Here is a 57,671-nt window from a genome sequence, read left to right on the forward strand (position 1 = left end):
TCACAATAATTCATCAATCTTAATTAGATCACATTTTTACTTTAATTGGTATAAAAGCCAATAGCTAAACCTCGATCAATATTGTTTTAGTGAGAAAAAGGTACAGTAAAGCGTCAATGAAAGGAGAGTGGAATGGATATCTGGTTACTGATTGCTTTGCTGCTAATGAGCCTATTTCTAGTGGCAATCGTGATCGCATCAAACAGAAAAACCAGTCATCTGAAAAGCAACCTCCTTATTTCATGTGTGGCGATATTAGTCAGCATTCTGGTTTGGTCTCAGATGAAACAAGAAGCCCCTCAACTTACTTCAAGTGACGACAGCAGCTATACAGCAACAGATTTCCAAAATGAACTTCAGCAGAGCTTGGAGCAAGACCCTAATCAATCAGATCTTTGGTTTAAGCTTGGTGGTGTTTATATGCAGAAAGGGGAGTTTGATGCTGCATTTACCTGTTACGACTACGCGATTCGCTTAGACCCTCAAGCGCCTTCAGGCTTGTATGCCGCTAAAGCTACCGCACTTTATTATCTCAGTTCACAAGCGATGAGTGATGACGTCAACAAACTGCTAGAGCAATCTATGGATCTTGATCCGAACGATCGAACGGCCTTGATGTTAATCGCGACCGATCACTTCATCAGTATGCGCTATCAACAAGCGATCGATGCTTGGACTCAAATTCTCGACTCTAATCAGAAGGGGATTGATCGTGTTTCTATTATCCACTCGATCAACCAAGCCAAACAGATGATCCGTTAAGCTTGGCCCAATCGCTAGTCGTTAATCGTTAGCCTTTGGCTATTTACTTTCCTGCATTTCAATCAGGCCACCTGCGTTGTGGATTTGAGTAAACCCTTGAGCTTGTAAGAATTGATAGGCTTGTCCTGAGCGATTACCACTGCGGCAATACAACACGATTGGCTGGTCTTTATCTATGTTGGCAAAGTGTGTTGCGACCTCAGACAGTGGGTAGTTAATGGCGTTGTCGAGATGCCCTTGTTTGAACTCCTCAGGTGTTCTGACATCAACTACCAATGCGCCTTTCTCAATTAACTCCCAACCTATATCGGCGCGCTCAGACGCTTGAACGCCAGAACTTAACAGTGCAACGCACAATGCTGAAAGTGAAAATAAGGTTTTCATTGTTTATTCCTTGAATTGGAGAGTAGATCGGAGGTAGGTATTGATGTGTATTCCCCAAAAACCTAAAAAACCAACCACACCATAATAGTGTGACTGGTTTTTACGTAATGGTCTAATTGAAGAAACTAGTATTCGTAGTTGGCTTCACGCTTTTCAGCTTGCTCTTCCCACTTAGGTACCACCGTGTCTAAGAAGTGTTGCTTCTCAGCATTCATCTTATCCATGTCCATTCCTAGCGCTTTCTGAGCGGCTTCTTTGGTTGAGATATCTGGAATCTCGATTGGATCGGTAATGCCTTTCTTCGCAAGTAGACGAACAATCTTAGTTCGCGCGTCTGCTGCGCGGTCAACCGCCGTTCCAAGAACCTCTAGGGCTACTTCAGGTGCGTGCATGTGAACACCGTGAGATGCGATCGCGTAATCCCAGCGCCATTGAGCGTGACGGATATCTTGTAGGATGGGCTCCATCTCTTGTTCTGTTGCGCCTGCTTCCCATGCTGCGCCAGCTTCAAAGTGAGCGGCTACGATTTGTTTCTCAGCAGTCAGCTTCATGTTCAGCACTTGCGCTTTACGGCTTGAAACGATGTTAAGCATGGTCTCTTTAGATTGAGTGTGACAGTTTGCACAGGTATCTTCGAAGCGGTCGAATGGGTTACCCACTTTATGGTCGGTATAAACGGTGCCATCTTCTTTGGTCACTTTCGGCATATGACAGTCAGCACAAACGACTTTGTTCTTACCGTGGATGCCTTCACGCCAAGTTTCGTAACCTGGGTGCTGAGCCTTTAGCATTGGTGCTTTAGAGACTTTATGTGTCCAATCTTTAAAACCAATCTGATCGTAGTACTCTTCCATCTGTTCAACACGCGTCCCTTTATCCCAAGGGAATTTCACACCTTTTGTTGGACCCGTGAAGTAGTATTCCACGTGGCACTGTGCACAAACTGAAGCTTGTTGGTCTAAACGGCTTTGCTCATCAAACTTTTTACCAATCGCTTCGAAAGCGCGTTCAACATAAGGGCGCGTCACTTTCAGTGCTGGCTCGCCATTTTTGAACTCATCGCTTTGGGTGTCATGGCAGTCAGCACAACCTATAGGGTTAACGATCTCGTTACCAAGACGTGCCCACTTACCTTCGAAGTAGCCATCTTCACCGCGTTCTTCAATAACACGTGCAACGTCTGGGCTCTTACAGCTCCAACACGCCATTGGCATTGGACCTGAGCTTTCGTCGGTCGGACCGCCAGTACGCAAGGTTTGTCTTACATCGTCAATCGCATAGAAGTGGCCGCGCGCTTTGTTGTAGTCTTTTGCGAACCCGTAGCCAGCCCACATGATAACCATGTTGGGATCTTCTTTTAGTGCGTCTTCAATGGTTTCGCTTTCTGAAGTTTGTCTCCATGAATGATATTGATCTGGGTGGTTTTGCTCGAACTGATCGTTACGAGGATCGCCAATTTCTTTTTGTTCAGACGCAGCAAAACTGGTCGCGCTTGCTAATGACGCGCTAACCATTAATAGTGCTGTGACCGAATTACGTATCCAATGCTTTTTCACAGTGATATCTCCAATATACTGATTTTTATACCAAGCGTTGTGAGTTTGCTATTCAAATTAAGAACTGGAGAATTCCTGTTTATATTAATTCATAAACAAACACATTTTGTTACGTGTTGGATATAGATTGTCCCAGATCAATTAATGGCAGTGACCTTAGTCACGTTGAAGTTTATATAACCCTAAAGTGGTATTGGTGGTTAGTTTAATTAGAATTTAACTGAGAATTATTATCATATATAACAATCAATTACCTAAATTGACCATGATATAAATAGGGTGATTGCGTTCACAGATTAACCTATCGAAATTTCGTATTACCCAATTAGAGGTATATTCTAACTATAGAAAGCGTTGTGGCTTATCCAAAATAAGAATTGATATCATTTAAACGGTAATAATATCGTTTAAGGGTACTTTTGTTTAACCGGAATATTATTTAGTTGAGAGTTAAATAATGCCGGTATAAGGAAAGGATAAAATGGGCAATATTAAATTGGCCATAGTCATAATGCTTAAATCCCTTCTAGCATTCTGCCTCTATGGTTATTCCATTCATGCTGTTGCTGAGCCTGCTGTTACGCCAGTAGGGGAATCAACAAGACATGAAGTCGAATTAATCCGTGACAAAGACTACAAGTGTGTTCAGTGCCATAAAGATTCAAAAGAAACGGTATTGGGTTCACATGGTGAAAGTGCACACGCTTTGCTTGGCCGTGAAGTAAATTGTACCGACTGTCATAGTTCTATTAGCCCCGACCACCGCGAAGGCGCGCCTAAAGTGGTGAAGTATCGTGAGGCTCAATCACAACCAGGTACCGACAAGGTTTACCTAGATCCTAGCTTAATTTTAGATGCCAATAGCCAGTGTATCGATTGTCATAAGCCTGATGATCTGCGCGAAGCGAGTTGGACTCATGACGTACACGCACAAAACTTAACGTGTTCAAACTGCCATGATGTTCATGCGACAGAAGCAAAGGTGTTGGGCTTAGATAAGAAGCAAACCATCAAGCTGTGTGTGGATTGCCATTCAGACTTCAACCAGAAGAAAGAAGGGGAGTAATCTATGAGCTGCTCAAGAAGAAACTTTTTAGCTGGCGCGGGTGCCGTTATTTTTACTACAGGTGTTGCGGGAACCGCAGCGGTGACAAGTCGTAAAACGTTGGCCAATGTTCAAGAGGATGGGGCTAAACGTTATGGAATGATTCATGACGAAACCGCTTGTATTGGCTGTACTGCTTGTACTGAGGCGTGTCGTGAAGTAAACAAAGTGCCTGAAGGCGTATCGCGCTTAGAGATTATTAAGAGCGAACCTCAAGGTGAATATCCAAATGTTGATTACCGTTTCACTCGTAACTCTTGTCAACATTGTGATAATGCACCTTGTGTGATGGTTTGCCCAACAGGCGCCGCCTATAAAGATGAGAAGACAGGAATTGTTGATGTACATAAAGAGAAGTGTGTCGGCTGTGGTTATTGCCTGCTAGCTTGTCCATATCAAGTGCGCTTCTTCCATCCTAAGAATAAGTCGGCCGACAAATGTAACTTCTGCCGCGATACCAATCTTGCGCAAGGTAAATTACCTGCTTGTGTTGAATCTTGCCCTACCAATGCGCTGATATTTGGCGACTTAAATGACCCTAAGAGCGAGATAAACCAGGTACTTAAATCTGAAGTGGTTTACAGAGATAAGGCTTATCTAGGTACTCAGCCAAAACTCTATAAAGTGCCACACCAAAAAGGGGAGATTTGATTATGAGTGCATGGGATACAGCGTTTCAATCAGGTACCGTGGTTTGGGACTGGATCATTGCTATCTATCTGTTTTTGGCGGGTATGTCAGCGGGTGCAGTGATGATCTCGATTTACCTTAAGAGAAAGGTGATTGAGGACGATCCAGCGAATAATGGTGTATTAAAGGCAACGGCTTTTCTAGCACCATTCGGGATCATCTCAGGTTTATTGATCTTGGTTTTCCACCTGACGAAACCACTATCATTTTGGAAGATCATGATCTTTTATAATCCGACGTCAGTGATGTCGATGGGTGTGATCTTATTCCAAGTGTATATGGTGATCCTATTTGTTTGGATCGGCATTATATTCCGAAATCAGATTGCCGTATTCTTGAGTGATCAAGCATGGTTAAAAGGGCGACTCGATTTTGTCAGTAACTGGATTGGCAAATTAGAATCTTTTGAGAATGTTTTTGAAATATTCTTAGCTGTGCTTGCGCTATTACTTGCGGCTTACACTGGCTTCTTACTCTCTGCGCTAAATACCTTCCCAATGCTGAATAACCCAGTGTTGCCGATATTGTTCTTATTCTCGAGTTTATCCTCGGGAGCGGCGGCATGTATTTTATTTGGTGTGTTGGTCTTTAAGGAGTCTCCGCATAGTGCGAGTATTTCTTGGATCCACGGCTTCGAACGTCCTGTTGTTATGTTTGAACTGTTTGTCCTTGTTACTTTCTTCACTGGGCTTATCTTCGCTGGTGGTCAAAGTGAGCAGGCAGTATGGAACGCGATTGGCGGTGGTTTCTGGGCAAGTTGGTTCTGGTATGGCGTAATTGGTGTGGGTATGGTTTTACCCTTGTTGCTGAATGCCGTGACACCAGCATCGGTTCGCCATAGTACTGTGTATATTTTCTCGGTGACTTCACTAAGCCTAATGGGCGTATTAATGCTGCGAACGTTTGTCCTTTATGCAGGACAATTAACGTTAGCTTAATTTCGCTCAAGGTTATAAGTGAGTGGATGTTGGATACTAAACATCTGCTCACTAAATTTCTTTTCGCTGAGTAGCAATAGCTAGTTGAGTTACATCAGCTAGTTGAGCAATCAATGCCAATAATGGTTTAACTTGGTTCTGCTTAGGTAGAGCCTGATTGAGGTGATATGGTCGGTTCTTTGGGGCTGTTTAGTTTAATTTTAGTCGCTGTTCTCAGCAGCATTATCGCTGTGTATTCGATGTATCAAATGCTAACTAAACAAGCACAAAATGTGGCTTTAATTCGCAGTTTCTCCCTCTCTAGCGCTTTGTTTTCCATTGGCGCTATCGTTTTACTTGGCTATGCCTTTGTAGGTGACGACTTTTCCATCCTCTATGTTGCAGAACACTCCAATACTCAATTACCCACCTTCTTCAAAATGGCCGCTGTGTGGGCTGGACATGAAGGCTCATTGCTATTTTGGGTCTTAACCATTAGCTGTTGGTCGGGTGTGATTGCCCTACAAAAGCAATATTCTTCTGAGTATCAGAGCCGCGTATTGTGGGTGATGAATGTGTTACTCGCGATATTTGCATGGTTTACCTTATTTGCTTCGAACCCATTTGAACTGAATTCGACCTTGCCACTTGAAGGGCGTGACCTTAACCCAATGCTGCAAGACGTTGGTTTGATATTCCATCCGCCTCTGTTGTATTTGGGTTATGTTGGTTTCTCTGTGGTCTTGGCATTTGCTGTGGCCGCTTTGCTGGTGGATCCGATTGAGTTCGATTGGGTCGCTCATTGTCGCAGTTGTTGTTTGGTCGCTTGGATCTTTTTAACCGCAGGGATCATTCTTGGTTCTTGGTGGGCATACTACGAGTTAGGGTGGGGTGGTTGGTGGTTCTGGGACCCGGTAGAAAATGCCAGCCTATTACCTTGGCTAACATCAACCGCTCTATTGCACAGTTTGGGTGTTGCTAAAGGCAAGCAACAGTTGCTGAAGTGGTCACTTAGCCTTGCTTTCATTACGTTTTGTTTAAGTATCCTCGGTACTTTTATTGTTCGATCTGGCGTCCTCACTTCCGTTCATGCTTTTGCTGTTGACCCAACCAAAGGTATCGCGCTGTTGCTGATACTGGTTTTGGTGTTAGTGAGTTCGTTTTCTCTTCTTATTGTTCGTGGTGAATCTTTCGAGTCGAATCCAATCACTAGCTTTGCGAGTAAAAGTTTTTTGAGTTTAGTGGCGGTACTTATATTTGTACTGGGTACGGCGGTGGTGGTGTTTGGTACCTTCTACCCAATGGTTTTTGAATTACTTGGCCTTGGAAATATCTCTGTGGGCGCACCTTACTTTAATCTTCTTATTACGCCATTGGCTCTGCTTGCGATGGGAGTGATAGGGTTAGCGCCATTGCTCAGTATCAAACCTCAAGCGTCGAAAGGTGTGATTGGAATTATTGCCTTATTGTCTCTCTGTCTTGGCTTTGTAACTTATGTTTTGCAAGTTGAAGCGATCCAAGTGATGGTGCTAATGACATGGTCACTTGCGTTTTGGGTAGCCCTGACTCATGTTTACGGCTTAGCGGTAACGCGCAACTCTAAGTTTCAACGCAAAGTATGGGTGATGACGTTGGCGCATGTGGGTGTCGCAGTATTAGCGATAGGTGCCGCGATGAACAGTTACCATTCATTTGAGCGAAGTTACAAATTGAGCCCAGGTGAAGAGGTTGAGTTTATGGGCTGGACGCTCTCTCATCGTGATACCGAGCTCTATGTCGCCTCCAACTTTACTGCAGAAAAAGCGATACTCGAATTAGATGCTAGCGAGAAAAGCTTTTCCATCGCGCCAGAAAGAAGACACTACCAAGTTCGTGTTATGAACATGAGTGAGCCTGCAATGAAGTGGTTCTGGCATGGCGATGTTTATATCACCATGGGCGAGAAAGTCGATTCCACCGCTTACGCATTTCGTGTTCAGTATAAGGCGTATGCGCGCTGGATCTGGTTTGGTGGGCTGTTCTCCATTATCGGCGCTTTGCTCTCATTGACTCATCGTAAAAAGAAAACCGTTAAGGCGTCACAGTATGCATAACAGCGTTCGTAACAAGCTAATTACTCTAATTGCCTTAGCATTGATTGTGGTGCTGGGATTTGTCTTTGCGCTTGATAATAAGCAGCAATCGACCATGGTGTCTGAACAACAAAGGGCATTTCCAGAATTTACATCGAGTGCGTTAGTGAATAGTGAAGGCGTCAGTGGTCAGCAGAAAGTTACGCTTACTGATGTCACGCAGCACCCTTATCAACTGGTTAATGTATGGGCATCTTGGTGCGGGATATGTAAAACCGAACATTCATTTTTGCTTCAACTTCACGATAAAGGCATTCCCATCGTTGGGCTCAATTATCGAGATAACTCTGGGGCTGCGATTAACGTGTTATCGAACGATGGCAACCCGTACTTAACCGTGATCAGTGACCCTCAAGGCAAGTTAGCGTTAGAGTTGGGCGTAATCGGCACACCTGAAACGTATTTGGTTGATGCCAATGGCCAGATCATTAAAAAGCTATTGGGCGTGATTAATGAAATGGTATGGAAAGATGAGCTTGCGATGTATTTTGATGGTGTGAATGGATGATGAAGTCTCTAATACAAACCTTGTTTATGCTGTCAGCTCTTTTAGTGATTAGCCTTTCAACCATGGCTGAAGATCTGTTTACTGCCAGTAATACAGAGACGAGTATTCAAGTTGAACTGTTTGAGTTTGAAAACCCAGAACAACAGCAACGTGCTATTAGCTTGGCGAAAACGTTACGCTGCCCACAATGTCAAAACCAAAATCTGATTGAATCCAACTCACCAATAGCAAAAGACTTACGCCTTGTTGTGTTCAATATGGTGAAAGCAGGGAAGAGTAATAATGAGATTACTCGATATATGACGGAAAGATTTGGTGAATTTGTACTTTATAAGCCGGCGATGAAGGTTTCAAATCTATTACTTTGGTTGCTACCGAGCCTATTATTTCTCTTATTTATATATTTATCAGTAAAAAGTGTTAGGAAGAGCTCATAAAAATTGTGTATTACTGTTTACCAACTGACCTGTATTTTGTAACATTAACCGATTATAAAGGCTAAGCACTGCTATATAAGGATGTATCTGTGGATAACGTAATCTCAAATTTAAAGAAAGAGTTCCATACTCATGTCCAGTCAGATAAATGGGCAGAGAGATACAGTGCTAAGTCGAGCATTTCTACGCTTACGCAAGAAGAGCTAACCGAATTAGAGAATGCTTGGGTGCAACTTGTCATCTGGAAGCAAACTCAAGTAAGTTGAGCGTTCTGTAAAAAAGTGTAGTTTTAGCCGCAACTGTTTAATTTATAACCCCATGTTGGTCATCCCAATGTGGGGTTTTTTCTTACTTGAAAAATAATTGTTATATTATAACAATTTGTACAAGGTCGACCTTGAAAAAAATTGTTAACAGCCTCATAGTGTCTATCATTAGATAGTTAGCTACAAAATATTGCCTAGACATATAATGTAGCGTCGTTAAATACATCGAATTTTCAAGTGAGTATAGCTATGGCGGAAGTGCGTGCCAGAATAGATTTCAAAGTAGGGGTAACAAGCAGTATAGATGCTGAACTTCTGTCTTTTCATGGATTGAAAACAGATAAAGAGCATGTTGCTGTGATATTTAAATCAGCAGACAAGACACAAGACATACCTCTTGTTCGTATGCACTCTGAGTGCCTGACTGGTGATGTTTTCCATTCCTCTCGCTGTGACTGTGGTGAGCAGCTAGACGAAACCATTAGAATTATGGGTGAGACGGGTGGAGTGATTCTTTACTTACGCCAAGAAGGTCGTGGTATTGGCTTGTACAACAAAATCGATGCGTACCGTCTGCAAAGCGAAGGCATGAACACCTATGAAGCCAACAACCACCTAGGTTTTGGCGATGACCTACGCGATTTTACTGAAGCTGCTGAAATGCTACGCGCCTTAGGTACTACAAAAATCCGCTTAGTCACCAACAACCCTAAGAAGATCAATGAGCTAAAATCTTTTGGTATTGAGATTGAAGAAGTGGTGAATACCTCTGCTCATATCAAATCGGGTAATGAAAGCTACCTGAAGGCAAAAGTCTCACACGGTAAGCATAATCTGGATATCTGATTAGCCTCTTTGTTACGCTTAACATAAAAATGTTTAAAGACCTCACATATGTGAGGTTTTTTTGTATTTATCTTGCAATAAAATTGTAAGTTTGTATTATTTCAATCCGTAGTGCAAATGATAATGGTTTGCACTATTACTACGAATAATAATTTAAAGCTCAACAAGGATGCTTCATGACCATTAAATCTTTAGTGACAAAAGCCGTAACTTCGTCACTCATTTTTGCCTCTGCTTCTTCTTTCGCAGCAGTAACTCAAGATCAAGTTGTAGAACATTACGCAGATATTGCGCATGCAGTGTTTGCAGATTCAGTAATTACAGCAAAAGCGTTGAACTCTTCTATTGATACCTTCTTAGCTTCTCCTTCTGCTGGCAACTTCGAACAAGTAAAACAAGCTTGGCTTGAGTCTCGCGTACCATACCAACAGTCAGAAGTTTTCCGCTTCGGCAACGCTGTTGTTGATGATTGGGAAGGCCAACTGAACGCATGGCCACTAGATGAAGGCCTGATTGATTATGTTTCGACTGATTACCAATATGAACTTGGTAACGAAGGCGCTAGCGCAAACATCGTGGCTAACAAGACTTTCCAAATTGGTCAGACTACCGTTGATGCAACCAACATCACCCCTGAGCTAATCGCAGACTTGAACGAGATCGGTGGTTCTGAAGCGAACGTAGCGTCTGGCTACCACGCAATTGAATTCCTACTTTGGGGCCAAGATTTAAACGGTACAAACAGCGGTGCAGGTGAGCGTGCTTACACTGATTTCGTTGTTGGCGCTGAGTGTACTAACGGCAACTGTGACCGTCGTGGCGCATACCTAAAAGCATCTGCTGAGCTACTTATCCAAGACCTAGAATGGATGGAAAAGCAGTGGGCTGAAGGCGAGAAAGGCAACTACCGTCAAGAGCTTCTTTCAGAATCTAGCGAGAATGGTCTTCGTAAAATGCTGTTTGGCATGGGTTCACTGTCTCTAGGTGAGCTAGCGGGTGAGCGTATGAAGGTTGCACTAGAAGCAAACTCTACTGAAGACGAGCACGATTGTTTCTCTGATAACACGCACAACTCTCACTACTACAACGAGCAAGGCATCTACAACGTTTACACGGGTCTATACAAGCGTGAAGACGGTACTCTGCTTTCCGGCCCAAGCCTGTTCGACCTAGTAGAGCAAAAAGATGAGCAAGCTGCGAAAGAGATTCAAAAGCAGTTTGACCTAGCACGTGCACAAGTAGGCGAATTAGTAACGTCTGCAGAGAAAAACAACCAGCACTTCGATCAGCTAATCGCTGCTGACAACGCTGCGGGTAATGCACTAGTAAACAAAACAATTGTTGCGCTAGTGTCTCAAACAGCGGCTATTGAGCGTGCTGCGGGTGTGATTGGCATTGATAGCCTAAACCCAGACACAGCGGATCACGAGTTCTAAGAACCCGAGCCGACACAAATGTAAGGGCTCTGATTGAGCCCTTAATTGTTTGATCCTCAAGAAAGCCACACCCACATAAAAACTAAAATCAAAAACACAGCAAGGCAATGTATGAAGTCGTATCTCTCAGCCTCACTATTAACCGCACTGTTTTTAGTATCTCCATTACACGCTCATGAAACCTACTCTGGCGGCAAAACGACCGTGAAGAAAGAAGGAGCGAACGCTTTTTCCCTTCCCGCAGCCAATCTACCAATGAGTAAGCGCTTGGATTTCAGCGTAGGTAATAGCTTCTTTAGAAACCCTTGGGTTCCTGCACCGTCATCAACCGATGCTCGTGATGGGTTAGGACCACTATTTAATACTAACGGCTGTCAAAACTGCCACATCAAAGATGGTCGTGGTCACGCGCCAGAAGAAGGAGATGAGAACGCAGTATCCATGTTGGTTCGTTTAAGCATTCCGGCTGAAACGCCTGAGCAGCGACAAGCCTTCATTCGAGATGGTGGAATTCCAGAGCCGACGTACGGCGGTCAGCTACAAGATTTTGCGCTTCAAGGTGTAAAACCAGAGGGCAAAGTGAACATTAGCTACACGGATGTTCCTGTTGAATTCAAAGACGGCACCGTCGTTACTCTGCGTAAACCCACTTTAAATATTACTGAACTTGCTTTCGGCGAGATGCATCCTAAGACCGAGTTTTCAGCTCGAGTGGCGCCGCCAATGATTGGTCTTGGTCTGCTTGAAAGTATCCCACAAGAAACGATTCTAGGATTTGCAGAGCAGCAATTTGCTGACAAGCAAGGTGTGTCGGGTAAAGCTAACTATGTTCTTGATGTTCAAACCAATGAAATGGCGCTAGGTCGTTTTGGTTGGAAAGCCGGGCAGCCAAACTTAATGCAGCAAAACGCGGCGGCATTTAATGGTGACTTAGGCCTGACAAGCCGCTTATTTCCGAATGAAAACTGCACATCAGCGCAATCAACCTGTGATGATTTTCCAAATGGTGGCGAGCCAGAAGTCAGTGACAATATCTTAGATTTTGTTGAGTTCTATTCGCAGCATCTCGCAGTACCTATTCGTCGTAATGTCGATAGCCCAGCTGTCGTACAAGGTAAAAAACTGTTCAAAGACGTTGGTTGTCAAAGCTGTCACCAGGCCGAATTCCGCACGGCAGAGCGAGAAGGTCTGTCTGCATTATCTAATCAGTTAATTAGCCCATATACCGACATGTTGCTACACGACATGGGTGAAGGCTTAGCGGACAATCGCCCTGAGTATCTTGCCAATGGTCAAGAGTGGCGTACCACACCACTTTGGGGATTAGGTTATACCAAAGAAGTGAACGGTCATACGTTCTTACTTCATGACGGTCGCGCAAGAAACGTTATGGAAGCGGTACTTTGGCATGGTGGTGAAGCAGAAATGGCAAAACAAAAAGTATTAGCTTTGAGTAGCAGTGAACGCGAAGCACTACTAGCGTTTTTGGACTCATTATAGGCTGTCTTGAATTCAGTTAAGCCAACGGCTTAGTTACTTAAGAAAACCGCTAACAAAAGACTGACTACCGCTGAACTTGTAGGAATACGAGGCCAGCGGTCGTTTCATATTTATTGAACTCATATAATTAAAAGAAAAACTAGGAAGTAAGGTAACAGCATGGCACATAAATTTTTGTTAATGCCCTTGTCGGTATTAATCATGGCAGGCTGCCAGTCATCGGGTGAGCAAACGGCTTCATCTGAGGTTAACGGTGTCTCTTATCAAGCAGACACGACTGCTCATATCAGCCGTAGCGTGTATCAACAAGAGTTTGATTCAGCCGTGCTATTCGCTAAGCAAGCCGGTGAGCTGGAAGTCTTGATGCAGGGTTACTGTGAAACCAACAATATTGAGCTGGATGCGTTGGAAAATCAGTGGCAGCTCACCATGAACAGCTGGATGGCACTGCAAGGACAAGAAAGAGGCCCAACAGCGGCATTGGAACAGAGCTGGAATGTTCAGTTTTGGCCAGACAAAAAGAACACCACAGGTCTAAAAATGCGTCAACTGACTCAGCAAGATAAAGCTTGGTCACAAGATGAAATCGCACAGCAGAGTGTGACTGTTCAAGGGCTTGGCGCCTTGGAGTGGTCTCTGTACGACGAGCAATCTCCATTGCTTCAAGACAAAGCTTCAGGTTGTCTATCTTCACAAGCTATCGCACAAAACCTGGCGATGAAATCGGCCTCTATTGCTGAAGCTTGGCAGGTTAACCCGTGGTTAGCACTGGACGAGATGCGTTGGGAATCGGAGTACATCGCTTTGTTGACCAATCAACTTGATTACAGCATGAAAAAACTGAGTCGTCCGATGGCTAAAATTGGTCATCCACGCCCTTACTTCTCGGAATCATGGCGCGCTCAAACCTCAATGACTCAGCTGAAATCGAACGTAGCGGCGCTAGAGAAATTGTACTTAGCAGATGGTAATGGTCTTGATGGTTTATTGAGAGAAAAGGGCTTAAATGACCTTGCCGATCGTGTAGCTGCCCAGTTCACGCTAACCTTAGATACTTGGCCTACAGACTCTAGCTTGTTTACTCTATTACAGAGCAAAGAGGGCTACCGAGAGGTGCTGACTCAATACAACAAACTAGAACGTTTGAAGTACCTGATTCATGAAGAAGTAGCGATAGAGCTTGGCGTGGTAATAGGATTTAATGCTACCGATGGTGACTGATAATACGAGAAGATCGTTACTCAAGGCTGCACTGGGTTGTGCAGCTGTTCCATTGCTTCCGTTTGGGTGTGCGACTCGAAAGGATGGGGTGAGTGCGTCGAACGATCCCCAACTGATTGGCTGTGCGCTTAATGGTCGTGGTCAATATTCTGCAGTTGTGGCTGACGAATTTGGCATGCCACTGAGCCAACTTCCCATCCCCAATCGTGGCCATGGCGTCGCGATTTGCCCAACCTCATCGCATGCGGTGGTTTTTGCTCGTCGTCCTGGTGACTATTTTATGGTGTTTGACTATAAAAACGGTCAGCAGATCAAAATGGTCGTCAAAGGTAACAACCGCCACTTCTATGGTCATGGGGTTTACTCATTAGATGGCAAGTTACTGTATGCCACCGAAGGGAAAACGGACACCAGCCAAGGCGTGATTGGCGTTTACGATGTCGCGCAAGGCTATCGTAAGGTCGAAGAGTTCACTGGTTTCGGTATCGGCCCACATGAAGTGATCATCATGCCGGATGGTAATCTCGCGATCGGCGTTGGTGGCGTTCATACTGATGGTAGAACACCGAAAAACCTCGATTCGATGCTGCCGAGCTTGAGTTATGTTTCTCCTGAAGGTGTGTTACTTGATCAGGTTGAATTGTTGGATAAGAAGCTGAGCATTCGACATTTAGCCCATGATGGTGCTGAAACGGTACTTTGTGGCCAGCAATATCGTGGTGAACCAGATGAGTATCCTTCGCTATTGGCGATGCATACTAAAGGCGGCCAGTTTGAATCACTGAACGCAGAGCCTGAGCAATGGGCAAGGTTCAATCACTATATCGCCAGTATTGCGGCGTCAGACGATTGGATTATTGCGACTTCGCCAAGAGGCAATTGCTACGGTATTTGGTCGAAAGAGACCAAAGAATTAGTAGAACTGTCTGCATTATCTGACGCTTCTGGTGCTGTGCTGTTTGATGGTGAGTTTCGATTAAGCTCTGGGGCGGGCAGTGTGGTTAGCCAGCGCAAGCCTTATGAGAAATCAACTCAGCAATCATCGGTCCAGTGGGATAATCACTGGAGTGCAATTTGATTCATAAATCTCTTAAAAAATAACATGCTTACTCCCGTTTCTTTGCCATACTTATGGAATTGCTGGTGACGGAGTTAAGCATGTTAGCAAAATACTTCTGTGGATTATTGGTGTTAGTTTCCGTGCATGCATGGAGCTATGCGAGTTCTGACGAGAGCCGTTTCATTCCGGCGGAATCAGAACTCTCTTTCATGCTTATATATCCAGAGCTCACACAGAGTATCTATCAAGACACTTCTCTGCCTATCCTTTGGGATTCTCCTGAGCTGGTTAAAGCGTTTGAGTTCCAATTGTCGCTTCTTGAACAAGCGCAAATGGCACCACTCTTCGAGCGACAACTCAAGCAAATCCGTCACTATCAATCCCATGCTCAATGGCAAGAGTTGGACATATTACTTACCGATACTTTTATCTACTACCTGAGCTACGTTGAAAATGCGCCGCTTGCCGGTAAAGATTGGTACTTCTCGGGCAAGTTGCATTCCAAATTACCTGCGCCTTCTCCGCATATTCTGATGAGCTTAAAAAGCAGCGTTGCCAATGATTACTTATTGGAGATGGTGTTGTCTTACGCGCCGCCTGTTGGGGATTTTGACCAATTCAAAGCAACCTATTCGGTGTTAGAAACCGCCTCTGAACTCAATATTGAACGATATAGACAGAAAGGTTTGAAGCGCTTGGGTGACGAGCTTTCAGACAAGACGGTTCTTGTTGAGCGCATTGCTTTGGTTGGTGTTGATACCTCGATGATCGCGGTCGATTTTCCCAAGTTCGATCGAGATCTGCAAAAGGCGATTAAATCTTTCCAACGCATGCACGGTCTTACGGATGATGGGATCATCGGGCCAGACACGATCAAATGGATCAATATGGGCTTTGATGATCGACTTACTTCCCTAGCATTGAACGCCGAGCGTGCCCGCTTATGGCCAAGAAATAGAGACTCACTGATTGTGGTGAATGTACCTAGTTTTGATATGAAGTATTGGGAAGATGGGGAAGAGGTTTTTGAATCTAAAGTTGTGGTTGGGAGAAAATCGAGAAAAACACCACTCTTAGAGATAAAGCTTGATTCGGTTATCTTAAATCCGACTTGGAACGTGCCATGGAAAATCATGGTTAAAGATATCTTGCCTAAAGTAAAAGCCGACGAGAGTTATCTTGAAACACACAATTTTCAAGTGATCGATGGTTGGCGTTCGATGGAAACTGTCGATACTAACGAGATAGATTGGCAAACGATTAACTTTAACTCTTTTCCTTATCGAATGCGCCAGCAAGCAGGCTCTAGTAACGCATTGGGTTTGTATAAGTTCAATACGCCCAACAAGCGAGCCATCTATCTCCATGACACCCCAAGTAAAAGCTTGTTTTACGATGACTTCCGCGCCTATAGCTCTGGTTGTATTCGTGTTGAGCATGCCGAGGAACTCGCGGAGTTGTTATTTGCGACTAAGGTAAAGAAAGTGCCGAATCAGGATGATGAACTTGCGCCCAATACTAAGGTTCGTCTCAAGAAGCGAATTCCAGTGCATATCATTTATCAAACCGTGTTGTTTGAAGAAGGAGGCATACAATACCGCGGTGATATCTACCAATATGATAAAGAGGGCGGTTGATTGAAATATGGTCAAGAAAGGTGATCTTGACTGAAAAATGACAACCAAGCTTCTATTGATAAAATTATAATGAGTATCAATAACTAACCGTGCAAAGGTTACAAATACTAACGTTTTGCACGGTTTTTGTACGTTGACGCAGCAAATTCCATTATGTATCGTGCATTTTTCGTTCGATCTAATTGGTTTTTTTGCTGTATGTCTCAAAGTTTATTTTCACGCCGTCAGTTTCTGACTTACGCTGGTGGTACTGCTGTAGTCGCCTCTCTTACTCCTTCTATCGCTTTCGCTTCATACCCGGATCAACCAAGAACGATTAGAATGAACAATCTTCACACTGGTGAACGATTAGAGACTTGTTATTTCGATGGCACTAACTATGTTGGTGACGAGATGGCACGCCTTAGCAAACTGTGCCGTGACTTCCGCCGCAATGAGATTCATCCAATGGATAAGAACCTGTTTGATCAGATCACTCAGATTCAAAATGTACTGGGTATTCAAAAAGAAGTTCAAATCATCTCTGGCTACCGCTCTCCAGCAACCAACGAAGCGTTGCGCTCTAAGTCGAGTGGTGTCGCTAAAAAGAGCTATCACATGCTTGGTAAAGCGATCGATTTTCGTATCGATGGTGTTGATTTAAAGGAACTGAGAGACGTAGCTAAAAGTCTGCAAGCAGGTGGTGTTGGTTATTACGCTCGTAGTAACTTCATCCACATTGATACTGGTCCAGTTCGCAGCTGGTAGAACTAAGCTGAGTTATTGAGTGATACGGTAGGCACTTGTCAAAGTAGACATCCAATGTCATAGTTTGCCCAAATTTCAGTTTGTTCTAATAATTCGGTTTATTGCTGCTCAGTTTGTTGCTGTTTAGTTTGTTATTGTTGGGTTTGTTGCCAATAACATAGCGATATTCGAGTTGTTCACCAGATTCGCTCTTTAAGGTTTGTATATGTCTCTTAAGTATCAAGTTGTACCTGTTACCTCTTTTTCTCAGAACTGCTCGATTGTGTGGTGTGATGAAACCATGGAAGGCATCGTTGTCGATCCGGGCGGTGATGTTCAACAACTCGCGGCTATCATTGAAGAACTCGGTGTTAAGGTTGTGAACTTGGTACTGACGCACGGTCACTTAGATCATGTTGGCGGTACGGTACCACTTGCTGAGATCTTGAAGGTTGAAATTGTGGGCCCGCATAAGGCAGACAACTTCTGGCTACAAGGTCTAGAGAATCAAAGTCAGATGTTTGGTTTCCCACTGTGTAAAGCTTTTGAACCAAACACTTGGTTAGAAGAGGGCGACAAAGTCACTTTTGGTAATCAAGTGATTGATGTGATTCACACGCCGGGCCACACGCCAGGTCACGTTGTACTGTTCAGTGAGCAAGCTCGTTTAGCGTTTGTGGGTGATGTGTTGTTTAACGGCGCAATTGGCCGTACTGACTTCCCACAAGGTGACTTCAATACGCTTATCGCTTCAATCAAGACTAAGCTTTGGCCACTAGGCAGTGACGTAACATTCGTTCCGGGCCATGGTCCTGAATCGACATTCGGTCGCGAGCGTGCATCAAACCCGTTCGTCGCAGATGAAATGCCTCTGTACTAATTAAATCTTTGATTTTCAAACCGATTATTTGTGTCGATTGATTGAAAATGAAGCTTAGCTTTTGTCCTGAAAGCTAAGCTTTTTTATTGTGTGTGAACTTACTGGTAAACCTTAATCAGAAAGACGTTCAGCGGCAGCCAAGTAGCGTCGAGCCAGCCCCACAAACTCTTCTCCACTCATATTCAAATCATGGGTTGATATGAAAATGTCATAACCGTGGAAGCCCCTTTGATATTTCATTCTGTTGGCAAGCATCGCCTGCAATCCAGAATAGTTTTTAATCACCGCGTTTGGACTGTTTGTCTCATTCGGTGAATCAAGGTTGTCCTGTGATTGGTTATCGTTGAAATTTACGTTGTCGGTATTCTGCGACTCTTTGTATTGGCTTAGTTCGACACAGCCACTTTCAGTACAACGCGCATGGTAATGCGATGAGTCGAGAACCATATCCTCAAAGTTGGACTCTTTGCCTGCTTGTTTGGCTCCTAAGTACAAAAGTGCTCGTTGGCTGAGCAATAATTCACAAGTTATTTTAGGGCAAATCGAATCGAGGTAGGGCGAGTAATCTTTTACTTTAATTCCGACCCAGGGCAGAGGTTGATGCCAACCATCTTGTTCATAAGTGCAAAGACCAATTTTTTGGATGTTACTCCATTTTAAAACCCAACCCCCTTTGTAAAAGTGCTGCTGAAAATGAGTCGGGGTAAGTGTGAACATCACTCGGCTGCGCAGCATCAAATAGTAGCCAGTTCCCAGAAGCGTAATACTGCAAAAAGCACCCACGATCAGTAACTTTGGATTGTCACTGTAGAGCGAAACGATCAAGCAAATGAAGCCTAAAATAATGGCGAGGATACGGTACGAGCGAGTGAATGAAGGCAAAGAGAAATTACTAAGGTGACGAGTGTCCATAGGTAACACCAAGTTTTCATATTTTTGTCTGGATGGATAACCAGTGTATATGACCCTGAATTGATAAGTCGATGTTTAAATAATAGACGCTAGTAGACAATATCGGTATTTTTCGTCGACTTTCGACGCTTCACTCTACAAATAGCTCCTGTTTTTTGGTATAAATCGCGCTTCAAATTTTCACCACTGCGAAAAGAGCAGTGAACTGGAGAAATATTCAATGAGACTTGCTCATAAGCGTAAGGTGCAGGCTAAACTGCAGAAACGCACTAAAGCGGCTGTAGTTAAAGCAGTGGCAACGCCGAAAAAAGCGAAGCCTGTCGCAGAGAAAGTTGTAGCAGAAAAAACTGTAGCAGCAAAACCAGCGGTAGAGAAAGCAGTAGCAGCAACTAAAGAAGTTGCAGTAGCACTGACTCCTAAGCAACAACAAGTTCTAGACATCGTTGTTAGCAATGCTGAAGGCATTAACCCTAAAGGTATCGGCCTAGAAGCTGGTCAAGAAGACGCGAAAGCAGCTTCATGGGCAACAGGCGCATTGAAAAAACTTCTTGAAGAAAACCTAGTAGCGAAAGAGCAGCTAGCAGGTAACAAGGTTATCTACAAAGCTATCTAATCCTGTGGGATTACATTCGCTTCGTTAAGTTTTTAAGCCTCGATTTTCGAGGCTTTTTTGTATCTGGCACATTATGCCAAGTCCGAGCCCAAATCCAAGCCTAAACCTAGGCTCTATAATCTCAATTCCAATTCGATATACGGCTTAACTGATTAGTGTTGTCTCGTGTCAGAGCTTCGAATCAGCAAGCACTAAATTAGGGCGTTAGCTAGGTAGATCAAGAGAGCAAAGCCTTGATTTTTTTCCCTAAAATACAGCAATGAATAGAGCTTCATCACGAAATGGCAATCAATTGTTAAGAGTATTTAATTATTAATACTTAGGTATTTATCAATACGCATTGCCTTGGTGAATATCCAAACTCCTTTGAAATCGACACTATTCAATCATCTCCTACGTAGTTCTACTTAATCCTTTGGTCTAATACGTAACTTTGTTAACGCCATGCGTGCGTGCTCTCCCTGATATCTTGTTGCCTCATCACGGTGCACTCTTATGTTGAATCATAAAAAATGCTCATAGAAAGAGTGTTAACCCAACAAAGGACGTGAACATGAGTCTCATTTCTAACTCCCTCACACGAGTTTTTAAAAACGTTGCAGTAACTGCTGCGGCTTGTTTAGCTTTGGTCGCTACTGGTGCTACAGCCGCTGATAAGGTTTACCGTTTAAAACTTGCGGAAACTTGGGGACCAAACTTCCCAGTTTTCGGTGATGCAACCAAAAACATGGCGGCGATGGCTGAGAAGATGTCGAATGGTCGACTGCAAATCAGAATCGATTCAGCAAACAAACACAAAGCACCTCTTGGCGTTTTTGACATGGTTAAGTCTGGTCAATACGACATGGGTCACTCAGGCTCTTACTACTGGAAAGGTAAAGTTCCAAACACTCTTTACTTCACTTCTATGCCTTTCGGTATGACGCCAGCAGAACAATACGCGTGGTTCTATCACGGTGGTGGTATGGAGTTAATGGAGCAGGTTTACTCTCCACATAACTTGATGTCTTTCCCTGGTGGTAACACGGATATCCAGATGGGGGGTTGGTTTCAAAAAGAGATCAACAGCGTTGAAGATCTACAAGGTCTGAAAATGCGAATCCCGGGCTTTGCAGGCGAGATTCTTGCTGAGCTAGGTGCTAAACCGACGAACATTGCCCCAGGTGAACTTTACACGTCTCTAGAGCGTCGCACGATTGATGCACTAGAGTGGGTAGGTCCATCGCTGGATTTACGAATGGGCTTCCACAAAATCGCGCCTTACTACTACACAGGTTGGCACGAGCCGGGTTCAGAGCTTCAATTCCTAGTGAACAAGCGTACATGGAACAAGCTGCCTGAAGACCTACAAGAAATCTTACGTGTTGCAATGCGTACTGCGGCTTACGACATGTACACACAAGCAACGCACGAAAGTGGTAAGAACTGGGTTTCAATGAAGACAGAATACCCAGATGTACAAGTGAAAGATTTCCCACCAGAGGTTATGTCTGCTCTGAAAGAAGCGAACGATCGCCTACTGGCTGCACATGCTGAGAAAGATGAGCTAGCAAAAGAGATTCAAGCTTCACAAGCAAGCTACCTAGAGCAAGTACGTTCATGGACGGATATTTCACATAGAGCTTATCTAAATAGCCAAGCGAAATAATCGACAGTTGTTGAACTGAATCTAAATGAACCCGAAGCTTTTCTTATTGAGTATTTAAGAGTGAATAAGCCGAGGGTTCATTTAAAACATAATAACTAAGCAGGATAAATCCTGTATTACGCTCAAGAACCTTTTCTACGTCCTACAGCTCGTTACCTCAGCTGCGCGATGTCTTTTCAAATTCCATGGAGTCGGGAATGCGAAGTCTAATTTATATTGAACGCCTGTTTAATCGTATCGGTGACGCACTGGGATGGCTTTCCAGTATGTTGTTTATTTTACTTATCGCCAACGTTGTGTATGACGTTGTCATGAGATATGCCTTCAACGATGTCTCTATCGCTTTCCAAGAGATGGAGTGGCACCTCTTCTCAGCCGTTTTCCTATTAGGTGTTCCTTATGCCATCAAGGCTGGTGGTCATGTGCGAGTGGATGTGTTCTACGAGCAACTGAGCTTCAAGGCACAAGCGATTATTGACCTGCTCGGCACACTGATCTTTCTGATGCCTTTTTGTTTGCTGGTTGCTTGGTTTGGTATTGATGTGGCCAAAGAGAGCTATAACCTCGGTGAAACCTCAGGTGACCCGGGTGGCTTGCCATATCGCTGGATCATCAAAGCTATGATCCCGCTGTCATTCTTCTTAATGGCACTCAGTGGCGTAGGTTTAATCCTGCATTCGCTGAACAAGATTTTTAATCCGCACCTTATCCATGCAAACAATACTCATACAAAGAATAAGTAGAGGCTGAACATGATTGGAATAGTAATGTTTTTCGTAGCCTTGTTTGCACTTTTACTTGGCTTCCCAGTGGCGTTCACCTTTGGTGGTATCGCGTTAATCTTTGGTGTTTGGGCTGAGGGCATTGAAATGTTTGCCTTCATGCCATATCGAATTCAATCCATTATGGAAAACACGGTTCTGATGGCCGTTCCATTGTTTGTTTTTATGGGGCTCGTTCTACAAAAGACCAAGCTTGCTGAGCAGTTGCTTGAGTCTATGGGGCGACTGTTTGGCGGCGTTCGTGGTGGTATCGCGATTTCAACCGTATTAGTAGGTTCACTACTTGCGGCTTCTACTGGCGTGGTTGGTGCTTCTGTTGTTGCTATGGGACTTATCTCCCTACCTGTAATGCTCAAGTACAATTACGACAAAGGCTTAGCCTGCGGCACTATTTGTGCGTCTGGTACGCTAGGGCAGATCATTCCACCCTCCATCGTATTGATTCTATTGGGTGATGTTCTAGGTGTTCCTGTAGGCGACTTGTTCCAAGCGGCGATTTGGCCGGGCGTGATGCTGGTCGGCGCGTACATCGTTTATATCTTGATATACGCAAAGCTACACCCTGAAGCGGCTCAACCTATTGAACGTGATGACTCCATCAGCCGTAAGCAGGAAGTGTTTAATGCACTGAAAGCGATTCTTCCGCCTCTAGCGTTAATCATTGTTGTACTGGGCTCTATCTTCGCAGGTGTTGCTACGCCAACAGAGTCAGCCGCATTAGGTGGCGCGGGTGCGATGATACTTGCACTGCTTTACGGTCAATTTAGTTGGTCGATGGTGTACGAGGCGTCGAAAGAGACGGTGAAAGTAACGGCGATGGTATTTGCTATCTTGTTGGGTGCAACGGCATTCTCAATGGCGTTTACCTACACTGGTGGCGACTATCTGGTTGAAGAGTGGATGCTACAACTGCCAGGTGAAAAATGGGGCTTCCTGATCATTACCATGCTGGTGATTCTGATTCTGGGTTTCTTCATCGACTTCGTAGAGATCTGTTTCATCATCGTGCCGATCATTGCGCCAGTTGCTGAACTGATGGGCATCAACATGACATGGTTCGCTATCCTTATTGCGATGAACCTACAAACTTCCTTCTTAACGCCGCCATTTGGTTTTAGTTTGTTCTATTTAAAAGGCGTAGCACCGAAAGGCGTGACGACTAAGGACATCTACCGAGGTGTGATGCCGTTCATTCTGATTCAAATCCTCGTACTTGGATCACTTCTCGCTTTCCCATCTTTCTATGGAATGTGAGTGAAGCCAAGAATGTGAATGATATGTTTCAACGGCTATCTATAAATTGCTAAAGTAAAACGGCTTATTGATGTTCAGTAAGCCGTTTTTTGTGAGGGAAAGGAATGCCTCTAAAAGCCAAGCTGATTTTGCTGACGTTGCTCCCGTTGCTGCTGGTAACGGCGAGTATTAGTTGGATCTCGCTGCACCAGACTAAGACGTTAGGCGCTAAAGAAGTCGAGATCTTTAGAGACAGCCTAATCAAGTCGCGTGAAAACGCCCTCAAAGACACGGTTGATCTCGCGTTCGACGCCATAGAACACGTCTATAACGATCCAAATATCCAAGAAGCCCAAGCCAAAAAAAAAGTTCGAACCATATTGTCTAAACTTAGATATGGCTCTGATGGGTACTTCTTCGCATACGATCGCCTCGGGACCAACTTGGTTCATCCAATTCAGCCAGAATTGATAGGCCAAAACCTACTCCAACTGCAAGATGAAGATGGCGATTTTCTGATAGAGGCTCTGTTAAGAGAAGCGCAAACCGGAGGCGGGTTTCACCAGTATTTGTGGCAAAAACCGTCGACGGGTGAGGTGGTGTCTAAGCTGAGCTACGCCGCTTGGTTAGAGCGTTGGGACTGGATGATTGGCACGGGTTTGTATATTGAAGACGTGCACCAAGAAGTGGCTTCGATGCAGGCTGCGATCAACAAGAATATTGAAACCACGTTCTTCTCGATTGTGGTGATTCTTAGCGTGACGGTGGCGGTTATTATCGTGCTGACGTTGGCCATTAACATGCATGAACATCGAATCGCGGATAATAATTTAAAAGAGCTCGCCCATAAAACGGTGATGTTCCAAGAAGACGAGAAGAAGCATTTAGCGCGAGAGCTACATGACGGTATTAATCAATTATTAGTATCAAGTCGTTGCCACTTAGAACTACTTGGTAATAAGTTACAAAATGAAAACCTCAAAGCGCATTTGAATAAGTCGCAGCATTCATTGATGCGAGCGATCGAAGAGGTGAGGCACATCTCGCATCAACTTCGCCCAAGTTCTTTGGATGATATCGGCTTAGAAGCGGCTCTGTCTTCGTTGTTATTGGATTTTCAGGCGCACTCGGGCATTGAGGTTGAAACCTTGTTTAGTACTCAGCCCGGAAAATTGAAATCAGAGGCCGCGACGACCTTATATCGAGTGGTGCAAGAGTCCCTAAATAACATAGAGAAACACGCACAAGCGACCAAAGTAACGGTTATCGCACAGCAAATTGGCAACGTGTTACAGCTTCTAATCCAAGACAACGGTGTCGGTTTCAACACCTATAAAGCGATGGAAAAACGAGGGATCGGTCTACGTAACATGAGAGAGCGAGTGGAATTCATCGGTGGTGATTTTGAATTGATGAGTGAGATTGGCCTTGGAACGGAAATTACAGTGTTACTGACACTAGAGGGATTAATGAATGAGTGAAGTTATTCGAGTTGTGATCGCTGACGATCACCAAGTGGTACTGGATGGCTTTATGGCGAGATTGGAACTTGAGCCAGATATTAGCGTGATAGGTACGGCCAGTAATGGATTAGAAGCGGTTGAGGTCGTTAAGTCTCTGCGCCCTGATGTGGTGTTGATGGACATCAGTATGCCTATCATGAACGGCATTGATGCGACCCATCTGATTAAAGAAGAAGACCCAGAAGCGAAGGTGTTGATGCTGACCATGCATAACAACCGTGAATACATCATGAAGGTGATGCAATCGGGCGCAGTCGGCTATATGTTGAAAGAGATTTCGGCTGAAAAAATGGTGCAAGCGATCAAAACGGTCAATCAAGGCTCGACCTATTTTTGTGAAAAAGTCACGCAGAATTTGTTTACTCAGCCGATTACTCCCACGCAATCTGTGAAGAATCCATTGAGCAGGCGTGAAGAAGCGGTATTGAAATTAGTCGCAAAAGGGGAGAGCAGTAAAGAGATCGCGAAGGGTTTGAATATCAGTTACCGAACGGTTGAAACCCACAGACAAAACATCAAGCATAAACTGGATATTCACTCTACGGCAGAGCTTGCTAAGTACGCTGTCAATTCGGGGCTTGTGGAGTAATCGTACGCTAAATGACACTAAATGTGTAATTTAATTACTAAATGTGTAATTCAGCCCTGCTTTTTGGAGGTTTTTTTAGTATTTTTGCGACAGATTGATATTCTTCTTTTCGAAATTTAGGTGCAGAATGCAATGTTGCAAACTGTGCGCTACCAATTAGAGAGGAAGCATGGAGCCTGTAAAAGATAGGTATAGTATTGAAAATACCGATTATACAGTAGGACAAGATAACGTTCAGAAATGGGGTTTTGATGTTCATAACCCAGTATTTGGAATCAGTGCAGGAGCGATCATTGTCTTCTTGGTTGCACTTCTAGTCGCAGATCCAGAAACCGCAAAAGCGGCACTGGATGGAATCAAATGGAAAGTCATCGGTAACTTCGATGGTTTCTTCATGTGGGCAGCTAACATCTTCGTTATCTTCTGTTTTGCCCTCATTGTCTCCCCGTATGGCAAGATACGTATTGGTGGCAATGATGCCAAAGCAGAGCACTCTAACCTGTCTTGGATGTCGATGTTATTCGCCGCAGGAATGGGTATTGGCCTGATGTTCTGGGGTGTAGCTGAACCCGTCGCTTACTTCACAGGTTGGTATGAAACACCGCTCGGTGTTGAAGCTTATTCTCCTGAAGCGGCTAAGTTGGCATTAGGTGCAACCATCTACAACTGGGGTCTTCACGGTTGGTCGATTTACGCTGTTGTTGCTCTAGCCCTCGCTTTCTTCACCTTCAATAAAGGCTTACCGCTTTCAATTCGCTCAATCTTTTACCCACTATTGGGTGATAGAACTTGGGGTTGGTTTGGTCATATTGTTGATATCGTGGCGGTATTGGCAACGCTATTTGGCCTTGCAACATCATTGGGCCTAGGCGCACAACAAGCGACCAGTGGTATTAACCATGTGTTTGGTACCGACGGTGGTATTGGCATGCAGCTAGTTGTTATCGCAGTGGTTACTTTCTTAGCAACAATGTCAGTCATTCGCGGCATTAACGGTGGTGTAAAGGTTCTGAGTAACATCAATATGTTGGTTGCTTTGGGTTTACTTATCTTTGTGACGATTGCTGGTGGTATGGCGGGTATTAAAGCAATCCCAACCGCACTAATGGGCTACATTGAAAACTTTATTCCTCTAAGTAATCCTCATGGTCGTGATGATGAAACTTGGATGCAAGGCTGGACGGTATTCTACTGGGCTTGGTGGATGTCTTGGTCACCATTCGTTGGTATGTTCATCGCTCGTATCTCTAAAGGTCGTACTATTCGTGAATTCATCGTCGCTGTATTGTTCATCCCAACGACAGTAATCATCATCTGGATGGCTATTTTCGGTGGTATCGCGATTGATCAAGTGGCGAACAAGGTGGGTGAGATAGGCGTGAATGGTTTGCAAGATATTACGCTTTCTCTATTCCACACTTATGATGCGCTACCAATGAGTTCTATGCTTTCTGTAGTATCGATTGGTTTGATTATGGTGTTCTTCATCACCTCGTCAGATTCAGGCTCATTAGTTATCGACAGCATTACTTCTGGCGGTAAAGTTGATGCCCCTGTTCCTCAACGTGTATTTTGGGCGTTGATGGGCGGTGCGATTGCAGCCGTTCTATTGTGGGTTGGCGGTACGGAATCCATTCAAGCACTGCAAGCTGGAACGGTATCAATGGCGCTACCATTTGCGTTCATATTATTGCTTATGTGCCTAAGCTTATTGTTAGGTTTACGAACTGAAAATCAATTGGTTAAACACCGAAATGCTTTGAGTTGAAAGTAATATTGAATTAAAGGCCGACATGTTCGGATTTTTTTTCAACATTAATTTGAGTATTTACGTGAATATTGGATGAAAACCAAACGAACCGCTTCAGGTTTACTGAAAACAATAAGTTAACCTGCTAAACTTCAGACATCCAAGTATTTGAATTAATGTGACAACAGCTTGTGCTACTTGGATTGTAGGTTCGAGTTTGTGATTAGGTCACAGGTAAGTAAGGGATATTAGTAGTATTCCGTAGAGAGGGATAATGACTAAAGGTATAGATAAATACAGTATCGACAGTACCGATTACACTGTTGGTCAGGATAACGTCCAAAAATGGGGTTTCGACGTACATAACCCAGTATTTGGCATTAGTGCAGGTTTGATTGCTCTGTTTTTGATTGGTGTTCTGGTTACTGATACTGCATCAGCGAAGGCCGCACTGGATGGCGTTAAAGGGCAAATCATCAATTCATTCGATTGGCTGTTCATCTGGTCAGGCAATATTTTTGTAATCTTCTGCTTAGGCTTGATCGTTTCTCCGTTTGGTAAAATCCGCCTTGGTGGTGTTGATGCAACGGCAGATTACTCGTTCATGTCTTGGTTATCCATGTTGTTCGCAGCAGGTATGGGTATCGGATTGATGTTCTGGAGTGTGGCAGAGCCAGCGGCTTACTACACTGGTTGGTTTGAGACGCCACTTGGCGTAGAGCCGAACACACCAGAGGCGGCAAAACTGGCGCTGGGCGCAACCATGTATCACTGGGGGCTGCACCCTTGGGCTATTTATGGCGTGGTTGCTCTTTCGTTAGCATTCTTCTCTTACAACAAGGGATTGCCGCTTTCGATTCGTTCTATCTTTTACCCAATTTTAGGTGATAGAGCTTGGGGCTGGGCAGGTCACATTGTTGATATTCTTGCTGTACTTGCAACGCTATTTGGTCTGGCGACATCGTTAGGTCTTGGTGCACAACAAGCGGCAAGTGGTATTCAGCATGTATTCGGCATTGAAGCGGGCTTAGGTCTGCAAGTTATTGTGATTACAGCGGTGACTTTATTGGCGGTAGTATCAGTACTTCGTGGTATTGATGGTGGCGTTAAAGTTATCAGTAACATCAACATGTTGGTGGCTTTCCTACTGCTTATCTTAGTGGCTCTAATCGGCTACGCGGTGACTTTAGGTTCTATCCCAACGACATTGATGGCATACATTGAAAACATCATTCCGTTGAGTAACCCTCACGGTCGTGAAGATGAAACGTGGATGCACGGTTGGACTGTATTCTACTGGGCTTGGTGGATCTCATGGTCTCCATTCGTAGGTATGTTTATCGCACGTGTTTCTAAAGGTCGTACCGTTCGTGAGTTCATCACAGCAGTACTGATTGTACCGACTACAGTGACTATCATTTGGATGTCAGTATTCGGTGGCATGGCGATTGACCAAATCGTGAATAACGTTGGTATTCTTGGTCAAGACGGCCTAACAGATGTATCACTAGCAATGTTCCAAATGTTTGATGCACTGCCGTTCGGGACTCTGCTTTCAATCATTGCGGTTGTATTGGTTCTAGTATTCTTCATTACATCGTCTGACTCAGGCTCTCTAGTAATCGACAGCATCACCGCGGGTGGTAAAGTTGATACGCCTGTGCCTCAACGTGTGTTCTGGGCGTTCCTTGAAGGTGCGATTGCTGTGGCTCTATTGTGGGTTGGTGGTACTGAAGCAGTACAAGCTCTACAAGCGGGTGCAATCTCGACGGCATTACCATTTACCATCATTCTATTACTGATGTGTGTGAGCTTGCTAATGGGTATGCGTACAGAAAAACGCTAGGCTTTTTAAGCTGAAATCTACTGCAATTTATACGCAGTAGAACGGTAAACAATATGAAGGCAGAAGAGGAAACTCTTCTGCCTTTTTTGTTTCCTCTTTACCGTGTTTTCTTGTCTCTTTTAAGCATGTGAAGTGCGATAAAAATGTTAATAACCGTAGAGACAACATCGCCTTAAATTTGGCGATAAGCCAAGGATTTGACATTACTTAAGCTTATGGTTTGCTTAAAATTATATTCCAATATTAAATTGTGAAATCGCTCGAATTTAATACTAATATTGGGTAGTATGCGCGAGATTTCCCACCACTCGTGAAACTTTGACATGAAACTAACACTAAAGCAGAAGTTGATAGGCGCTAGCCTATCTGCTGTTGTCGTTATGGCTACAGCGTTGACTTGGTTGTCAGCAAACCAATTATTTGAACAGACTCGTAATGGCGTATACCTACGAGCTGAAAGCGTATCTGAAGCAGCATCTGAAGGTATTAAAAACTGGATTGATATCCGTACTGATATCGCATCAGCATTTAATGACTTTTCACGAGAGGATGATGTTGTTCCTTTCCTTAGACAAGCTCGTGTAGCGGGTGGCTTTGACGATATCTTTTTAGGTACTCCAGAAGGTGGAATGTACCGTTCACATCCTGAACGTAATCGTGCAGATTACGATCCTCGTCAACGTCCTTGGTACCAAGAAGCAAACGCTGCAGGTAAGCAAATCATTACTACGGCTTACCAAGATGCAATCACCAAAGCACTTCTAGTAACGATCGCAGAACCTGTTCGCCACAATGGCCAACTTGTTGGTGTTGTTGGTGCAGACGTACTGATCGACCAGTTGGTTAACGATGTAATCAGCCTTGATGTTGGTGACAACGCTTACGCAATGCTAATTGATGCCTCTGACGGCACATTTCTAGCACACCCAGATTCAGCACTAAGCTTGAAGCCGGTAAGCCAGCTTTCAAACGATATCTCTATGCCTATCATCGAAAACGCAGTGCGTACGGGTAGCATCGAGATCATCAAAGAGCGCGGCGCAGACAAGCTGCTTTACTTCACGAAGGTGCCTAACACTAACTGGATCTTCGCGGTTCAGATGGACAAAGCAACAGAAGAAGCGAACCACTCAACGCTACTTACTCAGCTGATCATCACTGCTGTCGTTATTACGCTCATCGTAATCGTACTCGTGTCTTGGTTAGTAAGCTTCCTATTCCGCGACCTAAACCGCGTTTCAGCAGCACTTGAAGAAATTGCTTCAGGTGAGGGCGATCTTACTCAACGCCTTGAGCCTAAGAGCGACGACGAAATTGGTCAGCTTGCAGCAAACTTCAACCGCTTTGTGGGTAACATGCACACCATGGTGATCAAGCTAAGCGAAGTATCTGCTGCGCTAGGCAACCAAGCACGTCAAACGGCTTCTCAAGCTGAAGAACGTAGTGCTCGTATCCAAATGCAACAAGACGAGATCAACATGGTAGCAACAGCCGTTAATGAAATGGCTGCAGCAACACAAGAGATCGCAGGTAACGCAGACCACACTGCACAGAACTCATCTGAAGCGGTTGGCGCGTGTGAGCACGGTACTGGTCAAGTGACACAGACTCAAAGCTCTATCCAAAACCTTGCTCAAGAAGTTCAAATCGCAACTAACGTGATTCTCGAGCTTGAAGAGCACGGCAACAGCATCAACGCTATCTTGTCTAACATTCAAGGTATTGCAGAACAAACGAACCTACTTGCACTTAACGCCGCTATTGAAGCAGCACGTGCCGGTGAGCAAGGTCGTGGTTTCGCAGTAGTAGCGGATGAAGTTCGAGTTCTGAGCCAACGTACACACGGTTCAACGCAAGAAATTCAACAAACGATTGAGTTGCTGCAAGGTACAACAGGCAAAGCGGTTAACATCATGAACGATAGCCGTACACTTGCTGAAACCAGTGTTGATGACGCGAACTCAGCGGCTGCAAGCCTAACGCAAATCCATGCTGCTGTTGAACGCATCAGTGACATGGCAACACAGATTGCTTCTGCTGCAGAAGAGCAAGCGTCAGTAACGTCTGAGATCACTCGTAACACTGAAGGAATCCGTGACGTATCTAACGAGCTAGCAGACGAAGCACACCAAGCTGCAGAGCAAGCTGCGCAGCTTTCTGAACTGTCTCACGAGCTAGAAAGCGAAATCAGCCGCTTCAAGCTGTAATCGAAGCCAATATAATAAAGCCCCGACTTAGGTTGGGGCTTTGATGTATCTGTACAATCTAGACTAACGAGTTATTTAAACTCAAACTTGCCCTTCATGATTGCCCAGTGGCCCGGGAATGAACATAGGAAAGAGTAGTCGCCACCGGCTGTCATTTTCTCTGTGCTGAAAGTGATTGAGGTTGACTCGCCACCACCGATAACACGAGTGAAGGCGTAAACGCGGCTGTCGTCAGGTTTTACGTAGTTATTGTCGATACCTGCCGACATACCATCGATGCCTACTGCTTGTAGCGACGCAGTGTCTGTTATAACGACGTTGTGACCCATTGATTGGGCTGGCATAGAACCAGTATGGTTTAGCGTCAGCTTCACTTCTTTACAGCTCGCTGGAACGCTTAATGTGTCAGTTGAAAATTTCATTTGATCACTAGCATCAATCGATACTTCACATTCCGAGCTCGCTTGAGCGGTAAAGCTAGCACCTACAAGCGCTATCGTTGTTGCGATTAATCGTAAAGACATACACTGTTCTCCATTATTTTAGGGGGAGGTTATTCCATGAGGTTGATTGATACGTATTATCCTAGAAAGATGATCATAGTAATGTGCTACGACTTGAATTGTGTGCAACTCGTTGCTTTGTAAATGGTAAGTTTTTGTAGGAAAGGGCAAAACTAATCAGCGCATGAACAACCGTTTAGGGGGGAATGGTTGCTCGAGACTAGAATCGCAGACAACAAAAAGCCCGAGCATAAACTCGGGCCTTGAATAGTTTTCTTGATAGCTTAAGGGGAAGCTAGATTGCCTGACGAAGTTGGAAATAACGTCCTTCTTCGCTTAACAGTTTCTCATGAGAGCCGTTTTCAACAATCTCGCCTTGTTCAATCAGAACGATAGAATCCATCGCTTCCAGACCAATCAAACGGTGCGTAATGAAGATAACCGTCTTGCCTTCGAAGTGTTTCTCGAACAGCGCCATGATGCTCTGCTCAGTTTGCTTATCTAAGCCTTCTGTCGGCTCATCTAGAAGCAGGATAGGGGCATCATGAAGAATCGCACGTGCGATACCAATACGGCGCTTCTCACCACCAGACAGTTGACGACCACCGTCACCTAACCAGCTATCAAGTGCATTATTCTCAAGCAGCTTTTCTAGGCCAACGTCTTTTAGGATGTTCGCTAAGTGATCATCGGTCGCTTCTGGTCTTGCAATCAACAAGTTGTCGCGCAAAGTACCATTTAGAATGTCGACACGCTGGCTTACCACACTGATTGATTCACGAAGCTGTGATTCATTCCACTGCGTCAGTTCAATGCCCGCGATTGATATGTAGCCCTTTTTAGGATCCCAGTAGCGAGTCAGAAGCTGAATCAGAGTCGATTTACCAGAACCTGTTTGGCCCACAATCGCAACCTTGTGCGTTGCAGGAATCGTTAGGTCGACAGCGTTCAGAACACTGCGCTCAGAGTCAGGGTAGTTGAACGTCACGTTTGAGAACGTAATATCCAGTGGCTTGTTGATGTCGAGCTTCTCTTCAGCAAACTGAACTTCAGGTTCTGACAGAATCACTTCGTTCAAGCGACGAGCAGAAGACAGAGTTTGACCTAAATGCTGGAACGCACCTGCAATTGGCATTAATAGCTCGAAGCTTGCCATAGTTGCGAATGCCATTAGCGCGATGAACGGGTCTGGTGCATTACCACCTACACCGTCAGCCGCAAGCCAAAGCATCAGAACCAGCGTCAAACCGTTGAACAGCATGAGCGCTGCTGAAGCCATACCGGTTAGGTTAGCGTTCACAAACTGGTTCGCCATCAGCTTGCGTTGCGTTTCTAGAATCGCATTACGGTAACGCTCCTCAGCACCGAACAGAGTTAGCTCGCTGTAGCCTTCAATCCAATCCAGAGTGGTAACACGAAGATCCGCTTTGTTTTGTGTCAGTTCACCGCCGTTACGTTTACCCAGCTTGTAGAACAAGATTGGCCAAACCAACAGCATGACAAGAAGGATAGAACCTAAGATTAAACCTAGTGAGCTATCAAACCACATCAAGAACAGAGTCAGGAAGAAGATCCCAAACACACCCACCGTCACTGGGCTTACTAAGCGCAAGTAAACGTGGTCCATTGCATCGACATCAGCAACCAAACGGTTCAGTAGGTCAGCATCACGAAGGTTTGAAATACGACCTGGGATCAGCGGAGCCAGCTTCTTAAAGAAGAAGATACGCAGATCAGTCAGTAGTTTGAATGTCGCATTGTGGCTCACAACACGTTCACCCCAACGACCCGCAGTACGGCTCATTGCCAAACCACGTACACCACCACCCGGCAGCATGTAGTTGAAGGTTTCACGCGCAATCGTAAGGCCAGCAACCGCAGAAGCTGAAATGAACCAACCCGATAGCGTTAACAAGCCGATAGAAGCCGACAGAGTAGCAAAAGCCAATAGCATGCCTAGCGATAGGCCAAACCAATGCTTTTTATAGAGTTTCAGGTAAGGCAGTAAATCACGCATCTAAATTACCCTTATTGTCTTGTTGAGCTAAGTTCGCGTTCAGCATCTCTTCGAATAAACCACCCGCAGTCGAAAGCTGAGAGTAATGACCTTGTTCCACAAGACCACCATCGCGCATAACCAGAATGTTATCGACCGATTGAAGAGGAGCAAGTTGGTGCGTCACAAGCAGGGCAGTGCGACTTTCGATGTTGCTATTAATGCCTTTCATCACTAACTGCTCACTGCGAGTATCTAGGCTGGCAGTAGGTTCATCTAACAACCAGAATTGGCCGTCTTGAATCATTGCGCGAGCCAAAGCCAAACGCTGAGATTGACCAACAGATAGGCCACCAGAACGGTCAGAAATCATGTAATCCAAGCCGTGCTCGGTTACAAATTCGTTAGCAAAAGATTGCTCTAGTGCGTTTTGAACTGTTTGATCGGTAATATCTTGCTTACCTAGAGTGACGTTGTCACGAATGCTGCCGTGAAGCAACAGTGGGTTTTGACCAACCCAGCTGATCGTCTTACGCCAAGGTGCCAAGTCTAAATCACGCAACTCAACGCCATTGATTTTCAAGCTTCCTTCATAAGGCATGAAACCAAGGATGGCGTTGATCAAACTTGTTTTACCCGCACCGCTTGGGCCAACTAACGCAGTCGATTGGCGAGTGTTAAGTGCGAACGAGATAGGACCAACCAGTTGAACACCTTCAGGGCTCAATACTTTCAGATCTTGAGCTTCAATATTGATGCCTTGAGCCGGGTCTAACTGAGTGTCGCCTGATTTAACTTTAGTGATGTCTGTTTCTAGGAACTCGACAATACTTTCCGCTGCGCCAACCGCTTGTTGCTTCGCGTGGTAGAAAGTACCTAAGTCACGCAGAGGTTGGTAAAACTCTGGCGCTAAGATAAGGATAAACAAACCTGCGAATAGCGTAATGCCTGCACCGTAGTGGCCGAAGTTCAGCTCACCGATGTAGGTGAAACCAAAGTAAACCGCCGTCATCGCGATAGAGATCGACGTGAAGAACTCAAGTACCGCAGAAGACAAGAAAGCGATTTTCAACACATCCATGGTGCGCGTTCTGAACACTTCAGATGCACCTTTCAATACTTCTGTTTCAGCGTTGGTGCGGTCAAATAGACGAATAGTCGTCATGGACTGCAAACGGTCGTAAAAGTGACCAGAAAGACGCTGCAGCGCTTTGAAGTTTTTACGGTTTGCATCGGCCGCTTTCATACCCACAAGTGCCATGAACATCGGTACCAGTGGAGCAGTAATCAAGAAGATCAGTCCTGCTGCCCAGTTCACTGGGAACACCACAACCAAAATAATGAATGGAATCATTACCGATAAAGACATCTGAGGTAAGTAACGAGAGAAGAAGTCTTGCATGTCTTCTACTTGTTCTAGCAACAGCGTTGCCCACGTACCGGCAGGTTTGCCTTTAATGTAAGCTGGGCCTAACTCACGTAACTTATCAAGGATGAGTTGCCTTATATAAACACGGATCTGTTCACCACAGCGATAACCTGCGATTTCACGTCCCCATGTACAGCCAGCACGGCCAACGACCGATAATGCCAAGCCTGCGAAATGACCAACCAGTTCAGATTTATCGACATTCTCGATGATCAGCTGGTGAAGAATAGAGGCGAGAAGAGCTGCTTGAGCAATTAAGAACACGCTTGAAAGTACGCCAAGGCTAATCGCAATCATAAGCCAGCGTTTCGCTAACTTACTCTGTTGCTTAAGCCACTTGTTCAAGCTGCGTTGTTTTTTCTTATCCATTATGAAGGCTTAATGATAATTATTATTTGTTGAGGGCGGGTAGTATACAAAAGAAAGCCCAGTGGATATACCACTGGGCTTTAGGGATTTACAACAAAATGTGATGACGCCCTGCATCTACTGAGGCGAGAGCACCGATAATCAAATCTGCAATCTCAGATTTACTTATCGTTAAGGCCATCTAGGAAGCGTTCAGCATCCAGTGCAGCCATACAACCTGTACCAGCAGAAGTGATCGCTTGGCGGTAGTTGTGGTCCATAACATCACCCGCAGCGAATACGCCTGGGATGCTTGTTTGTGTCGCGTTACCTTCAAGACCTGACTGAACGATGATGTAGTCATCTTTCATATCTACTTGGCCTTTGAAGATTTCAGTGTTCGGCTGGTGACCAATAGCGATGAACGCGCCCATTACGTCGATATCTTCTGTCTTATCAGACTGAGTATCTTTAATACGAACGCCAGTCACGCCCATGTCGTCGCCTAGAACTTCGTCTAGCGTGCGGTCAGTGTGAAGAACAATGTTGCCGTTCTCTACTTTGTCCATTAAACGCTTCACTAGAATCTTTTCAGCGCGGAACGTGTCACGACGGTGAATCAGGTGAACTTCAGACGCGATGTTAGATAGGTAAAGTGCTTCTTCAACAGCCGTGTTACCACCACCCACAACTGCAACTTTCTGGTTGCGGTAGAAGAAACCATCACACGTTGCACAAGCAGAAACGCCGCGGCCTTTGAATGCTTCTTCAGACTCTAAACCTAGGTACTTAGCCGATGCGCCTGTTGAGATGATCAATGCATCACACGTGTACTCGCCAGAATCGCCTTTAAGACGGAAAGGGCGGTTAGAAAGGTCGACTTCGTTAATGTGGTCGAACAGGATCTCTGTTTCAAAGCGCTCTGCGTGCTCTTTCATGCGATCCATTAGAGCTGGACCCGTTAAACCTTCAGCATCACCCGGCCAGTTTTCCACTTCTGTTGTGGTTGTAAGCTGACCACCTTGCTGCATACCCGTAACAAGTACTGGGTTTAGGTTTGCACGAGCAGCGTAAACTGCAGCTGTATAGCCAGCAGGGCCAGAACCAAGAATCAATAAATTACAGTGCTTTACGTCGCTCATGAGGACTCCGAAATTGAAATTGTTTTTATTTATAATCGCTTAGGATTGTATGGAAAATATGGAGGCAATAAAAGGTTAAACAAGGGCTGAAGTGTAATTAATCGTTATACGTTAGAACATAACCGAACTAAATGATGATCTTGTAATCCTGTGTCTTAGATCAATAGCGATAAGTCAAGGAAAGTGCTCTTGCAAACAGCTATGCATATTGCTCACTTTTAGGGCCTTCTTGATCATGGTGTTTCTATAGCAGTATTTACTTTTTTGCGTATACATTGATGAGTAGAAAAACAAGAGAACCTGAATCCTATGTTTTATTTTAAAAAGTTTGCGTTAAAAGACGCTGCAAGAATTCATCAAAATTAGCGTGCAGATAAGCGACCACAAGACGCACTTTTAGTATGAACGGCATGATTACAAACAGGTGTAATGTTGGTTAATACTTGAACTGTTGAGTGTTTCTCAGTTGTTATTTTTTTGTATGTGTTATTATTGATATTTATATATTGCGCGGAATCATTTGAACTCTATGCAGATTCTAATCCTTTTTATCAATGTGTTTATTGTGTGCCTGAATTCGGTTTTTGCTTCTCCGCTGCAGGTCAGCGGGGAACAATCTGTGTTAGCTAATGAAGCTGTAAGATGGTATGAAATGCCTTTGTTATCTGATCCAGTCGATTTTCCCATATTAAAAAAACACATTGAATCCTCTCCAAGGATTGAAACGATATTTGGTGGTGAAGGGGCGTTTGGGTTGAGAGTTGATTTGGCCAACTCCGATATCAAGTCGTCACAACAAATAGTTACACTCCGTGCAAACTATTTGGATCAAGGTTGGGGGTACTGGCAATCAACAAATGGTCAAGTAAGGCGAATACTTGATTTTGGCCAATTAAGTAACAAGAGTATCTTGCATCTGCATAGGCAAAGCTTCCCGTTAATATTGAATGCGGAGGAATCTGGAACACTTTGGCTCTACTTGGAAGCAAAGAAATTTCCAAAGGCAGTTAACTTCACTCTTCAACCTGAATATCCATTTTATATTCACGTTTTCCGCAACAATACGCTCACATTAGCTTCTATTACTGTCATGCTAACGTTGGGAGTTTTCGCTCTTTTTTGTTACTTTCAAACTAAACATCCAGTCACACTGGCTTGTGCTGGTTATGTTGGGCTACATGGCCTGGGATGGTTCGCCGCTTCAGGCGCTTGGGGGTACTTATTATCAAGCCAAAGCTGGAACCCAGTTTATTTTGGAATGGTATTGTTTCCGTTTGCGGTTGCTTTTTCTTGCTATTACACAAGATTATTGTTTGGATTTCCGCAGCATTTTATTCGTATTAATCTTACCTTTCAGGCCTTTAGTTGGCTGTGTGTCATTATCGGGTTTATTAATGTCTTTGCCCCGTTTTCGTTGACTTTTGTTATGTCCCATTTAATTGCGGCAATCTGGGTGCCGACAATGATAGTGACTGGCGTATTGATGGTTTATCAACGAAACTTTGTCGCTAAATATTATTTGATCGGTGGTCTTTGTTATGGCACGGCTTTGGTATATTACATTTTTGCGCATTTTGCACCATTGCCGACTCAGAGATCGACAGAAGTCATCGTTGTTGTTGCATTAGCAATAGATTGTACCTGCATTTTATTGTCACTGATTGAATGGTTGCGGATTCAACAACATCAACATCAGAAAACCTATATCCAGTCGAGGGTGGATAGTTTAACGGGGCTTGGAAACCGGCTGGATTTTAATGATGCGAGTAAACAATTAGTACATCATTCCTATTGTATCGTCTTCATCGATTGTGATGGCCTTAAATCGATTAATGATACTTATGGTCATGATGAAGGGGATCGCTTTTTAGAATACACCAGCCGCATGATGCGAGAAAAATTTACAGACCTTGGAATGGTTTATCGAGCTGGTGGCGACGAATTTATCTGGTTGTTGAAAGTGGATAAAGAGAAACAAGTTGAGGCTCTCTATTCTCAGATTGAGCTTAGAGTGACTCAGGTGGAAGAGCAAATTCGCAGTGCTGATTGGCCTCAGTCTGGCCTCAGTTTTGGAAGCGCATCTAGTTTTGAATGTGTCAATTTTTCTGAGTGTTTGAGCTTAGCTGACCAGCGAATGTACCAGCAGAAGCGCTCGAAGAACGGTTTTAAAAATCAGTCCAGTGAAATTGAGTGTTAGCTAAATTCCCTATTTTCTAAGTGAATCGTTTTAAGTCTAGTTAACTTATTTTCGTTTTGACTTTTGGTGTAAATGTCACCAAAGGTGGCTCTTTTAGCAACCAACCTTTCAAGCTTGCTTACCCTCTCATCTGTTTTGTGTAGAACATTCCCAATCTTTATAGTCGCCTATTTTTAACGAATTCTAAGTTAGGACATAAAGGCAGACCATCATATTCCAAATAAACGCATCATTTATAATTGTAGGTTTTATTAGAAAGCACTCTATTTGAGGGCGGTCGAGTTCCCCCCGAACTCGACCTGTTCCAGACGCGCAAGCAAAGGCGTTTGGTTTCTGGCTTAGTCATAAATTAACCAATTTCAGTTTGTTGTGTAAATAATCAATAGCTTGGCAACTGATAGGTAGGTCGTATTTTGCTGTGCAAAAGCATAGAAATGAATGATGGCGAGAGTGATGCCTGAGCTCATGCAAGGAGGCTGGCGTATTGAAGCAAAAGGGCTGACACAATATGGAACATGGTTTGCCAGTTAATAATATCGTTAAATTTAAATTTTCAGGGATTTATAACTGGCTAGTGGAGTGTGCTAGTTTTAAGAGTTGGTCATCTTTTATTCTGGTGTTATACACTGCTTTTGATTTTCAAGTTGGATTTAGTGTCTGAATTATTAAATCTGACGGGATAAATGATTGTTTAATGTTGATTTGACAAGATCTTCAAGTATCCTTTATGTAAATAAAACGTTAAATATCGAAAGTAAATTAACAATCATTAAGGAGTCGATGATGTTACATGCTCACGAAAATACCCTACATATTACCCACCTCAGTAACCACGCGGTTGAGGAGTTGTCACCTTCATTCTCTAAGTTACCAAGCACAGAGCATGCGGATGGCCAGTTTCGATTAAGAAGATACTCGGTGGTTCAATTCAGTAATGGACAAGTCGTAGAGCTAGACAAACATAACTTTGTTCAGTCTGAAGACATTAATCACTTTCAAGGTGACGTTGTTCGCCAATTCGAACCAATTGAAGCACCAATCTTAAGCAGCGAAGGCATGCAAGAGATGTGTGAGTTGTTCATTGAAACCAATGGGCTTGAAGACGGGCAAGAAATCGAAATCCACCAAATCCGCATCGCTGCCATTTTTGAAGAGACACAGGTTGCGCCAGAAGGTGTTCACCAAGATGGCTTCGACCACATCGCTTTAATTGGTGTTAACCGTCATAACATTGTGGGTGGCGAGATCATGCTGTATCAAGACTCACATGAAGCGCCATTCTTTAGAAAAGTGTTAGGCGATGGCGAGGTTGCGATGCTGGCAGACAGTAAGCTTTGGCACAATGCACAACCGATTCGTACCATAGACCACGGCGAGATGGGCTACATGGATGTGTTTGTATTAACGGCTAAGGATGCGCGCAATGTCCTTCACTCTTAATGATGTGCGCCAACAGTTTAGCGCGTTAGGCCAATATCATAACGGCAAGCCTGTGACCTTTTTTGATGGTCCGGGTGGGTCTCAGGTGCCTGAGAATGTTTTAGCTTCAATGACGGAATACCTTGGGCATTTCAATTCAAACCTAGGTGGGCACTATTTTTCTAGCCAGAAGACCACAGGTTTAATGCAGCAAGCGAGAGAAGCGGCACAAGCGCTACTCAATGCTGAGTCTTCTGGCAACGTTGTGTTCGGTGCGAACATGACCTCGCTGACCTTCCAACTTAGCCGAGCGATCAGCCGCGATTGGAAAGAGGGCGATGAAGTTATCGTCACGGCGTTAGACCATTACTCAAATGTATCGAGCTGGCAGCAAGCGGCAGACGACAAAGGCGCGATTGTTCGCCAAGTTCGTGTAGACGAGTCGGATTGCAGTTTGGATATGGCGCATTTTGAATCGCTGCTTAACGAGAAAACCAAGCTTGTCGCGGTGACGTTTGCTTCGAACACGACGGGCTCCATTGTTGATATGGCGAAAGTGATCGAACTAGCACATCAACATGGTGCGCAGGTTTATGTCGATGCCGTTCATTACGCGCCGCATCATTTGATTGATGTTCAGCAACTGAATTGTGATTTCTTAGCGTGTTCAGCGTATAAGTTCTTCGGCCCGCATGTGGGCATTGCTTATGTTGCGCCTCAATGGCTACACACGTTAAAGCCTTACAAGGTTGAGCCTGCAACCAATATCGGCCCAGGCCGTTTTGAGACAGGCACACAAAGCTTCGAAGGCCTTGCCGGTGTGATTGCTGCGGTGGATTACTTGGCGCAGTTTGGTGAGCCAACTGATTCATTACGTTCTCGTTTAGAGCAAAGCTACGCACTTTATAATAAGCATGAAAGCCAACTCAGTGAGTATTTCCTTAAACGCTTGGCCGACCTTGAAGGGGCAACGCTTTACGGGAAAACCGAGTTTGATTCGAATTTAAGAACGCCAACGTTTGCGATTACCTTTGAAAACCATTCTCCAGAGTTCATCGCCAAGAAGTTGGGTGAACATAATATCTGTGTTTGGAACGGACACTTCTACGCATTAGGGTTGGTGAAGCAGTTGGGTATTGAAGAGCAGGGCGTGGTGCGTATTGGTTGTATGCATTACAACTCGATTGAAGAGATCGACTTGCTGTTCAATGTGCTTGAAGGGATCTTGCGAAGTCACTAGCAAGAAGTAACTAACACCTAGATGGTTACAGAATTAGAAAAGAGCATGCTTCTCTCAATAATATTGAGGTGGAAGTATGCTCTTTTTGTTTGACTGAGCTTGTTTGTTCAACGGCAGTTATTCTATTAAGCCATTGATTTAACTAAGCGATTAATTTAACTAAGAAAGTTGTTTAACCAGAGCAGCACCTACAGCGTGTGCGCTGGTTGGGTTCTGGCCTGTAATCACTCGCTCATCAACAATCACAAGTTCTTGCCAAGGTTGAACCTTGTTGAAACGCGCAGCGCTACGAGCAAGAGACTCTTCCAGTAGGAATGGAATGTCGTTGATGGTGTCAAAGTCGATCTCTTCTTCGCGAGTAAAGCCAGTCACCGATTTAGAGCTTAGTAATTTTTCACCGTTGCTCAGAACAATCGGAAGCAGCGCCGCAGGGCCGTGACATACTGACGCAATCACACCACCATCTTCGTAATGCTTAGCCGCAATAGCAGCGAATTGCTCGTTGGTTGCTAGGTCTGAAAGCAAACCGAAACCACCTGGGTAGAAGATAGCATCGTAGCTTTCTGCATTAATTTGGTTTACAGGAATCGTATTGTTGATGCGGTTTTGGAAGTCATCATCAGCCAAGATCTCAGCGTTTACTGAATCCCCTTCAATATCGGTTCCGTACAATGGGCCTTTACCACCCTTGATAGAAGCGATGTCGTACTCAAAACCCGCAGCAATGATCTCTTTGAGAGCATGAGTCAGTTCAGGCGCATAAGTACCATTCGCTTGATCTGTATCGCCTAGTGTTGCGTGGTTAGTCACTGGAATTAGTATTTTTTTCATGGTTCGTCCCTTTGAGCTGCTGTTTTTTTATTTAGGTGCTGACGCTTTTCGTTAAGCACTGAAGCTTTTCGTTAGGCGCTAGGTATCGCGTTGTTACTTAGCTATCGCCGTCTTGTTGTTTCTAATACTAGTTCTAAACCAATTAGGTGATAATATGCTAAACAGGCAAAACATTGTTGCTATATAGCAAAGATAAAATACGAGTAGATTAAGTATGGATAGCTTTGAAGGGATTAACGAATTTGTTGCGGTAGCCGAATGTCACGGCTTTTCTGCAGCAGCAAAACAACTGGGTTGCAGTACCAGTCATGTAAGCCGCCAAGTCTCAAGGCTAGAAGAGAGAGTGGGTGTGGCACTGCTTGCTCGCTCTACACGAATGGTGAGCCTGACTGAGTCTGGACATACTTATTACCAACAGTGCAAAGACTTGGTGATTGGACTGCAACAGGCCAATGAACAAGTTACGTCTCAACAAACTCAGTTGAGTGGTACTTTACGTGTTAGTGCGGCGGGCGCATTTGCAGAGAACCATGTTGCCGCGGCGCTGATGGAGTTTGCCAAAGATCATCCTGAGCTCACCATAGAAATGAATTTCAATACCAAGATGGTTAACTTCATCGAAGATGGCATCGATTTCGCGATTCGTTATGGTCGATTGGACGATTCAGGATTGGTGGCAAGAAAGCTCGTCGATCGCCCGATGGCGGCAGCAGCCAGTAAAGACTACATAGAACAATTTGGTACGCCCACTCATCCAGAGCAGTTAAAAATGCACAGCTGCATTATCGCCAACAGTGATCAGTGGCTATTTGAGAAAGAGGGCAAACCGTTAAATGCAGTGCGAGTACATGGACGCTGGCGCAGTAACAATTCGAGCGCAGTACTGAAAGCATGTGAAGAGGGGCTTGGCATCGTTTATCTTCCTAAAAGCAGTTTCAATGGCAGTCTTAGCAATGGAAAACTCGTCCCTGTGTTAGAAGAGTATTGGGGAGCGGGCACAAGCAGTTGGATTGTTTATCAGAACCGTCGTTTTCTTCCACAGAGAGCACGGTTAGCTATCGACTTCTTAGTCTCATATTTCTCTGATTGGAATGAATAGTTCGTAGGTTTAAAGAATAGTGCGCAGGTTTAAAAGAATAGCGAACAGGATTTGAAGTGGTTGGGAGCGGATTCTTTCATCAGTTCAAGGCCAAAAGTAGAAAAAGATAATGGTTACATTGGTATAGGTTATCTATTTCTGTTTTTTGACGCGAATAATGGGATTGAGATGCTTGTCTACTTTTACTAACTCGTGTTAGCAATTGAATTGTAGAGAAGCTCGCAACAGTACGATATACTAGATACCATATTAGTGTCCCTAACGCGTGATAGATTCTGTGGAAGCGTTGGCAGGATGTGTTGTTATGCTCCAGTTTATGAAGTGTAGCTAGAGTGCGGAGTTGGCAATGTCTTCAATAAATTTCGAATCCACGTACGGTGTAATAACTATTCAAGATATGAATGTAGTGAGTGTTGACGCTAACTATGCTCGCATCTATGGATACCAATCGCCCGAAGAACTACTTTCTAATATCGATAGCTTTCTAGATTTAATCTCAGAAGATTACCATGTTTTAGCTTATCAAAATTACCTTGAAACGGTCAGTGGTCAACGCGACCCTCAGGTTCACACCTATACCAATATTGATCGTAATGGCAGAGAGTTCACTGTGTTTTCTATCGACCATGTGACGGAGTGGCAGGGAAGACCTGCACTGCAAGTCACGGTGATCGATCTTTCCCCTGCGATTCAGCTGCAAAATGCGGTGCTTGAGCAAGATAAGATGTATCACGACATGATCATGCAATCTGGGCAGGGCATCTTGGTTCACCGAGATTTCAAGCCGCTGATGGTTAATCAATCTTGGGTCAACATGCAAGGCGCGGCTTCCATCGAGCAAGTATTAGAGCTGGACTCTATCCTTGAACTGGTACCAAAACAGAATGCCGATGGCATCAGCAAGCACTATCACGCGATCGTATCAGGGGAGTTGTCAGGTACTAGTACCGTGGTTGAAAACATTGGCTTTGACGGCGTTCATCGGTTCTTCAATATTTACGACAATGCGATTACTTGGAAAGGTCAGCCAGCCGTTCAGGTTGTGCTCGAAGATGTGACTCAAAAGGTGATGCTGGAAAAGCAGTTGGTACACCAAGCGAACTTCGATGAAATGACCGACTTACTTAACCGCAGAGCGATTTATGAGTGGTTGAGAGAGCACATGTCCTCTAAAAACTACCTTGTTTGTATGCTGCTAGATATCGATGATTTTAAGTCGATTAATGACACTTACGGTCATATGGTCGGTGATGAGGTCATTTGTGCTTTGGCTAATATTACCAAGCGCAGTGCCGAGAAAGCCGGCGGAGTCGCAGGCCGTTGGGGTGGCGAAGAGTTCATTATATTTATCCCAAACACGTCTCTTGAAACAGCACACGAAGTGTCAGAAGAGATTCGCCAACAGTTCAATCAAGTTGAATTCAGAATCGATGAACAGTTACGATTTAATTCGAGTGTCAGTATCGGAATCAGTGATAGCCAAGCCTGTGAAGACGGTGTCACGATTGATGCACTCGTGAATTTAACCGATCAATCTCTCTATCGCGCGAAAGCCAACGGCAAGAATTGTGTAGACGGAGATGTGGTTGCGCTCTAACGCCTAAAATCGTCATCGAAAGCGAATAGGATCGACAACGAAAAATGCCCTCAAGTCATCACTTGAGGGCATTTTATTTTTTGGCTATTCACTAAGCGCTTCTAACTATAAGAAACGTTTAAGTTCTACAAGTTATGCAGACACTTCCACTTCGTAAGAGCCAAATTTACGGATGTTAATCACGCCCGTATCTAAGATTAGGTATTGGCCTTTAATACCTTGCAGCACACCAGATACTTCAGGGTTCTTGTCAAAGTTGTGCGACACAATATTCACTGGGTGCTGTTCAACTGGGTAGCTCAATGAAGTGATGTTTTCGCTCAGAATCTCGATAGCATCATCACCAAACTTCGCTCTGATCTCTTGGATTTTATCCTCAACCAACGGCAACAGTTCTTTGGCTTTTTCTACCAATTCCATATCGTCGCCGTCGCCTTTAAGCAGCGTGCGCCAGTTGGTTTTGTCAGCAATGTGCTTTGCTAACTCAACTTCGATCAGGCCAGAAATCTGACGTGTTTTTACCTTCAAGATAGGCAAACCTTGAGTCGCGCCTTGGTCAATCCAACGGGTAGGGATTTGAGTGTGACGAGTGATACCTACTTTTAGGCTTGATGTGTTCGATAGGTAAACGAAGTGATCAACCATGCAGTTCTCTTCACCCCATTGAGGCTCGCGACACGTGCCTTCATCGTAGTGACAAGTCTCTGGCTTCATGATGCACATGTCGCAGCTTGCTAGCTTTTTCATGCACACAAAACAGTGGCCTTGAGAGTAGCTCTTCTTAGTTTTCTTACCACATGAGCAGCAAAAAATATTGCCGGTGTGAGTGAGGTTGATGGTTTTACCAATCAGAGGGTTTAGCTCTACAAACTCTTCGCCTACAGGCAAACGGTAGGTAACCGCGCCATCAAGGGAAGCACTCATCTTTTTGAGTGTTCCTTTTGCTAATAAAGACATGACATTACTCGTTGTATTTTGATTATTATTTCGTCGACTCGATTGCGCTGTGAGCAGGCAGTACGGTTAACGATGATTATGCGATGAGTATAACAAATAGAGCCTGTTTTTATACGCAATATTACTTGATTCTCGCCGTGAATAATCAACAGCAAATACATGCATTAAAATATAGTATGACATTTTGTTCGGGCGTGATATAACGTTTTTTAGTGATTTATTGGTATTAAGATCACTAATTTATCTAACTTGTTTTTTATCGTGAAATCCCAACTATAGGGATATTAAGCAGGAAGCTTAGACGTGAAGTGGATCCATAAGATTGTTATCTTTCTAGTTATCGCAACGCTTGCCATTGTGCAGTATTACCGTGTGAGCGGAAATCGTGTGATAACGGCAATTACCCCTGATAAATATGAATTTATCGCGACCAGTGATCAAGTTGATAGGGGAGTCAGTACGTCCCAGTTATCCTATGAAAATGGACAGTACACTCTCGATTGTGAACTTAAAGAATCTGAGTATCCGTGGCCTTACTGTGGGCTGTCGATTCGTATCAACCCTGACATCACCTCGGGCCTTGACCTTTCTCAGTACCACACCTTTAGAGTGAACATTGATTACCATGCGGAGGCTGACTCTAGTGGCCGTTTGAGAACCTATCTACGTAACTACAACCCTGCCTATTCAGTTCCTGATGACGAGTACACGCACAAGTACAATGGGATGGAGTTTTCTCCAGGAATCGATGGTGGTGTGATTGAAATCCCGATCAAAAATCTGCAAGTGATGACATGGTGGCTGGCTGACAACGACATTGCGTTAGAGCATTCGGCCCCTGAATTTTCGAATGTGAATATGGTTGAGTTTGCTACTGCGTCTGGAGCGAAACTCGGTCACCACAGAATCGTCATCCGCAGTATTGAGTTCGAAGGTTCGTATATCACCGCAGAAAGCTTGTTCATGATCCTACTGTTTGTGTGGGTGGGGACGGGCACCGTATTCTTGCTGTCAGAGTTAAACCGTTCAAGAAAACGCATGGTGATCGCAGAGAAAAGACATCACCACTTAAAGAACGTCAATCGCGCACTGAGAGAACAGAATTTTGAATTTTCAGAGATGGCCCATCGTGATGAGTTAACCGGAATACTAAACCGCCACGCGATTCGTGATTGGTTGAAAATGCAGTCACAACATGTGAAGCAAGGACATGGCAAGCTGGGTATGTTGTATCTCGATATCGACTACTTCAAGAGTGTAAATGACAAGTACGGACATCAAATGGGTGACCATATTTTACGCGAGTTCAGCATGGTGGTGGGCAGTTCGATCAGCGCTACCGACAAGTTGGTGAGATGGGGTGGTGAAGAGTTCATTGTTTTTTGCCCTGAGACCGAAGCCGGAGAGGCGCAGATAAAAGCTGAACGCATTCGATTATTGGTTAGCCAGCACCTTTGGGTTCATGGCGATCCGCTGACATGCAGTATCGGTGTTGCCGAGATGAAGCAAGAGCGAGTGACAGAGACCATTGCTCGCGCTGATGAAGCTTTATATCAAGCAAAGCATTCAGGTCGAAACCAGGTGATCTTGAGTCACTAATCTGAAAATTGTTTTGATGAGTTTATAAGCCACACGTGCATATGTGACGTGTGGCGTTTTTATGGTTCTTCTCCCAAAAGCCAAAACAAAAAAGGTGGCGCGGGGCCACCAAAAGGGAAAGCGTTTCTTGTTTTTATATGCCCGTTCAGTGCTTGCTTACGCTGAACGGGCATTTTTGTCTTGGTTGAACCGGGGGAAGTTCAACCAGTTTAGGGGAGCATTCCTGTAAGCATGCGCTTATAGAACGTTAGTGTTTACCAGAAGATCCAAGCGAACAGAGTCAGAACTAGGATACAAACTAGGTTCAACACCATACCGATTCGCATCATCTCTTTCTGCTTGATGTGACCCGAGCCAAACACGATTGCGTTTGGTGGTGTTGCAACAGGAAGCATGAAGGCACAAGACGCAGCAACAGCGATCAGTGCAGACAAAATAACTGGCGACATACCAAGTGCTTCAGCGATGGTTGCGAATACTGGCACCAGAAGTGCTGCACTCGCTGTGTTACTCGCAAATTCCGTTAGGAATACCACGAACGCTACCACGGCTAGAATCGTAAGCAGTACGCCAGCTGTTTCTAAAAATCCGCTTAGTGAGTGTGCTAAGAATACGCTGGTTCCTGTCGCTTTTAGAATGTTACTTAAGCAGATACCACCACCGAATAGGATAAGAACACCCCAGTCCGTTGTCTTCTCAACGTCTTTCCATTCCACCGCTCTAGAAGCGCCAAGCAGTACAATTGCGCCAATCGCTACCAAGCTATCAAATTTAGAGAATCCGCCAATCATTGCGTTGATTGGTTTACCGAATATCCAAAGCGTTACGGTTAGAAGGAAGATAGACAGTGTGATTTTCTTGCTGTTTGTCCATTCAACTGGGGCATGGTCTAGCTCGAATTTGTGGTCAAGCTTCGGCTTAGTCATCACGTAAAGAATAATCATCGCGATTGGCAGTAAGATCATTGAGATTGGTAGGCCAAGTGCCATCCACTCTGTGAAGCTCAAGCCAACTTCTGCCGCCGCAATTGCGTTTGGTGGGCTACCAACCAAGGTTGCGATACCACCAATCGATGCACAGTAAGCGATACCCAGTAGTACGAACACGTAGGTGTTGCGGTCTTCACTTTGGTCAACCTTGTTCATGATGCCAAGAACAAGAGGAAGCATCATTGCTGTGGTGGCTGTGTTTGAGATCCACATAGATAGACCCGCACTCACACCGAACAACATGAACACCGCCACCGACATTCTGCCTTTTGCAATCAGCAGAACTTTGTCGGCAATCGCCTTATCGAGCTCTTGCTTGTTGAGCGCAGCAGCAAGGGCAAAACCACCCATGAATAGGAAGATGATTGGGTTCGAGAAGTTCGCTAATGCAGCGGGCGTATTGAACACACCAAACAAGACAGCCAAGAGTGGAACGAGCAGAGCGGTGATGCTGACATGAATAGCTTCGGTTAACCATAGAACCGCAACGAACACGAGAATACTCAAACCAGTATTGACTTGTGATTCGAAAGGAAGGGTGTTGAGCAAGAGTGCGAATAGCGTGAAATTACCAATTAATATCATGCTGTTGCGGGTAAACAACCAGTGTTTCAGTGTAGTAACAAGTGCCGTCATAAGACGCTCCTTTTGTTTATCCTCGTTGTATTGGTGCACGACTTCATTGAGTCGTGCTTATTATTTTCGAGGTATATAGCTTGATGTAGGGTCAGACTTTGTTGGAAGAATGTTACTCAAGTTAATAAAGGAGTGTTGGTGTGTTTTTGCTTAACAATGGGGAAGTGTGAGGCAACAAATTCAAAATGTGTAGTTTTCTACACATCGGTCTCTGCTGGGTCTGCAATCGGGCTTTTTGTAGGGTCTACAACAGGGGTTACAGTGGGGTCGGTGATAGGGTTTGGGATCGGAAATGATTCCGGTTTTGGACTCGGTTGAATCGGCTCTTTAGGTCCAAGGAACTTTGGCGTTGTCCCCATAATATACAGATCAAGGAATGCTTTGGTGCGCGCAAACACTTCACGCAAACGTATTGAGCTTCCCGAGTGATGGGTTGGTCCTGAAACCGCTAAACACTGCGCGTGAATATCGTAAGAATTGGCGATGAATAACGCTCTTTCACAGTGGAATTTTTGAGTGATGATCAGAAAGTTATCGGTATCGAATATCTTTTTGGCGCGAACAATCGAGTCTAAGGTTCTGAAACCCGCGTAATCTAGATTGATGCGTTCCTCGGGGACGCCCGCTTTTAACAAGTCGCGTTTCATCGTCCACGGCTCATTGTAAGAGCGATGAGCGTTATCGCCGCTCAGTAGAAATAGGTCCACTTTTTCACGATCGAACAGCTCAATCGCGGCTTCGATTCGGTGCTTATAATAGTCGTTGAGTGTTCGACCCAAATATTTGCTCGTGCCAAGCACAACGGCGACCTCAAGCTCGGGCACTTCATCTATATCGTAGATGATGCGATCTTCCGCTTGCCATGAAACCCAATAATCGATCGCAATAACCGCAGCGCTGCCTACTAAGAACACGAGGAAAGCGCCAAACAGAAAACCTTGCAGTTTTTTGTAAGCTTTTTTTATGTAGCTACGGATAATGTGAGAATCAAATTTCACTCTCGGTATGGTCCTTTCACTGAGCATTAATTTTTGAGTGCTCGATAATACCAAATAAAAATGAGAAAAATCAGTTAAAAAGACAAGACAGTTTAAAGAAAAAAGCCCCTGCAATTGCAGAGGCTCATATAAGAGTCGTTAACGCTCTTTATTCCAAGCGCAGTACGCTTTATTAGAATGCCGTGCGCTTGTAGCGACGGTAAACTGGCTGCCAGAAGTGCTGGTCAATCGCTTGTTGCAGTGCTTCTTCAGTGATCTCTAGAGCAACGCCCTGTTCAATCGCCTTTTTACCTACCGCAAGAGCAATTTTCTTAGATACCGTGTGGATCTCTTCCAATGGTGGAAGTAGAGCACCTGTGCCATTGATTGCTAGTGGAGAACACGTAGCAAGTGCACGGCTTGATTCCATTAGCATTTCGTCAGTGATGCGTGAAGCATTCACAGCCAATACACCAAGGCCAATACCTGGGAAGATGTAGCTGTTGTTACACTGAGCGATTGGGTAAGTTGTGCCGTTGTGAACGACTGGCTCAAATGGGCTACCTGTCGCAACAAGTGCTTGGCCATCAGTCCAACGAATAATGTCGTTTGGCGTCGCTTCAACACGGCTTGTTGGGTTCGACAGTGGGAACACGATAGGGCGTTCACTGTGTAGGTTCATCTCTTTGATGACTTCTTTGCTGAATAGACCTGGAGCACCAGACACACCAACCAATACGGTTGGTTTCGCGTGGCGAACTACGTCTAGTAGAGAGAAACCAGTGCCATCGCTTTCCCAGTCTTTGGTGTTTTCGTTGGTTTGAACCAGACGCTGTTGGAAATCAAGCAGGTTTTGCATGCCTTCTTGTAGCAGACCCCAACGGTCAACCATGTAAACTTGAGAGCGAGCTTGTGCATCGCTGATACCTTCAGACACCATTTGGGCAATGATAGCTTCAGCAATACCACAACCTGCAGAACCCGCACCTAAGAAGGTGATGCGTTGATCTGAAAGTTTGCTGTTTGCTGCTTTACATGCTGCAAGTAGAGAACCAACCGTTACGGCTGCTGTGCCTTGGATATCATCGTTGAAACAACAGATGCGATCTTTGTAGCGCTCAAGCAGTGGCATTGCGTTCTTTTGTGCGAAATCTTCGAACTGAACTAATGCATCAGGCCAACGGCGTTGAACCGCTTGGATGAACTCTTCAACGAATGCATCGTAGTCAGCACCCGTAATACGAGGATGACGCCAGCCCATGTACATTGGGTCAGCAAGACGTTGAGGGTTGTTAGTACCCACATCGAGCACGATTGGTAGCATGTAAGCTGGGCTGATACCGCCACAAGCTGTATAAAGTGCTAGCTTACCAATTGGAATACCCATACCACCGATGCCTTGGTCTCCCAAACCAAGAATACGCTCACCATCCGTAACCACGATAACTTTAACGTTGTGGTTTGTCGCATTATTCAGTAGGTCATCGATACGATCGCGGTTCGGGTATGAGATAAACAGACCACGGCCACGACGGTAAATATTTGAGAAGTTCTCACATGCTGCGCCAACTGTTGGCGTATAAATGATAGGCATCATTTCAGAGATGTGGTTTTGAACTAAACGATAAAAAAGCGTTTCATTAGTGTCTTGGATGTTACGAAGGTAGATATGCTTATCCATATCACTTTCGAAGTTACAATATTGTTTGTATGCACGTCCTACTTGCTCTTGGATTGTTTCGGTTGTTTCCGGTAACAAACCTTCAAGGTTGAAAGAACTGCGCTCTTCAGCAGAGAATGCGCTGCCTTTGTTTAGAAGAGGTGTACTTAGTAGAGCAGGACCAGCATAAGGGATATATAGAGGGCGTTTATCGTTGTTCATTGGATGCCTAATATGGGAGAAAGGGTAACTAAAAAATGATAACGGTTTAGTTATTCAATTGTAAATAGTTTCTCCGCGATCTGAGCAAACAAAATGATATTCTTACCTCTGTCCCACACTTATCGAATTTCAACACGATAATTCGTTATACTTTGCTCACACTTTTTCGCTACTCGCCATTTTATGTCATTACTTCCCATCGATGCTTATCAAAACGTATTCCACGAACAAATCGCTAATTCTCACCTTGTCGTAGAGGCGGAAACCGGATCAGGTAAATCAACGCGCCTGCCACTTTGGGCTTCTCAGCATGGACGAGTGTTAGTGGTGGAGCCAAGACGCATCGCGTGTACATCACTGGCTAAATATCTCGCGCAGCGATCAGGCGAGAAGTTGGGTAGCAAAGTGGGCTATGCGATTAAGCTTGAGTCGGAATACAACGAGCAAACTAACGTTGTTTTTGTGACGCCCGGTATCGCGCTGCGTTGGTTATCAGAAGATGGATTAGCTAGTTTTGATGTGATCGTGGTGGATGAGTTTCACGAGAGGCGCTGGGACATTGATCTGCTGGTGGCGATTCTGAAACAAAAAGCGAGCCATCGTTTGGTGATCACTTCAGCAACCATTGAGGGTGAACGCCTTGCTCATTATTTGGATGCGAATCGCATAAGCTGTGAAGGGCGAACCTATCAAGTTGAGATTGAGCACAGAGCGAATGAATCCAGAACACTGCCTGATATCCGACATCTAGAGCAGCGTATCGTGGAAGAAGTTAATCATCAGTTGATCGCTTCTTCTGGCTATATGTTGGTTTTTCTACCGGGTAAAAAAGAGATCGTGCAATGCGAACAAGCCTTAGCGAAAAATCCAGATATCCAAGTTGTTAAATTGCATGCGTCGGTCAGTGATACAGAGCGAGATTCAGCGTTATCGGGTCGGAATATCCATACTGAAGGTAATGGTTTGAGAAAGGTCATCCTTGCGACCAACGTTGCAGAAACCTCATTAACCATTCCTGACATTGGCGTGGTGATAGATTCAGGATTAGAGAGACGCACCGTTCAGCGTAATGGCAGAGCCACACTGATGCTTAAATCCATATCACGAGCGAGTGCCAAACAGCGAGCTGGCCGCGCGGGTAGGGTAATGGATGGCGTTTGCGTGCGTCTATATGGTGAACATGCGGCGTTAGAGTTAGTCACACCGCCTGAATTGCAGCGTGAAGAGCTGACTGAACCTATGTTGGCCGCAGCATGTTGTGGATCTCCGCTTGAGAGCTTGTCCTTCCTTGACCCTATTCCAGAGAAATCACTCAACAGTGCAACTCAAACCTTGCTGACGATGGAAGCGATTAACGCCGACCATCAAGTTACCGAGCATGGTAAAAAGCTGTATCCGTTGCCGATTGATGCTTTGTATGCCGATATCGTTACTCGAATCAAAACCAAAGCATTAAAAGAGGCGATGGTTGATCTCACTGCGGCGCTGTCCGTTCCTGCTCGCTTGTATCAGTTACCAAACAATGCAGAACATCTTGAAGCGCTCGCGCAACAAGAGAAGGAAGGGTGTGATTTAAGCCTGTTGATTCAGATTGTGCGCGGTCGAGAATATCCGCATTTAGACATCGACCAACAGGCTCTGAATGAAGCTCAAGGATTGGCGAAGCAAATGCGGGAGGTATTTGAACTTCCTCAGCTAGAAGTCGCGTCACGTTTCCAACGCATTGAATTGCTCAAGACCATTGTGAATCTGCATCCTGAACTGGTGTTTGTGCGCCGACTGAAAAGGAAAGAAGCCTTTGCCAATGGTGTTTTAGAAGTGGTGCTCGGTCGTCAGAACCGTTTCCCTGATAATGCACAAGCGATGTTGGTGTTGGATACTCACAGCTTGCCGGGAAGAGGCGTTAAGCAAACACTGACCTTAGCGACGGTCACGACACCCATTCCTCTTGAGCTTCTCATTGATGCTGAACTAGGAGAGTGGGAGCAAGGCGAAACCGTTGTGAATGATGATGGTGTTTTTACCGAGATGGCATTGGTGTACGCAGGCCGCACGATTACAACCAAACTCGTCGCCGCTGAAGGGCAACTATCGTTAAAACCTATCGTCGACCTTGTGTTAAATGGAGAGCAGCTTCCCGGTTTTGCAAAGGCTCGCACTCAAGAAATCAAACACTGGCAGTTGTATGTGAAACTTGGTCTCGATGAACAAACTAAATACACACCAGAAATTGAGAACATTAACTTTGAGTTATGGTTTATAGAGCAGCTTGAAGTACTAGGTGTTACTGATGTCAGCGAATTGGAAATGTTCGATCATGCAGACATACCGTTCGATGGCATTCCAACTTGGCTCTACTCAGAATTTTCGGAAAAATACCCGTTTGCATTGAGCCTTGCCGACTTGCAACTCGATGTTGAATACTTGCCCGCAAGAAAGCTGATTTACGTCCATTATCAGTCGGGTAGCCGAAAGTTATCGCCAAAACGTTGGGAGCTACCGACATGGTCTGGTTGGCGTATTCAGTTCAAAAAAGCGAGTCGAATAATTGATATCAAATAGATGGATAAGTTTTATCTCTAAAATATTAATCAAATAGATGCATATATGATTTTTCAGTGCTTATTTTGTTACAAGTTTGATTTTTATATTCCTTTTTAACCAATCAAAAGGTCATAAAAGACTATTCTTCTATATCCTATTGCTATAAAGAAAGAGTTGATAGATATTGAGTATATTGTGTTGCCAAAGTGTCGGGGGACATCATGGATAAACAGGAAGAGACGCGTGTAGAGTTCGATTACACAACATTTCTTGGCGCCTCATGCAGTAAAAAATGGACTTTTCTGGAAGCACTCACCACAATTGCGCCAGTGTTCAGTACCGTCTGGCGAGATAGCATTAAAGAGCTGGGCACCCCAGAGGATCGTTTATGGCAGATGGCATTGAAATCAATGTCGACGCGTAAAAGTGATGAGTCGAACATTGTTACCTTACTCAAGCTCGCTAAGCTGGAAGGGATCAATGAGCTCAAAGTGGTGATGCCATATTCACTTGAAGAAGAGCAGATCGAGTATATTGAATCGCGCAGTCATTTAGTGATTGCGGGTAATTCTGGAGAAGAGTTCACGATTAAGCTGTAACTTCAGCTCGCCTATAATCTCTCTCGAGGAATAGTAAAAACGTACACGTAAAAAGGGCCTCAAATATTGAGGCCCTTTTAGTATCTAAAACTTGAGTCTACGAGCTTATTAGCTTTCGAGCTTTTTATTTTGAGATTAAGCAATTAGCAATTAAGCGACTAGTCGATTAGACCATAGTCAGCGCGCAGTACATCGATGATCTCTTGCTTAGGATTTTCGCTCAGTACGATCTCCGCACCTGTGATTTTCGCTGCGATATCAAGGTAAGTGCGAGACAGAGACATTAGAGAATCCAGTGGAAGTTCATTGTCACGAGCCAATGCTTCACGTTCTGGCATACGCTCTTTATTCAAAAGAATGTCGGCATCAGGGAAGTAGTTAAGCAAGAACTGACGGAAGCCTTCTTTTGAATTCTCAACGATGTTGCCGTTGTTATATTCCTGAGTATCCCAAATGCGAGATGAATCTGGAGTACCGACTTCGTCCATGTAGATAAGCTTTTCTTTGCCTTGAGCATCGTTGACGTAGCCAAACTCAAATTTGGTATCAACAAAGGTTTGGTCTACTTTTGCTAGCGCTTGGCTGATTACGTTGAAGCCTTCTTTAAGAAGTTTTTCGTAATGCGCGATGTCGCTTGCTTGAGTAAAGTTGAATGCTGCGAAGTTATCTTCGATGTTGTTGCGTGTGATGTTCACATCGTCAGCTTCTGGAACGCCAGGAATACCTTTCAGAATCCCTTTTGTTGAAGGCGTGATCAGTAGCTCAGGCAACTTCTTGTCTTTCTCAAGGCCTTCAGGCATCTCGATACCACAGAATTCACGTTCGCCGTTTGCGTATGCACGCCACATTGAACCAGTGATGTATTGACGACAAATCGCTTCGATCATGACTGGGCGAGCTTTTTGTACAATCCATACGAACGGGTGAGGGATATCAAGAATATGACTGTCAGCAAGTCCGTTGTCTTTAAACAATTTAAACCAGTGGTTAGAGATAGCATTCAGAGCCGCTCCCTTACCTGGAACACCTTTAAGATTCCCTTCACCACGCCAGATACAATCAAATGCAGAGATACGGTCACTGATCACCATGATTGCTAAAGGCGCATCTGGTGCTACATCGTAGCCTTTCTCTTTAATTAGTCGTTGGCTATCTTCTTCAGTTAACCAGTAGACCGAACGAACCTTGCCACTGTGGACAGGTTTATCAGTACGGATTGGTAGGTCATCATTTACGGCAAGAACTTGATCAGCAAGGCTCATTTAGACATTCCTATCTTTTATCAAACGTCATACAGAGAAGTGCGGTGTGCACATGATTAGACGGGCATTATACCCAATCTACTATTTGCTTCCAGAGAAAAAGCAAACGTTTGCTAAATCTGTTGTTTAAATAAAAACCCCCGCCTAACAATCCGCTAAAAAATGGGCGAATTGTAGGGCAGGGGAAGGCAGTATGTTTGGACTGTGTTTTGGCGAATTGTTTCTTAAGTTAAATTAAGTTTGTTAGCTAAAAGATTAAGCTATGTTTGTGGACCATGTTTTTGAGCCAAAATGTTATTAAGCCAACATGTTATTAAGCAAGGTGGCTTAGTGAATACGCTCTGAATTTGCATCCATAAAGAAGACTTCACATTGAAAGCGTAACCCTAATGTTCTTAGGTACTGTTGGCTGAACTGATCAATCGATGCACTTGCAACAATCGCGCTCGCATTCTTAGAGCGGATTGCTTTCTCGACAGTCTCTACCTCAGTCATTTGATGAGAGGCTTTCATATGAATAACGCGGTCGCAGCAAACATTATGTTGCTTAAGCTGCTTAGCCGATGGTCTTGGTGTTTGAGCCGTAAACAGTAACCACTGATGTTGATTGGACAGCAACGCCATTCTTGCAAACAACGCTTCCTCGTTTGAATTTTTGCTTTTACGAGAAACTGATGTAAATGCGCAGTGAACTAGCGGGCTAGAGTGTTGTGCTTTAACGTGTGCTTGAATCATTTTGCTGTCCTTATATACATGCTGTATGTGTATACAGTAGTTTTAGTTACTTATAAGGTCAAGCGTTTTTTGCGGGATTATTGGACGATTTCGTCTGAGGTTATGGATGGTAAATGATTAAACCATTGAAAGTATTCGATAAATTAAATTTGAATGAATCTGCTGTTTTGTATCATAAGTTGAATAAATGTGAGCTTTATACAGGTGTATACACTGGTTTTTGCAGAAAAGTACTGTATATACCTGTATAGAAGAGAGAACAAAGAAGAAAGAAGAAAGAAGATCTAAAACCACAGGCACAAAAAAAGCGCCTTAGGCGCTTTCTTATATTTCACGGTGTTGCTTATCTCAATGTCGCTTGGGAGAGTTTTGCTCTCATTTCCATTTCACCAATATTGAACTGGCGAACATCAATGGTTGCAATATCATTGCACTCGTTACATGCATGATGACACTTACCATCTAGGTAGTCGTGCTTTTTAACTAGGCTTGGCTTTTTGCACCAATCACAAACGCCTTCTATT

At 44.4% G+C, this 57,671-nt stretch carries 48 protein-coding genes (1 of these 48 running past the window's edge); 33 read left to right on the forward strand and 15 right to left on the reverse strand.

The annotated features are described in order from the left end of the window. Positions 1 to 132: 132 nt before the first annotated feature. On the forward strand, positions 133 to 762 hold the full coding sequence (locus tag AB6D93_RS07990) for a tetratricopeptide repeat protein (protein WP_102332075.1): 630 nt from the start codon (positions 133 to 135) through the stop codon (positions 760 to 762). 39 nt (positions 763 to 801) lie between these two features. Here the strand turns inward: AB6D93_RS07990 and AB6D93_RS07995 are convergent, their stop codons facing one another. Then, on the reverse strand, positions 802 to 1,146 hold the full coding sequence (locus AB6D93_RS07995; protein WP_102332076.1) for a rhodanese-like domain-containing protein: 345 nt from the start codon (positions 1,144 to 1,146) through the stop codon (positions 802 to 804). Between the two features lie 125 nt (positions 1,147 to 1,271). Beyond that, entirely contained in the window at positions 1,272 to 2,702 is a 1,431-nt protein-coding gene (gene nrfA, locus AB6D93_RS08000; protein ID WP_170967436.1) for an ammonia-forming nitrite reductase cytochrome c552 subunit, read from the reverse strand. 481 nt (positions 2,703 to 3,183) lie between these two features. Between nrfA and nrfB the strand changes: the two genes are divergently transcribed. The 15 genes from nrfB to AB6D93_RS08075 all read left to right on the forward strand — a co-directional run bounded on the left by nrfB (position 3,184) and on the right by AB6D93_RS08075 (position 18,063). Next, positions 3,184 to 3,768, forward strand: coding sequence for a cytochrome c nitrite reductase pentaheme subunit (gene nrfB / locus AB6D93_RS08005; protein WP_019822323.1), 585 nt, complete (start codon positions 3,184 to 3,186; stop codon positions 3,766 to 3,768). A 3-nt stretch (positions 3,769 to 3,771) separates the two neighbouring features. Continuing rightward, positions 3,772 to 4,458, forward strand: a complete 687-nt coding sequence (gene nrfC, locus AB6D93_RS08010) for a cytochrome c nitrite reductase Fe-S protein (RefSeq protein ID WP_102332077.1) — start codon at positions 3,772 to 3,774, stop codon at positions 4,456 to 4,458. Positions 4,459 to 4,460: 2 nt separating this feature from the next. Beyond that, positions 4,461 to 5,435 (forward strand): cytochrome c nitrite reductase subunit NrfD, encoded by a 975-nt coding sequence (nrfD, locus tag AB6D93_RS08015; protein ID WP_017063561.1) that lies wholly within the window; start codon positions 4,461 to 4,463, stop codon positions 5,433 to 5,435. A 167-nt stretch (positions 5,436 to 5,602) separates the two neighbouring features. Next, on the forward strand, positions 5,603 to 7,507 hold the full coding sequence (locus AB6D93_RS08020; RefSeq protein ID WP_102332078.1) for a heme lyase CcmF/NrfE family subunit: 1,905 nt from the start codon (positions 5,603 to 5,605) through the stop codon (positions 7,505 to 7,507). After that, positions 7,500 to 8,054, forward strand: coding sequence for a DsbE family thiol:disulfide interchange protein (locus tag AB6D93_RS08025; RefSeq protein WP_102332079.1), 555 nt, complete (start codon positions 7,500 to 7,502; stop codon positions 8,052 to 8,054). The genes AB6D93_RS08020 and AB6D93_RS08025 overlap by 8 nt, the downstream gene beginning before the upstream one ends. After that, complete coding sequence (gene nrfF, locus AB6D93_RS08030; RefSeq protein WP_017063564.1) at positions 8,051 to 8,491, forward strand: heme lyase NrfEFG subunit NrfF; 441 nt, start codon at positions 8,051 to 8,053, stop codon at positions 8,489 to 8,491. The genes AB6D93_RS08025 and nrfF overlap by 4 nt, the downstream gene beginning before the upstream one ends. An 89-nt stretch (positions 8,492 to 8,580) precedes the next feature. Beyond that, complete coding sequence (locus AB6D93_RS08035; protein WP_017060980.1) at positions 8,581 to 8,757, forward strand: hypothetical protein; 177 nt, start codon at positions 8,581 to 8,583, stop codon at positions 8,755 to 8,757. 249 nt (positions 8,758 to 9,006) lie between these two features. Further along, positions 9,007 to 9,603, forward strand: a complete 597-nt coding sequence (gene ribA / locus AB6D93_RS08040; RefSeq protein ID WP_009848836.1) for a GTP cyclohydrolase II — start codon at positions 9,007 to 9,009, stop codon at positions 9,601 to 9,603. Between the two features lie 176 nt (positions 9,604 to 9,779). After that, positions 9,780 to 11,039 (forward strand): imelysin family protein, encoded by a 1,260-nt coding sequence (locus AB6D93_RS08045; protein ID WP_017063566.1) that lies wholly within the window; start codon positions 9,780 to 9,782, stop codon positions 11,037 to 11,039. 111 nt (positions 11,040 to 11,150) lie between these two features. Then, positions 11,151 to 12,539: a di-heme oxidoredictase family protein gene (locus AB6D93_RS08050; protein ID WP_102332080.1), complete on the forward strand. Its 1,389-nt coding sequence runs from the start codon at positions 11,151 to 11,153 to the stop codon at positions 12,537 to 12,539. A 159-nt stretch (positions 12,540 to 12,698) separates the two neighbouring features. Further along, the gene (locus AB6D93_RS08055) at positions 12,699 to 13,760 is read left to right on the forward strand and encodes an imelysin family protein (RefSeq protein ID WP_102332081.1); all 1,062 of its coding nucleotides are present in this window, start codon (positions 12,699 to 12,701) and stop codon (positions 13,758 to 13,760) included. Continuing rightward, positions 13,750 to 14,838: a DUF1513 domain-containing protein gene (locus tag AB6D93_RS08060; protein ID WP_102332082.1), complete on the forward strand. Its 1,089-nt coding sequence runs from the start codon at positions 13,750 to 13,752 to the stop codon at positions 14,836 to 14,838. The genes AB6D93_RS08055 and AB6D93_RS08060 overlap by 11 nt, the downstream gene beginning before the upstream one ends. An 80-nt stretch (positions 14,839 to 14,918) precedes the next feature. Then, entirely contained in the window at positions 14,919 to 16,457 is a 1,539-nt protein-coding gene (locus AB6D93_RS08065; protein ID WP_102332083.1) for a murein L,D-transpeptidase, read from the forward strand. Between the two features lie 198 nt (positions 16,458 to 16,655). Then, positions 16,656 to 17,204 (forward strand): YcbK family protein, encoded by a 549-nt coding sequence (locus AB6D93_RS08070; RefSeq protein ID WP_017066830.1) that lies wholly within the window; start codon positions 16,656 to 16,658, stop codon positions 17,202 to 17,204. 205 nt (positions 17,205 to 17,409) lie between these two features. After that, positions 17,410 to 18,063: an MBL fold metallo-hydrolase gene (locus AB6D93_RS08075; RefSeq protein ID WP_017060954.1), complete on the forward strand. Its 654-nt coding sequence runs from the start codon at positions 17,410 to 17,412 to the stop codon at positions 18,061 to 18,063. A 111-nt stretch (positions 18,064 to 18,174) separates the two neighbouring features. Here AB6D93_RS08075 and AB6D93_RS08080 read toward each other — a convergent pair whose 3' ends face one another. Further along, positions 18,175 to 18,975 (reverse strand): DUF2982 domain-containing protein, encoded by an 801-nt coding sequence (locus tag AB6D93_RS08080; RefSeq protein WP_102332084.1) that lies wholly within the window; start codon positions 18,973 to 18,975, stop codon positions 18,175 to 18,177. Positions 18,976 to 19,195: 220 nt separating this feature from the next. Here AB6D93_RS08080 and AB6D93_RS08085 point away from each other — a divergent pair, with 220 nt between their 5' ends. From AB6D93_RS08085 to AB6D93_RS08125, 9 genes are all read left to right on the forward strand, one after another. Beyond that, positions 19,196 to 19,588 carry a hypothetical protein gene (locus AB6D93_RS08085; protein ID WP_017060956.1) on the forward strand — a complete coding sequence of 131 codons (393 nt, stop codon included), beginning with the start codon at positions 19,196 to 19,198 and terminating at the stop codon, positions 19,586 to 19,588. 553 nt (positions 19,589 to 20,141) lie between these two features. Continuing rightward, on the forward strand, positions 20,142 to 21,236 hold the full coding sequence (locus tag AB6D93_RS08090; protein WP_017060957.1) for a TRAP transporter substrate-binding protein: 1,095 nt from the start codon (positions 20,142 to 20,144) through the stop codon (positions 21,234 to 21,236). Positions 21,237 to 21,433: 197 nt separating this feature from the next. Beyond that, positions 21,434 to 21,979, forward strand: coding sequence for a TRAP transporter small permease subunit (locus AB6D93_RS08095; RefSeq protein ID WP_052879091.1), 546 nt, complete (start codon positions 21,434 to 21,436; stop codon positions 21,977 to 21,979). A gap of 9 nt (positions 21,980 to 21,988) precedes the next feature. Further along, positions 21,989 to 23,272 carry a TRAP transporter large permease subunit gene (locus AB6D93_RS08100; RefSeq protein WP_029235146.1) on the forward strand — a complete coding sequence of 428 codons (1,284 nt, stop codon included), beginning with the start codon at positions 21,989 to 21,991 and terminating at the stop codon, positions 23,270 to 23,272. 104 nt (positions 23,273 to 23,376) lie between these two features. Next, positions 23,377 to 24,732: a cache domain-containing protein gene (locus tag AB6D93_RS08105; RefSeq protein WP_102332085.1), complete on the forward strand. Its 1,356-nt coding sequence runs from the start codon at positions 23,377 to 23,379 to the stop codon at positions 24,730 to 24,732. Then, a complete protein-coding gene (locus tag AB6D93_RS08110; RefSeq protein WP_004733393.1) occupies positions 24,725 to 25,363 on the forward strand; it encodes a response regulator transcription factor in 639 nt (212 codons plus the stop codon). Before AB6D93_RS08105 ends, AB6D93_RS08110 begins: the two co-directional genes overlap by 8 nt. A gap of 169 nt (positions 25,364 to 25,532) precedes the next feature. Then, positions 25,533 to 27,131, forward strand: coding sequence for a BCCT family transporter (locus tag AB6D93_RS08115; RefSeq protein ID WP_102332086.1), 1,599 nt, complete (start codon positions 25,533 to 25,535; stop codon positions 27,129 to 27,131). Positions 27,132 to 27,387: 256 nt separating this feature from the next. After that, positions 27,388 to 28,959 (forward strand): BCCT family transporter, encoded by a 1,572-nt coding sequence (locus tag AB6D93_RS08120; protein WP_102332087.1) that lies wholly within the window; start codon positions 27,388 to 27,390, stop codon positions 28,957 to 28,959. A gap of 323 nt (positions 28,960 to 29,282) precedes the next feature. Next, entirely contained in the window at positions 29,283 to 31,166 is a 1,884-nt protein-coding gene (locus tag AB6D93_RS08125; protein WP_017070254.1) for a methyl-accepting chemotaxis protein, read from the forward strand. 71 nt (positions 31,167 to 31,237) lie between these two features. Here the strand turns inward: AB6D93_RS08125 and azu are convergent, their stop codons facing one another. From azu to trxB, 4 genes are all read right to left on the reverse strand, one after another. Then, the gene (gene azu, locus AB6D93_RS08130; protein WP_017063577.1) at positions 31,238 to 31,690 is read right to left on the reverse strand and encodes an azurin; all 453 of its coding nucleotides are present in this window, start codon (positions 31,688 to 31,690) and stop codon (positions 31,238 to 31,240) included. A gap of 274 nt (positions 31,691 to 31,964) precedes the next feature. After that, entirely contained in the window at positions 31,965 to 33,686 is a 1,722-nt protein-coding gene (gene cydC, locus AB6D93_RS08135; RefSeq protein WP_102332088.1) for a heme ABC transporter ATP-binding protein/permease CydC, read from the reverse strand. Further along, entirely contained in the window at positions 33,679 to 35,463 is a 1,785-nt protein-coding gene (gene cydD, locus AB6D93_RS08140; RefSeq protein WP_102332089.1) for a heme ABC transporter permease/ATP-binding protein CydD, read from the reverse strand. Before cydD ends, cydC begins: the two co-directional genes overlap by 8 nt. 161 nt (positions 35,464 to 35,624) lie before the next feature. Continuing rightward, positions 35,625 to 36,584 (reverse strand): thioredoxin-disulfide reductase, encoded by a 960-nt coding sequence (gene trxB / locus AB6D93_RS08145; protein WP_008223323.1) that lies wholly within the window; start codon positions 36,582 to 36,584, stop codon positions 35,625 to 35,627. A 529-nt stretch (positions 36,585 to 37,113) separates the two neighbouring features. Between trxB and AB6D93_RS08150 the strand changes: the two genes are divergently transcribed. The 3 genes from AB6D93_RS08150 (at position 37,114) to AB6D93_RS08160 (ending at position 41,440) form a co-directional block, all read left to right on the forward strand. Then, complete coding sequence (locus tag AB6D93_RS08150) at positions 37,114 to 38,781, forward strand: diguanylate cyclase (protein WP_102332090.1); 1,668 nt, start codon at positions 37,114 to 37,116, stop codon at positions 38,779 to 38,781. A gap of 783 nt (positions 38,782 to 39,564) precedes the next feature. Beyond that, positions 39,565 to 40,221: a 2OG-Fe dioxygenase family protein gene (locus tag AB6D93_RS08155; RefSeq protein ID WP_102332091.1), complete on the forward strand. Its 657-nt coding sequence runs from the start codon at positions 39,565 to 39,567 to the stop codon at positions 40,219 to 40,221. Beyond that, a complete protein-coding gene (locus tag AB6D93_RS08160) occupies positions 40,205 to 41,440 on the forward strand; it encodes a cysteine desulfurase-like protein (RefSeq protein WP_102332092.1) in 1,236 nt (411 codons plus the stop codon). The genes AB6D93_RS08155 and AB6D93_RS08160 overlap by 17 nt, the downstream gene beginning before the upstream one ends. Before the next feature lie 159 nt (positions 41,441 to 41,599). Here the strand turns inward: AB6D93_RS08160 and AB6D93_RS08165 are convergent, their stop codons facing one another. Continuing rightward, positions 41,600 to 42,271, reverse strand: coding sequence for a type 1 glutamine amidotransferase domain-containing protein (locus AB6D93_RS08165; protein WP_102332093.1), 672 nt, complete (start codon positions 42,269 to 42,271; stop codon positions 41,600 to 41,602). Between the two features lie 214 nt (positions 42,272 to 42,485). Between AB6D93_RS08165 and AB6D93_RS08170 the strand changes: the two genes are divergently transcribed. Continuing rightward, complete coding sequence (locus tag AB6D93_RS08170) at positions 42,486 to 43,370, forward strand: LysR family transcriptional regulator (protein ID WP_102332094.1); 885 nt, start codon at positions 42,486 to 42,488, stop codon at positions 43,368 to 43,370. A 346-nt stretch (positions 43,371 to 43,716) separates the two neighbouring features. Continuing rightward, entirely contained in the window at positions 43,717 to 44,967 is a 1,251-nt protein-coding gene (locus AB6D93_RS08175) for a sensor domain-containing diguanylate cyclase (RefSeq protein ID WP_102332095.1), read from the forward strand. Positions 44,968 to 45,099: 132 nt separating this feature from the next. On the opposite strand, the gene AB6D93_RS08180 is transcribed toward AB6D93_RS08175, so the two are convergent. Beyond that, positions 45,100 to 45,924, reverse strand: coding sequence for a DUF2797 domain-containing protein (locus AB6D93_RS08180; protein WP_102332096.1), 825 nt, complete (start codon positions 45,922 to 45,924; stop codon positions 45,100 to 45,102). A 303-nt stretch (positions 45,925 to 46,227) separates the two neighbouring features. Here AB6D93_RS08180 and AB6D93_RS08185 point away from each other — a divergent pair, with 303 nt between their 5' ends. Next, a complete protein-coding gene (locus AB6D93_RS08185; protein ID WP_065585186.1) occupies positions 46,228 to 47,523 on the forward strand; it encodes a GGDEF domain-containing protein in 1,296 nt (431 codons plus the stop codon). 254 nt (positions 47,524 to 47,777) lie between these two features. On the opposite strand, the gene AB6D93_RS08190 is transcribed toward AB6D93_RS08185, so the two are convergent. The 3 genes from AB6D93_RS08190 to AB6D93_RS08200 all read right to left on the reverse strand — a co-directional run bounded on the left by AB6D93_RS08190 (position 47,778) and on the right by AB6D93_RS08200 (position 52,007). Next, on the reverse strand, positions 47,778 to 49,148 hold the full coding sequence (locus AB6D93_RS08190) for a DASS family sodium-coupled anion symporter (protein ID WP_017059762.1): 1,371 nt from the start codon (positions 49,146 to 49,148) through the stop codon (positions 47,778 to 47,780). A gap of 197 nt (positions 49,149 to 49,345) precedes the next feature. After that, on the reverse strand, positions 49,346 to 50,146 hold the full coding sequence (locus tag AB6D93_RS08195; RefSeq protein WP_102332097.1) for a vancomycin high temperature exclusion protein: 801 nt from the start codon (positions 50,144 to 50,146) through the stop codon (positions 49,346 to 49,348). 172 nt (positions 50,147 to 50,318) lie between these two features. Continuing rightward, entirely contained in the window at positions 50,319 to 52,007 is a 1,689-nt protein-coding gene (locus AB6D93_RS08200) for an NAD-dependent malic enzyme (protein ID WP_017059764.1), read from the reverse strand. Between the two features lie 183 nt (positions 52,008 to 52,190). Between AB6D93_RS08200 and AB6D93_RS08205 the strand changes: the two genes are divergently transcribed. Next, positions 52,191 to 54,569, forward strand: coding sequence for a helicase-related protein (locus tag AB6D93_RS08205; RefSeq protein ID WP_102332098.1), 2,379 nt, complete (start codon positions 52,191 to 52,193; stop codon positions 54,567 to 54,569). 203 nt (positions 54,570 to 54,772) lie between these two features. Continuing rightward, complete coding sequence (locus tag AB6D93_RS08210; RefSeq protein WP_017059766.1) at positions 54,773 to 55,150, forward strand: hypothetical protein; 378 nt, start codon at positions 54,773 to 54,775, stop codon at positions 55,148 to 55,150. Between the two features lie 158 nt (positions 55,151 to 55,308). On the opposite strand, the gene AB6D93_RS08215 is transcribed toward AB6D93_RS08210, so the two are convergent. The 3 genes from AB6D93_RS08215 to AB6D93_RS08225 form a co-directional block, all read right to left on the reverse strand. Then, positions 55,309 to 56,412, reverse strand: coding sequence for a phosphoribosylaminoimidazolesuccinocarboxamide synthase (locus tag AB6D93_RS08215; protein ID WP_017055177.1), 1,104 nt, complete (start codon positions 56,410 to 56,412; stop codon positions 55,309 to 55,311). Between the two features lie 327 nt (positions 56,413 to 56,739). After that, positions 56,740 to 57,147 carry a SulA-like leucine-rich domain-containing protein gene (locus tag AB6D93_RS08220; RefSeq protein ID WP_017055178.1) on the reverse strand — a complete coding sequence of 136 codons (408 nt, stop codon included), beginning with the start codon at positions 57,145 to 57,147 and terminating at the stop codon, positions 56,740 to 56,742. A gap of 343 nt (positions 57,148 to 57,490) precedes the next feature. Continuing rightward, positions 57,491 to 57,671, reverse strand: the 3' portion of a protein-coding gene (locus tag AB6D93_RS08225) for a hypothetical protein (RefSeq protein WP_017059767.1). Its footprint extends 8 nt past the window's final position; 181 of the gene's 189 nt are visible here — the last part of the coding sequence; its start codon lies off the right edge, out of view; it ends in the stop codon at positions 57,491 to 57,493.

Origin of the sequence: Vibrio sp. 10N.247.310.23, from assembly GCF_041467155.1 — a bacterium.
GTDB classification, from domain to species: Bacteria; Pseudomonadota; Gammaproteobacteria; order Enterobacterales; family Vibrionaceae; genus Vibrio; species Vibrio crassostreae_C.

What these genes read in the sequence shown, in the direction of transcription:
- AB6D93_RS07990 (WP_102332075.1), top strand. Translation starts at nt 133, where the DNA reads ATGGATATCTGGTTACTGATTGCTTTGCTGCTAATGAGCCTATTTCTA.
- AB6D93_RS07995 (WP_102332076.1), bottom strand. Translation starts at nt 1,146, where the DNA reads ATGAAAACCTTATTTTCACTTTCAGCATTGTGCGTTGCACTGTTAAGT.
- nrfB (WP_019822323.1), top strand. Translation starts at nt 3,184, where the DNA reads ATGGGCAATATTAAATTGGCCATAGTCATAATGCTTAAATCCCTTCTA.
- nrfC (WP_102332077.1), top strand. Translation starts at nt 3,772, where the DNA reads ATGAGCTGCTCAAGAAGAAACTTTTTAGCTGGCGCGGGTGCCGTTATT.
- nrfD (WP_017063561.1), top strand. Translation starts at nt 4,461, where the DNA reads ATGAGTGCATGGGATACAGCGTTTCAATCAGGTACCGTGGTTTGGGAC.
- AB6D93_RS08020 (WP_102332078.1), top strand. Translation starts at nt 5,603, where the DNA reads ATGGTCGGTTCTTTGGGGCTGTTTAGTTTAATTTTAGTCGCTGTTCTC.
- AB6D93_RS08025 (WP_102332079.1), top strand. Translation starts at nt 7,500, where the DNA reads ATGCATAACAGCGTTCGTAACAAGCTAATTACTCTAATTGCCTTAGCA.
- nrfF (WP_017063564.1), top strand. Translation starts at nt 8,051, where the DNA reads ATGATGAAGTCTCTAATACAAACCTTGTTTATGCTGTCAGCTCTTTTA.
- ribA (WP_009848836.1), top strand. Translation starts at nt 9,007, where the DNA reads ATGGCGGAAGTGCGTGCCAGAATAGATTTCAAAGTAGGGGTAACAAGC.
- AB6D93_RS08045 (WP_017063566.1), top strand. Translation starts at nt 9,780, where the DNA reads ATGACCATTAAATCTTTAGTGACAAAAGCCGTAACTTCGTCACTCATT.
- AB6D93_RS08050 (WP_102332080.1), top strand. Translation starts at nt 11,151, where the DNA reads ATGAAGTCGTATCTCTCAGCCTCACTATTAACCGCACTGTTTTTAGTA.
- AB6D93_RS08055 (WP_102332081.1), top strand. Translation starts at nt 12,699, where the DNA reads ATGGCACATAAATTTTTGTTAATGCCCTTGTCGGTATTAATCATGGCA.
- AB6D93_RS08060 (WP_102332082.1), top strand. Translation starts at nt 13,750, where the DNA reads ATGGTGACTGATAATACGAGAAGATCGTTACTCAAGGCTGCACTGGGT.
- AB6D93_RS08065 (WP_102332083.1), top strand. Translation starts at nt 14,919, where the DNA reads ATGTTAGCAAAATACTTCTGTGGATTATTGGTGTTAGTTTCCGTGCAT.
- AB6D93_RS08070 (WP_017066830.1), top strand. Translation starts at nt 16,656, where the DNA reads ATGTCTCAAAGTTTATTTTCACGCCGTCAGTTTCTGACTTACGCTGGT.
- AB6D93_RS08075 (WP_017060954.1), top strand. Translation starts at nt 17,410, where the DNA reads ATGTCTCTTAAGTATCAAGTTGTACCTGTTACCTCTTTTTCTCAGAAC.
- AB6D93_RS08080 (WP_102332084.1), bottom strand. Translation starts at nt 18,975, where the DNA reads ATGGACACTCGTCACCTTAGTAATTTCTCTTTGCCTTCATTCACTCGC.
- AB6D93_RS08085 (WP_017060956.1), top strand. Translation starts at nt 19,196, where the DNA reads ATGAGACTTGCTCATAAGCGTAAGGTGCAGGCTAAACTGCAGAAACGC.
- AB6D93_RS08090 (WP_017060957.1), top strand. Translation starts at nt 20,142, where the DNA reads ATGAGTCTCATTTCTAACTCCCTCACACGAGTTTTTAAAAACGTTGCA.
- AB6D93_RS08095 (WP_052879091.1), top strand. Translation starts at nt 21,434, where the DNA reads ATGCGAAGTCTAATTTATATTGAACGCCTGTTTAATCGTATCGGTGAC.
- AB6D93_RS08100 (WP_029235146.1), top strand. Translation starts at nt 21,989, where the DNA reads ATGATTGGAATAGTAATGTTTTTCGTAGCCTTGTTTGCACTTTTACTT.
- AB6D93_RS08105 (WP_102332085.1), top strand. Translation starts at nt 23,377, where the DNA reads ATGCCTCTAAAAGCCAAGCTGATTTTGCTGACGTTGCTCCCGTTGCTG.
- AB6D93_RS08110 (WP_004733393.1), top strand. Translation starts at nt 24,725, where the DNA reads ATGAGTGAAGTTATTCGAGTTGTGATCGCTGACGATCACCAAGTGGTA.
- AB6D93_RS08115 (WP_102332086.1), top strand. Translation starts at nt 25,533, where the DNA reads ATGGAGCCTGTAAAAGATAGGTATAGTATTGAAAATACCGATTATACA.
- AB6D93_RS08120 (WP_102332087.1), top strand. Translation starts at nt 27,388, where the DNA reads ATGACTAAAGGTATAGATAAATACAGTATCGACAGTACCGATTACACT.
- AB6D93_RS08125 (WP_017070254.1), top strand. Translation starts at nt 29,283, where the DNA reads ATGAAACTAACACTAAAGCAGAAGTTGATAGGCGCTAGCCTATCTGCT.
- azu (WP_017063577.1), bottom strand. Translation starts at nt 31,690, where the DNA reads ATGTCTTTACGATTAATCGCAACAACGATAGCGCTTGTAGGTGCTAGC.
- cydC (WP_102332088.1), bottom strand. Translation starts at nt 33,686, where the DNA reads ATGCGTGATTTACTGCCTTACCTGAAACTCTATAAAAAGCATTGGTTT.
- cydD (WP_102332089.1), bottom strand. Translation starts at nt 35,463, where the DNA reads ATGGATAAGAAAAAACAACGCAGCTTGAACAAGTGGCTTAAGCAACAG.
- trxB (WP_008223323.1), bottom strand. Translation starts at nt 36,584, where the DNA reads ATGAGCGACGTAAAGCACTGTAATTTATTGATTCTTGGTTCTGGCCCT.
- AB6D93_RS08150 (WP_102332090.1), top strand. Translation starts at nt 37,114, where the DNA reads ATGCAGATTCTAATCCTTTTTATCAATGTGTTTATTGTGTGCCTGAAT.
- AB6D93_RS08155 (WP_102332091.1), top strand. Translation starts at nt 39,565, where the DNA reads ATGTTACATGCTCACGAAAATACCCTACATATTACCCACCTCAGTAAC.
- AB6D93_RS08160 (WP_102332092.1), top strand. Translation starts at nt 40,205, where the DNA reads ATGTCCTTCACTCTTAATGATGTGCGCCAACAGTTTAGCGCGTTAGGC.
- AB6D93_RS08165 (WP_102332093.1), bottom strand. Translation starts at nt 42,271, where the DNA reads ATGAAAAAAATACTAATTCCAGTGACTAACCACGCAACACTAGGCGAT.
- AB6D93_RS08170 (WP_102332094.1), top strand. Translation starts at nt 42,486, where the DNA reads ATGGATAGCTTTGAAGGGATTAACGAATTTGTTGCGGTAGCCGAATGT.
- AB6D93_RS08175 (WP_102332095.1), top strand. Translation starts at nt 43,717, where the DNA reads ATGTCTTCAATAAATTTCGAATCCACGTACGGTGTAATAACTATTCAA.
- AB6D93_RS08180 (WP_102332096.1), bottom strand. Translation starts at nt 45,924, where the DNA reads ATGTCTTTATTAGCAAAAGGAACACTCAAAAAGATGAGTGCTTCCCTT.
- AB6D93_RS08190 (WP_017059762.1), bottom strand. Translation starts at nt 49,148, where the DNA reads ATGACGGCACTTGTTACTACACTGAAACACTGGTTGTTTACCCGCAAC.
- AB6D93_RS08200 (WP_017059764.1), bottom strand. Translation starts at nt 52,007, where the DNA reads ATGAACAACGATAAACGCCCTCTATATATCCCTTATGCTGGTCCTGCT.
- AB6D93_RS08205 (WP_102332098.1), top strand. Translation starts at nt 52,191, where the DNA reads ATGTCATTACTTCCCATCGATGCTTATCAAAACGTATTCCACGAACAA.
- AB6D93_RS08210 (WP_017059766.1), top strand. Translation starts at nt 54,773, where the DNA reads ATGGATAAACAGGAAGAGACGCGTGTAGAGTTCGATTACACAACATTT.
- AB6D93_RS08215 (WP_017055177.1), bottom strand. Translation starts at nt 56,412, where the DNA reads ATGAGCCTTGCTGATCAAGTTCTTGCCGTAAATGATGACCTACCAATC.
- AB6D93_RS08220 (WP_017055178.1), bottom strand. Translation starts at nt 57,147, where the DNA reads ATGATTCAAGCACACGTTAAAGCACAACACTCTAGCCCGCTAGTTCAC.